Source organism: Nostoc sp. NMS9 (genome assembly GCF_017114995.1).
GTDB lineage: Bacteria > Cyanobacteriota > Cyanobacteriia > Cyanobacteriales > Nostocaceae > Nostoc.
In genome coordinates, this window is the sequence record NZ_JABXKL010000013.1 from 1 (window position 1) to 57,671 (window position 57,671).

At 41.9% G+C, this 57,671-nt stretch carries 49 protein-coding genes and 4 tRNA genes (1 of these 53 running past the window's edge); 21 read left to right on the forward strand and 32 right to left on the reverse strand.

Going from position 1 to position 57,671, the window contains the following annotated elements:
- Both HWQ40_RS04475 and HWQ40_RS04480 read right to left on the reverse strand, forming a co-directional pair.
- The coding region (locus tag HWQ40_RS04475) for an AAA-like domain-containing protein (RefSeq protein WP_292775212.1) at positions 1 to 1,039 on the reverse strand (1,039 nt) is incomplete at its 3' end.
- A complete protein-coding gene (locus tag HWQ40_RS04480) occupies positions 1,039 to 2,613 on the reverse strand; it encodes an AAA-like domain-containing protein (RefSeq protein ID WP_292775214.1) in 1,575 nt (524 codons plus the stop codon). The genes HWQ40_RS04480 and HWQ40_RS04475, both read right to left, overlap by 1 nt.
- A 381-nt stretch (positions 2,614 to 2,994) precedes the next feature.
- On the opposite strand from HWQ40_RS04480, the gene HWQ40_RS04485 reads away from it, so the two are divergent.
- Together HWQ40_RS04485 and HWQ40_RS04490 are read left to right on the forward strand one after the other, a co-directional pair.
- Positions 2,995 to 4,140: a hybrid sensor histidine kinase/response regulator gene (locus tag HWQ40_RS04485; RefSeq protein ID WP_292775216.1), complete on the forward strand. Its 1,146-nt coding sequence runs from the start codon at positions 2,995 to 2,997 to the stop codon at positions 4,138 to 4,140.
- A 195-nt stretch (positions 4,141 to 4,335) separates the two neighbouring features.
- Positions 4,336 to 5,718 (forward strand): aldehyde dehydrogenase, encoded by a 1,383-nt coding sequence (locus tag HWQ40_RS04490; RefSeq protein WP_292775218.1) that lies wholly within the window; start codon positions 4,336 to 4,338, stop codon positions 5,716 to 5,718.
- Positions 5,719 to 5,800: 82 nt separating this feature from the next.
- Here the strand turns inward: HWQ40_RS04490 and HWQ40_RS04495 are convergent, their stop codons facing one another.
- The 3 genes from HWQ40_RS04495 to HWQ40_RS04505 all read right to left on the reverse strand — a co-directional run bounded on the left by HWQ40_RS04495 (position 5,801) and on the right by HWQ40_RS04505 (position 7,575).
- On the reverse strand, positions 5,801 to 6,406 hold the full coding sequence (locus HWQ40_RS04495) for a sulfite oxidase-like oxidoreductase (protein ID WP_292775220.1): 606 nt from the start codon (positions 6,404 to 6,406) through the stop codon (positions 5,801 to 5,803).
- Positions 6,407 to 6,713: 307 nt separating this feature from the next.
- A complete protein-coding gene (gene rpmF / locus HWQ40_RS04500; protein ID WP_094328804.1) occupies positions 6,714 to 6,887 on the reverse strand; it encodes a 50S ribosomal protein L32 in 174 nt (57 codons plus the stop codon).
- Between the two features lie 196 nt (positions 6,888 to 7,083).
- Positions 7,084 to 7,575 carry a hypothetical protein gene (locus HWQ40_RS04505; protein ID WP_292775221.1) on the reverse strand — a complete coding sequence of 164 codons (492 nt, stop codon included), beginning with the start codon at positions 7,573 to 7,575 and terminating at the stop codon, positions 7,084 to 7,086.
- A 202-nt stretch (positions 7,576 to 7,777) separates the two neighbouring features.
- Here HWQ40_RS04505 and HWQ40_RS04510 point away from each other — a divergent pair, with 202 nt between their 5' ends.
- Positions 7,778 to 9,634, forward strand: a complete 1,857-nt coding sequence (locus tag HWQ40_RS04510; RefSeq protein ID WP_292775222.1) for a caspase family protein — start codon at positions 7,778 to 7,780, stop codon at positions 9,632 to 9,634.
- Between the two features lie 111 nt (positions 9,635 to 9,745).
- On the opposite strand, the gene HWQ40_RS04515 is transcribed toward HWQ40_RS04510, so the two are convergent.
- Positions 9,746 to 10,123, reverse strand: a complete 378-nt coding sequence (locus HWQ40_RS04515) for a Mo-dependent nitrogenase C-terminal domain-containing protein (RefSeq protein WP_292775223.1) — start codon at positions 10,121 to 10,123, stop codon at positions 9,746 to 9,748.
- 706 nt (positions 10,124 to 10,829) lie between these two features.
- Here HWQ40_RS04515 and HWQ40_RS04520 point away from each other — a divergent pair.
- Positions 10,830 to 11,651, forward strand: coding sequence for a lecithin retinol acyltransferase family protein (locus HWQ40_RS04520; RefSeq protein WP_292775225.1), 822 nt, complete (start codon positions 10,830 to 10,832; stop codon positions 11,649 to 11,651).
- A gap of 155 nt (positions 11,652 to 11,806) precedes the next feature.
- On the opposite strand, the gene HWQ40_RS04525 is transcribed toward HWQ40_RS04520, so the two are convergent.
- The 3 genes from HWQ40_RS04525 to HWQ40_RS04535 all read right to left on the reverse strand — a co-directional run bounded on the left by HWQ40_RS04525 (position 11,807) and on the right by HWQ40_RS04535 (position 15,930).
- Positions 11,807 to 13,579 carry a ribonuclease J gene (locus tag HWQ40_RS04525; RefSeq protein ID WP_292775227.1) on the reverse strand — a complete coding sequence of 591 codons (1,773 nt, stop codon included), beginning with the start codon at positions 13,577 to 13,579 and terminating at the stop codon, positions 11,807 to 11,809.
- A gap of 280 nt (positions 13,580 to 13,859) precedes the next feature.
- Positions 13,860 to 14,744, reverse strand: a complete 885-nt coding sequence (gene dapA, locus HWQ40_RS04530; RefSeq protein WP_292775228.1) for a 4-hydroxy-tetrahydrodipicolinate synthase — start codon at positions 14,742 to 14,744, stop codon at positions 13,860 to 13,862.
- Between the two features lie 148 nt (positions 14,745 to 14,892).
- Positions 14,893 to 15,930 carry an aspartate-semialdehyde dehydrogenase gene (locus tag HWQ40_RS04535; protein WP_292775229.1) on the reverse strand — a complete coding sequence of 346 codons (1,038 nt, stop codon included), beginning with the start codon at positions 15,928 to 15,930 and terminating at the stop codon, positions 14,893 to 14,895.
- Positions 15,931 to 16,817: 887 nt separating this feature from the next.
- Between HWQ40_RS04535 and tig the strand changes: the two genes are divergently transcribed.
- From tig to HWQ40_RS04555, 4 genes are all read left to right on the forward strand, one after another.
- The gene (gene tig / locus HWQ40_RS04540) at positions 16,818 to 18,251 is read left to right on the forward strand and encodes a trigger factor (RefSeq protein ID WP_292775231.1); all 1,434 of its coding nucleotides are present in this window, start codon (positions 16,818 to 16,820) and stop codon (positions 18,249 to 18,251) included.
- Positions 18,252 to 18,614: 363 nt separating this feature from the next.
- Positions 18,615 to 19,313, forward strand: a complete 699-nt coding sequence (gene clpP / locus HWQ40_RS04545) for an ATP-dependent Clp endopeptidase proteolytic subunit ClpP (RefSeq protein ID WP_292775232.1) — start codon at positions 18,615 to 18,617, stop codon at positions 19,311 to 19,313.
- Positions 19,314 to 19,322: 9 nt separating this feature from the next.
- Positions 19,323 to 20,663, forward strand: a complete 1,341-nt coding sequence (clpX, locus tag HWQ40_RS04550) for an ATP-dependent protease ATP-binding subunit ClpX (RefSeq protein ID WP_292775233.1) — start codon at positions 19,323 to 19,325, stop codon at positions 20,661 to 20,663.
- Positions 20,664 to 20,746: 83 nt separating this feature from the next.
- On the forward strand, positions 20,747 to 21,667 hold the full coding sequence (locus HWQ40_RS04555; protein ID WP_292775234.1) for an alpha/beta hydrolase: 921 nt from the start codon (positions 20,747 to 20,749) through the stop codon (positions 21,665 to 21,667).
- 71 nt (positions 21,668 to 21,738) lie between these two features.
- Here the strand turns inward: HWQ40_RS04555 and HWQ40_RS04560 are convergent, their stop codons facing one another.
- Entirely contained in the window at positions 21,739 to 22,326 is a 588-nt protein-coding gene (locus tag HWQ40_RS04560) for a Uma2 family endonuclease (RefSeq protein ID WP_292775236.1), read from the reverse strand.
- 133 nt (positions 22,327 to 22,459) lie between these two features.
- Positions 22,460 to 23,443, reverse strand: a complete 984-nt coding sequence (locus HWQ40_RS04565; RefSeq protein WP_104905920.1) for a GntR family transcriptional regulator — start codon at positions 23,441 to 23,443, stop codon at positions 22,460 to 22,462.
- A gap of 277 nt (positions 23,444 to 23,720) precedes the next feature.
- Between HWQ40_RS04565 and HWQ40_RS04570 the strand changes: the two genes are divergently transcribed.
- From HWQ40_RS04570 to HWQ40_RS04580, 3 genes are all read left to right on the forward strand, one after another.
- Positions 23,721 to 24,461 (forward strand): dienelactone hydrolase family protein, encoded by a 741-nt coding sequence (locus tag HWQ40_RS04570; RefSeq protein ID WP_292775237.1) that lies wholly within the window; start codon positions 23,721 to 23,723, stop codon positions 24,459 to 24,461.
- Between the two features lie 121 nt (positions 24,462 to 24,582).
- Positions 24,583 to 25,485 (forward strand): S1 RNA-binding domain-containing protein, encoded by a 903-nt coding sequence (locus HWQ40_RS04575; RefSeq protein WP_292775239.1) that lies wholly within the window; start codon positions 24,583 to 24,585, stop codon positions 25,483 to 25,485.
- 862 nt (positions 25,486 to 26,347) lie between these two features.
- Positions 26,348 to 27,436, forward strand: coding sequence for a fatty acid desaturase (locus HWQ40_RS04580; protein ID WP_292775241.1), 1,089 nt, complete (start codon positions 26,348 to 26,350; stop codon positions 27,434 to 27,436).
- A 431-nt stretch (positions 27,437 to 27,867) separates the two neighbouring features.
- Here HWQ40_RS04580 and HWQ40_RS04585 read toward each other — a convergent pair whose 3' ends face one another.
- The gene (locus HWQ40_RS04585) at positions 27,868 to 28,056 is read right to left on the reverse strand and encodes a hypothetical protein (RefSeq protein ID WP_292775243.1); all 189 of its coding nucleotides are present in this window, start codon (positions 28,054 to 28,056) and stop codon (positions 27,868 to 27,870) included.
- Positions 28,057 to 28,185: 129 nt separating this feature from the next.
- On the opposite strand from HWQ40_RS04585, the gene HWQ40_RS04590 reads away from it, so the two are divergent.
- The 3 genes from HWQ40_RS04590 to HWQ40_RS04600 all read left to right on the forward strand — a co-directional run bounded on the left by HWQ40_RS04590 (position 28,186) and on the right by HWQ40_RS04600 (position 31,258).
- Entirely contained in the window at positions 28,186 to 28,563 is a 378-nt protein-coding gene (locus HWQ40_RS04590) for a hypothetical protein (protein WP_292775244.1), read from the forward strand.
- Positions 28,564 to 28,791: 228 nt separating this feature from the next.
- Entirely contained in the window at positions 28,792 to 29,667 is an 876-nt protein-coding gene (locus HWQ40_RS04595; protein WP_292775246.1) for an SDR family oxidoreductase, read from the forward strand.
- A 94-nt stretch (positions 29,668 to 29,761) separates the two neighbouring features.
- Entirely contained in the window at positions 29,762 to 31,258 is a 1,497-nt protein-coding gene (locus tag HWQ40_RS04600) for an HlyD family efflux transporter periplasmic adaptor subunit (RefSeq protein ID WP_292775248.1), read from the forward strand.
- A 337-nt stretch (positions 31,259 to 31,595) separates the two neighbouring features.
- Here the strand turns inward: HWQ40_RS04600 and HWQ40_RS04605 are convergent, their stop codons facing one another.
- The 4 genes from HWQ40_RS04605 to HWQ40_RS04620 all read right to left on the reverse strand — a co-directional run bounded on the left by HWQ40_RS04605 (position 31,596) and on the right by HWQ40_RS04620 (position 38,506).
- On the reverse strand, positions 31,596 to 33,272 hold the full coding sequence (locus HWQ40_RS04605; protein WP_292775249.1) for a S8 family peptidase: 1,677 nt from the start codon (positions 33,270 to 33,272) through the stop codon (positions 31,596 to 31,598).
- Between the two features lie 587 nt (positions 33,273 to 33,859).
- Entirely contained in the window at positions 33,860 to 36,610 is a 2,751-nt protein-coding gene (locus tag HWQ40_RS04610) for a peptidase domain-containing ABC transporter (RefSeq protein ID WP_292775250.1), read from the reverse strand.
- A complete protein-coding gene (locus tag HWQ40_RS04615; protein ID WP_292775251.1) occupies positions 36,559 to 37,341 on the reverse strand; it encodes a peptidylprolyl isomerase in 783 nt (260 codons plus the stop codon). The genes HWQ40_RS04610 and HWQ40_RS04615 overlap by 52 nt, the downstream gene beginning before the upstream one ends.
- Before the next feature lie 367 nt (positions 37,342 to 37,708).
- Positions 37,709 to 38,506 (reverse strand): TIGR00297 family protein, encoded by a 798-nt coding sequence (locus HWQ40_RS04620; protein WP_292775252.1) that lies wholly within the window; start codon positions 38,504 to 38,506, stop codon positions 37,709 to 37,711.
- Positions 38,507 to 38,925: 419 nt separating this feature from the next.
- Between HWQ40_RS04620 and HWQ40_RS04625 the strand changes: the two genes are divergently transcribed.
- The gene (locus HWQ40_RS04625) at positions 38,926 to 39,357 is read left to right on the forward strand and encodes a VOC family protein (RefSeq protein ID WP_292775253.1); all 432 of its coding nucleotides are present in this window, start codon (positions 38,926 to 38,928) and stop codon (positions 39,355 to 39,357) included.
- A gap of 63 nt (positions 39,358 to 39,420) precedes the next feature.
- On the opposite strand, the gene HWQ40_RS04630 is transcribed toward HWQ40_RS04625, so the two are convergent.
- Complete coding sequence (locus HWQ40_RS04630) at positions 39,421 to 40,056, reverse strand: triacylglycerol lipase (RefSeq protein WP_292775254.1); 636 nt, start codon at positions 40,054 to 40,056, stop codon at positions 39,421 to 39,423.
- 516 nt (positions 40,057 to 40,572) lie between these two features.
- Between HWQ40_RS04630 and HWQ40_RS04635 the strand changes: the two genes are divergently transcribed.
- A complete protein-coding gene (locus HWQ40_RS04635) occupies positions 40,573 to 41,136 on the forward strand; it encodes a hypothetical protein (protein WP_292775255.1) in 564 nt (187 codons plus the stop codon).
- A 140-nt stretch (positions 41,137 to 41,276) separates the two neighbouring features.
- Here HWQ40_RS04635 and HWQ40_RS04640 read toward each other — a convergent pair whose 3' ends face one another.
- The 6 genes from HWQ40_RS04640 to HWQ40_RS04665 form a co-directional block, all read right to left on the reverse strand.
- Complete coding sequence (locus HWQ40_RS04640; RefSeq protein ID WP_334981511.1) at positions 41,277 to 41,498, reverse strand: hypothetical protein; 222 nt, start codon at positions 41,496 to 41,498, stop codon at positions 41,277 to 41,279.
- 87 nt (positions 41,499 to 41,585) lie between these two features.
- Positions 41,586 to 42,650: a tetratricopeptide repeat protein gene (locus tag HWQ40_RS04645; RefSeq protein WP_292775256.1), complete on the reverse strand. Its 1,065-nt coding sequence runs from the start codon at positions 42,648 to 42,650 to the stop codon at positions 41,586 to 41,588.
- 68 nt (positions 42,651 to 42,718) lie between these two features.
- Entirely contained in the window at positions 42,719 to 43,426 is a 708-nt protein-coding gene (locus HWQ40_RS04650) for a 16S rRNA (uracil(1498)-N(3))-methyltransferase (protein ID WP_292775257.1), read from the reverse strand.
- A 13-nt stretch (positions 43,427 to 43,439) separates the two neighbouring features.
- Complete coding sequence (locus HWQ40_RS04655; protein ID WP_292775258.1) at positions 43,440 to 44,084, reverse strand: Uma2 family endonuclease; 645 nt, start codon at positions 44,082 to 44,084, stop codon at positions 43,440 to 43,442.
- 112 nt (positions 44,085 to 44,196) lie between these two features.
- Positions 44,197 to 46,113, reverse strand: a complete 1,917-nt coding sequence (gene sir, locus HWQ40_RS04660; protein WP_292775259.1) for a sulfite reductase, ferredoxin dependent — start codon at positions 46,111 to 46,113, stop codon at positions 44,197 to 44,199.
- Between the two features lie 239 nt (positions 46,114 to 46,352).
- Positions 46,353 to 46,892, reverse strand: a complete 540-nt coding sequence (locus HWQ40_RS04665; protein ID WP_292775260.1) for a hypothetical protein — start codon at positions 46,890 to 46,892, stop codon at positions 46,353 to 46,355.
- A 394-nt stretch (positions 46,893 to 47,286) separates the two neighbouring features.
- On the opposite strand from HWQ40_RS04665, the gene HWQ40_RS04670 reads away from it, so the two are divergent.
- Positions 47,287 to 48,228, forward strand: coding sequence for an ADP-ribosylglycohydrolase family protein (locus tag HWQ40_RS04670; RefSeq protein ID WP_292775261.1), 942 nt, complete (start codon positions 47,287 to 47,289; stop codon positions 48,226 to 48,228).
- A gap of 27 nt (positions 48,229 to 48,255) precedes the next feature.
- Here the strand turns inward: HWQ40_RS04670 and HWQ40_RS04675 are convergent, their stop codons facing one another.
- The 4 genes from HWQ40_RS04675 to HWQ40_RS04690 all read right to left on the reverse strand — a co-directional run bounded on the left by HWQ40_RS04675 (position 48,256) and on the right by HWQ40_RS04690 (position 52,725).
- The gene (locus HWQ40_RS04675; RefSeq protein ID WP_292775262.1) at positions 48,256 to 49,968 is read right to left on the reverse strand and encodes a gamma-glutamyltransferase family protein; all 1,713 of its coding nucleotides are present in this window, start codon (positions 49,966 to 49,968) and stop codon (positions 48,256 to 48,258) included.
- Positions 49,969 to 50,053: 85 nt separating this feature from the next.
- Positions 50,054 to 51,052, reverse strand: a complete 999-nt coding sequence (locus HWQ40_RS04680; protein WP_292775264.1) for a transposase — start codon at positions 51,050 to 51,052, stop codon at positions 50,054 to 50,056.
- Between the two features lie 21 nt (positions 51,053 to 51,073).
- The gene (locus HWQ40_RS04685; protein WP_104908316.1) at positions 51,074 to 51,925 is read right to left on the reverse strand and encodes a hypothetical protein; all 852 of its coding nucleotides are present in this window, start codon (positions 51,923 to 51,925) and stop codon (positions 51,074 to 51,076) included.
- Positions 51,926 to 52,065: 140 nt separating this feature from the next.
- A complete protein-coding gene (locus HWQ40_RS04690) occupies positions 52,066 to 52,725 on the reverse strand; it encodes an Npun_F0813 family protein (RefSeq protein ID WP_292775265.1) in 660 nt (219 codons plus the stop codon).
- Between the two features lie 357 nt (positions 52,726 to 53,082).
- On the opposite strand from HWQ40_RS04690, the gene HWQ40_RS04695 reads away from it, so the two are divergent.
- Together HWQ40_RS04695 and HWQ40_RS04700 are read left to right on the forward strand one after the other, a co-directional pair.
- Positions 53,083 to 53,155, forward strand: a tRNA-Arg gene (locus HWQ40_RS04695).
- A 39-nt stretch (positions 53,156 to 53,194) separates the two neighbouring features.
- On the forward strand, positions 53,195 to 53,422 hold the full coding sequence (locus HWQ40_RS04700) for a group I intron-associated PD-(D/E)XK endonuclease (protein ID WP_334981524.1): 228 nt from the start codon (positions 53,195 to 53,197) through the stop codon (positions 53,420 to 53,422).
- Between the two features lie 61 nt (positions 53,423 to 53,483).
- Here the strand turns inward: HWQ40_RS04700 and HWQ40_RS04705 are convergent, their stop codons facing one another.
- The 4 genes from HWQ40_RS04705 to nadA all read right to left on the reverse strand — a co-directional run bounded on the left by HWQ40_RS04705 (position 53,484) and on the right by nadA (position 56,179).
- Positions 53,484 to 54,650: a tyrosine-type recombinase/integrase gene (locus HWQ40_RS04705; RefSeq protein ID WP_292775267.1), complete on the reverse strand. Its 1,167-nt coding sequence runs from the start codon at positions 54,648 to 54,650 to the stop codon at positions 53,484 to 53,486.
- A 185-nt stretch (positions 54,651 to 54,835) separates the two neighbouring features.
- Positions 54,836 to 54,907, reverse strand: a tRNA-Thr gene (locus HWQ40_RS04710).
- A gap of 87 nt (positions 54,908 to 54,994) precedes the next feature.
- Positions 54,995 to 55,080: transfer RNA gene (locus tag HWQ40_RS04715), tRNA-Tyr, on the reverse strand.
- 124 nt (positions 55,081 to 55,204) lie between these two features.
- Positions 55,205 to 56,179, reverse strand: a complete 975-nt coding sequence (nadA, locus tag HWQ40_RS04720; RefSeq protein WP_292775269.1) for a quinolinate synthase NadA — start codon at positions 56,177 to 56,179, stop codon at positions 55,205 to 55,207.
- Positions 56,180 to 56,328: 149 nt separating this feature from the next.
- On the opposite strand from nadA, the gene HWQ40_RS04725 reads away from it, so the two are divergent.
- Together HWQ40_RS04725 and HWQ40_RS04730 are read left to right on the forward strand one after the other, a co-directional pair.
- Positions 56,329 to 57,249, forward strand: a complete 921-nt coding sequence (locus tag HWQ40_RS04725) for a TIGR04168 family protein (RefSeq protein WP_292775270.1) — start codon at positions 56,329 to 56,331, stop codon at positions 57,247 to 57,249.
- Positions 57,250 to 57,380: 131 nt separating this feature from the next.
- A tRNA-Ser gene (locus tag HWQ40_RS04730) sits at positions 57,381 to 57,465 on the forward strand.
- 51 nt (positions 57,466 to 57,516) lie between these two features.
- Here the strand turns inward: HWQ40_RS04730 and HWQ40_RS04735 are convergent.
- Positions 57,517 to 57,671, reverse strand: the end of a protein-coding gene (locus tag HWQ40_RS04735) for a four helix bundle protein (RefSeq protein ID WP_292775271.1). Its footprint extends 199 nt past the window's final position; only the last 155 of its 354 coding nucleotides appear in the window; its start codon lies beyond the right edge, outside the window; it ends in the stop codon at positions 57,517 to 57,519.

Genomic DNA, 57,671 nt, shown 5'->3' on the forward strand with positions numbered 1-57,671 from the left:
CCATCCCTTCTAAAATCAGCTTCAAAAAGCCAATCATACCGTTGAGGGGGGTACGGATTTCATCGGATACATTAGCCAGAAACTCGCTTTTGGCTCTTTCTCCTTCCTCACGAGCTATATCAAGTTGTGCAAGAAGTATTCTCCTGTCAAATTTTTGGCTAGTATTTAAAAACTTATGATCTTCATTACTTAATTGTTTACCTATTGCCCATTCTTGAGCATCTTGTAATGCCTGTCCTCGTAATAAACGCGACTCGTCATTAGAGCTAGACAATAACCAAGCTGTTATTGCCTCAGCGTATGGTCGTAAATCAGCTAATGCTTCATCGACCCAACTCTGGTTAAATACACATTTATAAATTTTGTTATAAATCCTTAATTTACCTTGTTGTTCAACTACCAAACCAGATAGTCGTAATTCTATCTGTTCAAGAGTTTTAGCACCTGCTACTTCACCTTGCTGTAAAATCTGCTGATAAAGCCCCAGCATCTGTGCAGCAAGCTGTTCATTTTGCAAAATCCGATCGCGTATCGTCCGAAAATGTTCTGGATCATCCTGATATTTCCAATTATCAATAATGTAAGATCGTACCAAATTTTCTAATTCTGGAACTTCTATATATTTTGGAATTAACTTACAAAGCTTCTGAGTAAGAAATGGTTGCCCACCCGTCCAATCTATAACTTCTTGCAGAATTGCTTGAGGATTATTGACTTTACCTACCAATCCCTCAAGTAAAGGTTGAACTTCATGAAATTCAAAGCCTTTTAATTCAATTGCTTGACCTATATTAAATGGTGTACGCTTTTTATCTCTAATCAAATCCGAGGGAGTAGCTACTCCCAATAAACAAAATGCGATTTGCACTCGCAAGCTAGACTTACCCATCTGCCGTGAATTTAAAACATAACAAAACTCCCCAGCTTTCAATGCCTCATACAAATCTCTATCTGCTTGTCGCACTACATAACTGGGGGCATCAATTGGTAAACTGCCACCAACTTGATATTCATAAGCTGGGTTTTGTTCTATGTTCATCAGCTAACTCTCAAGCGATCGCGGAAATATTGACGATACAAATCACAACGTGGCGTTACATCATTTCCTTGCTGTTGTAATAAGCCCATGCTGAGTAATTTAAAGCATTGTATCGAATTCAACCGAACTGGGCTAGTATTGGCAACTACCTTTTTGATAGCAGCAGCTAATTCTGGACGCTGTTCTAAATTCCACAAATGCCGACGTAAATGGTCGCTATAAGGGCCAGCTTCTGTGGGGGCTGTTTGCAAAAGCAGATTGAGCGTAATATCCTGCCTGGCAATATGATAAAGTGCCACTCGTACAAGATAGGGATGCCCTCCCACCATTGCCATTAGTTGTCCAACTTGGGTAAAACTCCAATTGAGTCCATGCCTTCGTGCCAAATCAAGAACCTGTTGGGTGTTAAACTCTGGTAATTCAATTGGCAAGCCTACATTAAACGGCGATTGATTGATATTCATTGGAATATAAACTTCTGTGGAATGCACTACTACCAACCGCAATTTTTTCCAAATATCCCGGTTTTTAGCATCTTCATGCCAAGCGCGTAACAGCCCAAAAAAGTCATTAGCAATTTCGGGATATTGAAATATACGATCGACTTCATCCAATCCCAATGCTAAGGGTTGGTTGATTTCTGGCAAAAGATATTCCTCGAAATAAGCGGTGCAATTGTCCTTACTGCCAAAAATATCATCCCAGTAACCTGCTAACTTGTTGGGTAGCCTCAACCTCCGTCCCACACTGGCACAAAACCACTGAAGGAACTTATCTAAATCATCTGCAAAAACCTTTCCATCTGCCAATTGAAAGCTCAAGGGCACGGTTAGATAATCTTGTTGTGACGCTTGATGAAGAATCCGCGCCATGAGTGAGGTTTTACCCATCTGCCGGGGCGCTTTGATCCGAATCAGAGATCCTGGCTTCAAAATTGCCTCGTAGCACCGAGATTCGCTGGGAGGACGCTCAATATAAAACGCCGAAGCCAAATCCACCTGTCCTTCAGGCAATTCTGGTTCCGCCACTGGTAGAGGCGGTGAGAGAGTGAGAGAGTGAGGGGGTGATGAAGGGAAAAAATCACTACTCATCTCTCCATCTGCCAATCTTTTTACATCACCGTCTGCCAGTAAACTAAAAATTTCCTGTAAAATTTTGGAAGTATCGGCAGGTGAATTCCACTCTCGCTGCTGAACCTGTTGTAAGTAGCCCCGCAAATCATAATTCAGTGGCGCACTCCAAGAGAAGTTAACGCGAATGGGCAAAATCACTGGCTTATGCTTATCGCTGCCATCCCGTAACTGCTTGGCCTGTCTCACCTCTTCTGTCACCATCTCGCTAGTTGCCGATCGCTCAGACAAAAGCAACAAAAAGTAATCACACAGTTTTAATTCTTCATCAATGCGCTGAGGCCATTTTTCCCCCAAGCGAATACTCTCGCCCGCCATAAATGCTTCGTGTCCAGCAGCTTTAAGAGCTTCATAAAAATTATGGGCCAGGCTCAAATCTGGATCTTGACTGCGATAGCTGATGAAAAATCTGGCATTTTTACTGGCTGCTGGCAAAGTTGGCATAGTCGGATCAATATCCAGAAATTTTGATAAATTTGACTATATTTTCTTGCAATGTACAGAATCGAAGCTAGCCTTTACTTTTTTTACAGGCGACTCGTCAGTAGCTGTTACATAAATTAGTCACATATTTGTTTACTAAATTGCTACCACAATAGTGTCACTATCCTCTGTATTCAGTTCTAGAAGTTTACGAGCCATAATTCAATTAGCTTGTAGCTATCTGCTAAAAAGTAAGTAAAGTAGTTTTTAAAATGCATTTATATAAATTTTTTGGTAAAAATTTTTCTTTGGAGGAAGTTTACTTAAGAGAAGTATCTAAAAAACTATACCAATAAACCAGTTTCCCTAAAAATTTACTTTTATCCTGTACTTTGCATCTTTATGACTTCACAATCTTCTCGCTCTGACAAAATTCTAGTTGTCGATGACTCTCCTGATAACGTGTTTTTGATCAAAACTATTTTGGAAGAAGAGGGTTACACGATTAGCACCGCAGAAAATGGGATTTCGGCCTTGGCAGAATTGAAAGCTTCTCCTTGTGACTTGGTTCTGCTGGATCTGATGATGCCAGGTATGGACGGGTATGAAGTCACTAAGCACATTCGTGGAGAGATGAAATTGCCGCAATACATCCCCATATTGCTGATCACTGCCCACGATGCGCCCAACGTCGCCCACGGATTAGATTTGGGTGCTGATGATTTTATCCGCAAACCTGTAACAGTAGATGAATTGCTGGCAAGGGTGCGATCGCTCCTGCGTTTGAAGCATAGTATGGATGAACGTGATGAAATTGCCCGTCAGCGAGAAGATTTTGTCTCCCGCCTTACCCACGACTTACGCACTCCCTTAGTAGCCGCCGATCGTATGTTGATGCTATTTCAGCAAGGTGCATTGGGAACATTATCAACGCAAATGCAGGAAGTAATCGCCATCATGGCCCGTAGCAATATCAACCTGCTTTCTATGGTAAATACTTTATTGGAAGTTTATCGTTTTGAAGCAGGTCGCAAAAGTTTGGCGTTTCAACCAGTTAATCTAGGTCAATTGCTAGATGAAGTGACTGGAGAATTGTCACCTTTAGCTCAAGATAAAACACTGTCCCTAAATTTGGACGTTACTGAAAAGTCAATCACAAACACAGTGATGGGCGATCGCTTGGAACTGCATCGTCTATTTACCAACCTCATCGGAAATGCGATCAAATTTACCGACTCCGGGTCTGTTACTATTCGTTTTACTTCCCAACGCCAGTTCAACAAAAGTAATCAATCTCAGTTCTCTGAAACATCCAATTCCGTTGACTACATTAGAATTGAAATAGCGGATACCGGCCCAGGTATTCCCCCTGAAGAACAAGCCACCATCTTTGAACGATTTCGCCAAGGCAGTCATAAGAGTTCTGGTAGTGGCTTAGGACTGTATCTTGCTCGTCGAATTGTCGAAGCACATCAAGGCATTATTTTGCTTAATTCTGAGTTGGGCAAAGGTAGTGTATTTATTGTGCTTCTACCCACTAAAACATGAGAAAATTAGTAATTAGAAATTAGGAATTGTAGAGTTTTTTATCCTAGCAATTCATGATTTATAACCTTACTACTATCTACCGATAATTTAAACTAAAAAAATCAATTGGAAAATCAAACGCTAAGAATTGACGAATCAAATATGCTGAGATAACAGCATTAGTATTAAATAAATACTTTTTGATAGGACAAAACAATGATTACCACTGAATTATCTAATATTGGCGATATTATCCAGAATCAGCGAGAGTTTTTTCAAACGGGCAAAACTAAAGATGTAACTTTTCGCATTGAACAGTTGAAAAATCTTAAGCAAGCAATCATTGAGCATGAACAGTCAATAGTCGAAGCATTACAAGCGGATTTACATAAACCAGAAGTAGAAACTTACCTTACAGAAATCAGCGTAATTAAGGATATTGATTACGCCATCAAACATCTTCAAAACTGGACTAAACCCGAAAAAGCAGCGGTTTCCTGGGATTTTTTTTCCTACTCAGCGAGAATTTATCCAGAACCGTTAGGGGTTGTCTTAATTATTGGGCCTTGGAACTATCCATTTCAGTTAATTATCTCACCGTTAATAGGTGCGATCGCCGCTGGAAATTGTGCAATTATTAAACCTTCAGAAATTGCTTCTCATACGTCTGATATCATAGCTAAGATTATTGCCAAACATTTTGACCCTGCTTATCTTGCAGTAGTTGAAGGAGGCGTGGAAGCAAGTCAAAAACTACTAGCAGAAAAGTTTGACCACATCTTTTTTACTGGTGGTACGGCTGTCGGCAAAATCATCATGGCAGCAGCAGCAAAATATCTCACACCAGTGACTTTAGAATTGGGTGGGAAAAGTCCTTGCATTGTAGATACTGACATTAATCTGGAACACACTGTCAGACGAATTAGTTGGGGCAAATTTATTAATGCTGGACAAACTTGTATAGCCCCCGACTATCTTTTAGTTAATAAAACAATCAAAAAAGATTTAATAGATGGTCTGGAAAAATCTTTAAAAGAATTTTATGGCGATAATCCTGTAAACAGTCCTGATTATGCCCGGATTATCAGTCAAAAACACTTTGAAAGGTTGGTGAGTTTTCTCAAAGATGGAAAAGTTATCATCGGTGGAGAAAATCAACCTTCAGAGCGTTATATTGCCCCAACACTAATTGATAATGTCTCACTAGAAGATTCTGTAATGCAGGAAGAAATTTTTGGGCCTATTTTACCGATCATTGAATATACTGACATTGCAGAAGCGATCGCCTTGATTAACTCTAGACCTAAACCCTTGGCATTGTATTTATTTTCTCAAGACAAAAACGTGCAAAAGCGAGTTTTACAGGAAACTTCCTCTGGTGGAGTCTGTATTAATGACACAGTTATGCAGGTTGGTGTCTCGTCTTTACCATTTGGTGGAGTGGGAGATAGCGGTATCGGCAACTATCACGGCAAAGCTAGCTTTGACACCTTTTCCCACAAGAAAAGTGTATTGCAAAACTCCTTCTGGCTCGATTTAAAATGGCGATACGCTCCATATCAGGGCAAATTGCCACTCATAAAGAAACTTCTGGGTTAAAAAAGTTAGGAGTTATGAGTGAGAAAGAAAAATCTATAACTCCTAACTCTGCCAATTTTAAATTTTTCCTTCAATCCAAAATCTAAAACCCAAAAGCGTTGCTGTAACGTTCCTCAGCCCAGGGTTCACCACGGCGATGGTAGCCATTGCGCTCCCAAAAACCAAGTTCTTCAGCAGCTAAAAATTCCAACCCATTAATCCACTTAGCACTTTTCCAAGCGTAGAGGTGGGGCACAACTAGCCGCATCGGGCCACCGTGTTCAGATGGAAGGTCTTCACCAAAAACTTTAAAAGCAAAGAAGTTTTCTTCGCGCAGAAAATCTTCTACAGAAATATTGGTGGTGTAGCCGCCATAGCAGTGTTCCATAATGTGGGCTACTTTCGGGTCTAATTCAATCAGACCCATGAAATCTGTCACTTTTATGCCAGTCCATTTGACATCGAGTTTAGACCAGCGCGTTACACAGTGGAAGTCGGCTGTAAATTCGTGTTGAGGTAGCGCCATAAAATCTGACCAACTAAAGGTAGCAGATTTCGCTAAACCCCAAACTCGAAACTCCCATTCCTCAATGCTAACTTGGGGAGTTTCACCGTAAGTTAATACGGGGAAACCTTTAGCTAAGTGTTGACCAGGAGGAACGCGCTCGCCTTCTTCTTTGCCTGGTTTCTGAAAAAATTTTCCTATCATAGTTGGAGAAAAATAAGTTTTCTCAAGATATTTATAAATTTTTTTGCTGAGTTGCCAACACCACCAGACGTTTTACTCTTTATATGATTACTTGATCGTGACTCATGGATGATAGGTAATGGGTAATGGATGTTCCCAATTACTCACTACCAATTTTTTCGATCTAATGAGCTTGTGTAGAGTATTTACGATTCATAATGCCATCAGGAAAGCTAATAAAAAGCATTTATCCAGTGGTAAGAAGTTTGATTGATAACTTTAGCAATCAAATCTATCGGTGCTGTTCATGCTTTTCCTGACTGGGAAATTATGATTCTTCTTCCTCTTCTTCAGCAGCTGGATATACAAATGTAGAACGTCCAGTCAAAATCGACTTGCCTAGAGATAGGGCTTTCTGAGCTTCGACGACGGCTTTGTGCCTCCAGGTAGCTCGACGTTTATCTCGTTTTGATTTTGAAGTTTTCTTCTTAGGAACAGCCATGTCAGCAGATATCGCGATTCTTGACAACCTTCTTATTCTAGGCCATCCACTGACGCCAAGGACAACAGTTGAGTCAGGAATAAGTAAGTTGGGTTAAGACTGACGCCAGGACGCGGGAACAGCAAGAATGACTTTCTTTAAATCCCCCAAGGTTCCGAGCCAAGAAAGCTTTGGCTCAGACTTCTAGTTCAACCCTTCATTTTGGCGTTGACACAGCGCTAGCTGCTGGAACTTGATTAGAGTTATTTTCAAAGAAAAGTAGAGATCGTGCAGTTTTGAAGTAAGTCGCCCAATTTTGAGCATCGGGACGCGATCGCCATTGAGGACGACTGACATCTAATGTCAGGACTGGTGCGATCGCTCCATAATTTTGTACGGACACAATGATGGAAACATCTGTCACCAAGATATCTTGGTCGAAGCTCCTTTGAGCAGCTGCCCTAGCGACCGCTTCCGCCCTCCTGAGAACGGTTTCATAGTTTTCTTCCGGCAGGCGGTCAATAGCTAGATCGACTCTAGCGGTGTAAGCTCGCACAACCTGCGGTGTGATCGCTTCCATCAAAAACCACGCAGGAACAGTAGATATGAGCAAAACTACTAAAGGAATTATCCGGATTCTTCTGGCAATTTGGCTAATAACTGAAAAGGGAGCGAGCGATGATGGTAGGTGAGCAGAAATTTTGCTCATGACCTTCTATCTCCTTAGTAATGATCTGTTATTGAAATTAGGTAAAGGTATTTTCCGGCTAATTAACGTAATAAAAATTACATTCTAACTTAAGATTCAATCAGAATCACCTAGACTATAAGACATAGGTTAGCTTTGTTTTTTTGGCAAAGCCAACCGCAATTTTAAGACCAGCAAACAACAATAACTGACAAAGAGCGGGATGGCAAATTACTGGGCGATCGCGATTGGTATCAATCAATATCAGTTATTTCAACCTTTAAGTTGTGCCCAAGCAGATGCTGAGGCACTAGAAGATTTTTTGGTGACAGAGGCAGGTTTTCTCCCCAAGCACTGTCAAGTCATGACAGATACTTCGCCGCCGATTGGGGATAGATCGACTTACCCGACAAAGGAGAATATTTTGCTGCTGCTTGAAGATTTGGCAGCAACAAGTTGGCAACCGGAAGACTATCTGTGGTTATTCTTTAGCGGTTATGGAGTCAATTACAAGGGCAAAGATTACTTAATGCCAGCAGAGGGCAACCCCGAACTCGTGCAAGAGACTGGCATAGAATTGCGATCGCTAATGCAAAGTCTGCAACTTGCTGACTTAAATGTATTACTACTACTCGATATCAACCGTGCTTTTGGTACCCAAGCGGATGCTCCCGTTGGTGAAGAAACAATAGAACTAGCCCAAGAACTACAACTGGCGACAATTCTTTCTTGCCAACCAGAGCAATTTTCCCATGAGAGTAGCGAACTAGGTCACGGATTCTTTACAGCAGCTTTATTAGAAGCTTTACGTTCTGGTAATGGCAGCAACTTGGCAGATTTAGAAAGCTACCTAAGCCTGATTGTGCCAAAGTTATGTCACCACCACTGGCGTCCGATCCAAAACCCTGCCACTATCATCCCATCAAGGCAGCAAGTAATCTTGCCAAAATTGGCAATGGAAAGTGATTTTCAATCAGAATCAGTGATTTATCCGGAAGAATCCTTTGCTGTTGCCCTTGCAGCTCCTCCCCTCGATGATTCCCCTAGAACTTCAGCAGATCGGGGCAGACGGGGAGAAGTTAGTGTGAACTCCTCCCAACAGGTGAAAGGTCAAAAAGTCCAGGAGTCAGGAGGCAGCTTAGTTTCCCAACCAATGGCAAAAACTTCGTTGGGAGTGAATACCAGAGGAAGATTTATCCCCAATTCCTCTAAAGGTTACGTCTCTCGATTGCCAGCAAATCAGCCAAGCATCCCTTTTTGGAAACAGTTTATCTTGTGGGGCGGAGGCAGCTTGCTGGTAGCAGGTTTAATCGCCGTAGTTTTTCTGCGTAATCAAGAAACTTTTAGAATTAAGCAAATATCAAGTACATCACCCAATGCTTCTGTTAGCGATCGCCAGGTTGTCGAGAATTTACCAAGTGATCGCACTCCAGCAGTTAGACTTAACAACCAATCTAGCGCTCAAATAACTTCTAGTTCCCAGTCAAAAAAGCGAAATCAAGCAGTTTTAGACCTGGCGAAAATGTCGCTCAGACAAACTCAGGCGAGTGATTTGAGCATGGCGATCGCTACAGCCCGGAAAATTCAACCCGGTGAACCACTGTACGAACAAGCTCAGGAGAATATTAAGATTTGGAGCCAGATGATTTTAAATTTAGCAGAAGGTCGTGCTAAACAAAGACAGTATGCCACCGCTATTGCTGCTGCTCGATTAATTACCAAAGATGAAGCCCCCTACGCGAAGGCACAAGCAGCAATTAACCTGTGGCGCTTAGAGGGTAAGCAGTATGTGAGTAACAAAACTCTTTTAGATGCAGCGAACGCCTTAATTAAGTCTGAACAGGCATCTACCTACAATCGGGCGATCGAAGTTGCCAAGAAAGTACCAGCCGATCAACCAGGCTTCGATACTGCCCAAAAATCGATCAATAAATGGAGTGAGAAAATTTTAGACTTGGCCAAACGTCGCGCTGCCGAAGGAGAACGTAATGCTGCAATTGCCACCGCAGCTTTAGTGCCAGAGGAGACAGGCGCTTACGAAGATGCTCAAGATGCCATTCAAAAATGGCAAAAGAAATAGTAAAGAAATAGTAAAAAAATAGTTAGAAGTTAGGAGTTAGGAGTTATATTATTGATCCCCGACCTGTTACTCCTGACTCATTACTTTTACCTCAGCTCTCATATCTCAGTATTAGCAGTACTGCGATACATCTTCGCCACACTCGTCGGCTAGATAGCACAACGCTCGGAAACGTAAACCAACCACTTCTTCATATAAGGGGTTGAGCTTGCACATGGGTGGGATGTGAAACAAGGTCTTCCCAAATAATTTGACATCGCGCTCAAAGGGGCACTGAGATGGAATCAGTTTGCACAAGCGGTGAGCTAGTTGGCGATCGCGGACTTTAATGTTTTCTACTCGCTGCCGTAAGGGTTGGAGAATACCCCAGTAAGGCTTGGAAGGAGAATGGTTAAGCTGGGTTGCTTTATGGTCAGTAGTCTCTGCTTGATTGATTGATACCCAGCTTGCCAGAAAAATCTTTTTTGTGGTATTGTCGAATACCTTCATGGTTAACCCTCTGTGTTATTGAGGCTATTCACCTTTTTGATGAATATATACAACGTGGCAACGAACTTTCCCGGAAAAATCGCGTCCTGACTGCGATATAATGTAATACCTGATTAGCCACTTAAGTCAGAACCTAATTTATTACTACGTCAAGTTAATCGCAAATTTCTGGGGATCGGTAGTGTAATATTACGATCTTGTTCATAACTTGACACAGTTTAAATTTTAATAAAGACATCCATCATTGGATAGGTTTTAGTGTAACATTTACAGAACTTAATATAAGGTCTTTTTGAAAGAATTTTTGCTAAGTATAAACATCAGTAATATCCTAGAAGGCATTTCTCCTCTCCGTGTTCCCACTTTCTCACGTAAGTGTGTCTTGTTCATCGCTGGCTGAATACCGTAGAAGTAGTGATTTTTAATCGAGTAGAATCGATTGCATTTCACAAAACTTAGGTTGCAGTGACGATTACTTACTCAAAATTGGACTCAGTAATTTATAAAGAACTACTTAAAAAATTTATTTTTTAAGTAATTTATCTTATGAATAAATATTAAACGTATAAAAAAATGATTTTAGTTTTTTAAGCTAATTCGGTTTAAGCACTGTTGTAATCGGCAGCTTCATTGTGTCACAAATATTTTAGGCAATTAATCATTAGGTTGCTTTCAACATAAACTGAGTATTAAAGACGACTAAAGTATGAAAATAGGCGATCATATTTACTTTAATTATGGTGGTTACAGCCATCATGGTATCGACTGTGGTGATGGTACAGTCATCCACTACACAAAAAATCAGGGAAATATTTCTCGTGTTTCTTGGGATTTATTTGCATCTGGAAAAATAGTATTTGTGAGAGAGTATGGTAATTGTGACTTACCTGATGTTGTAATTCAACGTGCCGAAAGCCGATTGGGAGAAAATATTTATGACCTGTTTGGTAATAATTGTGAACACTTCGCTACATGGTGTAAGACAGGTATACATGCAAGCGAACAAGTAAAAAATGCTGGAGCAGTTACAGGAGGAGCATCTGTAAGTGGAGCCGCAGTTGCAGGTAGTATTGGTGTTGTCAGTGCTGCCGGAGCCGCAGCTGGACTAAGTGGAGCCGGGATTATGTCAGGTCTAGCTACAGTTGGTGGAGTTGTTGGTGGGGGAGCTGTTGCGGGCATTGGCGCACTTGGTATGGCTCCTGCTGCTATAACAACCCTGGCAATGAATAGTGTTTTAGAAGATAACGAAAATCTCACTAGCGAGGAGCGAGAAGCTCGTGCTGTTGGCAGAACGATGACGACTGTTGGGGCTGCTGCTGGTACTGTAGGAGCCGTTGGTGCTGTTGCAGCTGCTGGAAGCGTTGCTGGTCTCGGTGCTGCTGGAATCACTTCAGGGTTAGCCGCTGTTGGAGCGACAGTTGGCGGTGGTATGGCAGCAGGTGTAGCTATCACAGTTGCAGCACCAGCAGTTGCAGCCGCAGCAGTTGGTTATAGTGCTTACTGTTTCTGGAAATGGATATCAGAATAATAAATCAGCAATTTAGAGACAGTTGGTTATACCCACCACTACTCAACCTCTATCAAGGTAAATGATTTTTCTCTAACTCTCATGCCAAAGCGCAAAGACGTTCAGAAAAACTCTGCGTCTTTGCGCTTGTGGGTGAGATTTTTACCTTAAATTCTCTATGATGCTACCTGAGCAGCAGTCCGAGTGCGCCGTCTTCTGCCATCAGCAACTTTTACAGGTGGCTCATCAGGGATTTGCATCAACAAAGTCACAGATGGCTGACATTGTAATTCCCGACGGATGGAACGTTGCAATTCTCGTTCTAAAGTACCTTGCAATCCACCCCAGTCTATATCTGCTGCTTCACCTTCGCTAGGAGCAAATTCTGTCCAGCGCACAGAGAGGATTTCTTCAATGCGTTGTTTTACCCAGGTTTGTAAAAGCGATCGCTCTACACTTGTTACTACACCCCGAAGGTGAGTTTCTGGTTTTGCCAACAGTTTACCATTCCAATCAATGGCAGCTGCGATCGTGATAATACCTTCTGAAGCCATGCGTTGCCGTTCTTGCAGCACTTTGGCGCTTACCATACCCGAACTAGTAGTATCTACCAATTCAATACCAGATGGCACTTTACCAGCTACGCGAATGGCATCTTCTGTCAGTTCGACAATATCACCATTCTGAATGATAATCATGTTTTCTGCGGGAATGCCCATACTCTGAGCCGTTTCTGCGTGCTTCACTAGCATCCGATGTTCGCCGTGAAATGGCACAAAGAATTTGGGTCGAGTTAAGGCAATCATCAGTTTTTGTTCTTCCTGACAGCCGTGACCGGAGACGTGAATCCCTTTATCCCGTCCATAGACCACTTTTGCACCCTGAATCATTAATTTATCAATGGTGTTGACTACAGCGATCGTATTTCCGGGAATTGGGTTAGCAGAGAATACTACCGTATCTCCTTCGCGGATTTTAATGTGAGGATGTTCTTTGTTGGCAATGCGGGTCATGGCTGCCATTAATTCACCCTGAGAACCTGTAGTTAAAATCAGTACTCTTTCATCGGGTAGATTGCGGACGGCGTGCAATGGTTGCAGCAGATTATCTTCACACTTGATGTAACCTAAATTGCGGGCATGAGCAATCAAGTTCAGCATAGAACGCCCGACAACTGTCACTACACGGTTCTGCTTCTTGGCGATATCCAAAATCATGTTGATGCGATGGACACTAGAAGCAAAGGTTGTGACAAATAATCGTCCAGGTGCTTGACTAAATACTCTCTCCAGATTGGGATAAACTGAACGTTCTGAAGGCGTAAATCCTGGTACTTCGGAGTTAGTAGAATCACTTAGCAAACAAAGAACACCTTTTTCACCATGTTCTGCTAGGCGTTGCAAATCAAACTTTTCACCATCTACTGGGGTATGGTCAATTTTAAAATCCCCTGTGTGAATAACTACACCCAGGGGAGTATGAATGGCAACAGTGAAACTATCAGCGATGGAGTGGGTATTACGGATATATTCGACTAAAAAGTTTTTGCCAATCCGCACTACATCACGTGGTAGAACTGTTCTAATTTCTGTGCGATCGCGGACTCCTGCTTCTTCTAATTTACCCTCTAGCATTGCCATTGCTAGTCTGGGCCCATAAATCACCGGGATATCAAATTGCTTGAGATGGAAGGCAATCCCGCCAATATGGTCTTCATGACCATGAGTAACGATCATCCCTTTAATTTTGTGGCGATTTTCCCGCAGATAGGTCGTATCTGGTAAAACAATATTGACACCATGCATCGCCTCTGTGGGAAAAGCCAATCCTGCATCTAACAGGATAATTTCATCGTCATATTCAAAAAGACAGGTATTTTTACCAATTTCATGCAAACCGCCCAAAGGAATAATTTTCAAGGCGGAATTATTAGCTTCGTTTTTAGCCATTTTCTCCTTAGATTGTTACTTGTGGTTAATTAAGTTGATAGTTAACGAACTTGTATTTAAGACAACATCATCTGCCTCTTAAGTCAGTCCCAAAGCAATCAAGTTTTAATTGAAGATTTCAATTTTTTATTCAATAAAATCAACTGTAAAACTCAAGGATTCATAGTATATCTATCAGTCCTAGCACAGGTTTTTAAATTGCAACTTATGAACAATTATGATCTTTGTTTATATGTATCTTTGGCAAGGAGGATACTACCAGCATTTCAATAGCTGGTGGCTAGATTAAACTAAGTTCTTTCAGAACCGCTTCTAACTTTTGACTGACTTCTAAATCAGCTTCACATAGCGGCGGACGAGTTGAACCAACCTCCCAACCTTGAAGTTTCAGTGCTTTTTTCACTGGAATGGGATTTGAAGTGAGAAATAGAGCTTTAAACAACGGGAAAAGTTGGAGATGAATGTCGCTTGCTACCTCAATTTTTCCTGCACTAAAAGCTTGAATCATCTGCTGTAGTTGGTTTCCTACCAGATGAGAAGCTACACTTACCACACCCTTTGCCCCGATCGCTAACAAGGGCAAAGTCATGTAATCATCACCAGAATAGATGTGGAATTCTTTTGGTGTCAAGCGACGAATTTCGCTTGCCTGATCTATATTACCAGTAGATTCTTTAATCCCGACAATATTGCTAACCTCAGCTAACCGGGCAACTGTTTCTGGCTGAAGGTTTTGTCCGGTACGACCGGGGACATTATATAACAACAACGGTAAGTCGGGACAGGCTTGTGCTATCGCCTTAAAGTGCGCTTCCAATCCCGCTTGTGGCGGTTTGTTGTAATAAGGAACAACTTGTAAGGAACCATGTACTCCTATCTTAGACGCTTTTTGGGTGGCTGCGATCGCTTCTTTGGTGGAATTTGATCCACAACCTGCAATTACCTTGGCTTTTCCAGTTACAGACTGCAATACCTCGACAAACAACTGGTATTCCTCATCCCAACTTAGTGTCGGGGATTCTCCTGTTGTGCCGCACATCACCAATGTATCTGTACCGTTGTTAGCTAGATGCGCCGCCAGTTCTGCCGCTACATCATAGTTGACACTACCATCTGCTTTAAATGGTGTAATCATAGCGGTTAAAACATTGCCAAAATCTCCCACCCTTTTTTCACTCCTGATTACCCATGTTTTTGTATCTTGGTGGTTCTCTATTGTAATAACCTATTTGCAAATTGCTTTCAAGTGTCATTTTTACTTTGTCATTAGTCATTTGTCCTTTGTCACTTTACCAATGGCCAATGACCAATGATTAATGACTAATAGCTAATGGTTTGAATAGATTTTTCTCTACCAACAACTCAGCGATTTGTACTGCATTCAATGCTGCGCCTTTGCGAATTTGGTCGCCACACAACCATAATTCCAACCCACAAGGATGAGAAATATCCTGACGAATTCTTCCCACTAGAACTTCATCTTGACCTGTTGCTTCAATGGGCATCGGAAAATGATTAGTTCCCCAATCTTCGACCAATTTTACTCCAGGTGAGGAATTTAAAATTTCTCTGGCTTCCTTCGCACTAAAGGGAGTCTCAAATTCTAAATTAATGGCTTCTGAGTGAGCGCGGAGTACGGGAACCCGTATACAGGTTGCAGTGATTCTGATTTGCTGCGTGCCAAATATTTTTCGGGTTTCATTGACCATTTTCATTTCTTCCTCACAATAACCCAAATCGTTTAATGGGGAGTTATGCGGGAATAAATTAAATGCCAATGGGTAAGGCAATATTTCGGCAATCGGTGGCTGTCCTTGTAGTATAGCGCTTGTTTGGGTTTTGACTTCTGCCATTGCCCTAGCCCCAGCACCACTAGCAGATTGGTAGGTTGCAGCGACGATGCGTTGCACTGGTTTAACTTTATGCAATGGCCAGACTGCCACAGCCATTAAAATCGTTGTGCAGTTGGGGTTAGCAATAATGCCTTGGTGATTCGCTGCGGCTTGGGGATTCACCTCTGGAACTACTAAGGGAACTTCTGGGTTCATCCGAAAGGCACTGGAGTTATCAATTACCACTGCACCCTTTTCGACAGCAACTGCTGCCCAAGTTTTGGATGTGGAACCACCTGCACTAGCTAGTACTATATCGACATTTTCAAAAGTGCGATCGCGAACTTGCTCTATTGGTATATTTTCACCTTTAAACCGCAGCGATCGCCCGACACTCCGCTCTGATGCCAATAACTTCAAGTCAGCAACCGGAAAATCACGACTTTCTAATAATTCCAGCAACTCTGTGCCAACTGCACCAGTCGCTCCCAAAATAGCTAAACGGTAGGATTTCGACAAACTTCCTTCCTCCTTTAAGAGACTTATCTGCAATTTCTTGGAACAATTGAGAATTTACTTATCTTATATATAAATAGCGATTGCAGTCTGGGAATACATTTTTAATACGTTTAGATTTTTCTCTAATTTAGTCTATCTTTATATATCTAAATTTATTTTTTTTGGTTTTTTAATAAGTTAAGTAATGTTGCCTTTTAAAACAATGTTGATTTAATTTTTTCATTTTAATTTAACTATATATTATACAACAAACCGCCATTTAGCAGAAAAATGGAGATATCTGCACTTAGGCGTTTAACAGGCATCCTACCTGTAAAGAAACAAATGTATTGGCTGCAAAGTTCTTACCAAGATGAATATACTAAGATCGAAATGTATAAAGCTAGCACAATGTAAAACTGAGCTACGTGGTTAGGTAACAGATGCGCTCTTGTACCACACACAACTTAATAATAGCTAGATAATAGCTAGACTCAATACTATAACTTTAACCTGGGCGTACTAACCACTCTTTGAGAACAAGGATATCACGGCGTTAGCCCACTGAATAATTAATTCCTAAGTTTTAGAGTGAGAGGGGAGTAGGGAGTGGGGAGTGGAGGAATAATGAGGGAGCAGGGAAAGCAAGGTAAAGATGGAGAATAACCAATGCCCAATGCCCAATGCCCCATTAACCAAATTGTTATGAAGGTAAAATGTCAAGTCCTTGGTCATTGGCAGTAAACTGGATCTTTGCCCCAGGACAAACATCCATCGTTGGATGTCACAAGACCTTTTGGCAAATTCCCATTGCCCCTAAGAGACATCAAGCCATAAACGCAAACAATTATTTTATTGCGTCTTGTGTGTACTCGGAGTATAAAATACCAGAAAACTAGAGACGAAGCATGAAAGTCACCCAGGAAAAACTTCCCGCCAGCCAAATTGGCCTGGAAATAGAGATTACGTCGGAAATTACCAAGCAAACTTACGAACAGGTCATTAAAAACTTAGCGAGTACTGCCAATATTCCTGGGTTTCGTAAAGGCAAGGTGCCTAGACCGATATTACTACAACGGCTGGGTACAACTCGAATCAAGGCAGCGGCGCTGGAAGAACTAATTCAAGATGGCATTGAGCAAGCAGTCAAACAAGAAGCCATTCCAGCAATCGGTCAGCCGCAATTGCGCTCCTCTTTTGAGGATTTGATTAATAATTATGAACCGGGAAAACCCCTGACAATTTCGGCTGCTGTCGATGTAGAACCAGAAGTGAATCTAGTGCAGTACACTGATTTACAAGCCAAGGCTGAAGAAGTCAAGTTCGATCCAGAGCGAGTGGAGAATACGCTGGATAAGGAACGTCAAGAATTGGCGACATTGATTCCTGTGGAAGGGCGTGCGGCCCAAATCGGCGATATTGCCGTAGTCGATTTTAAAGGTTCATTCGCCAGAGTTGAGGGCGAGGACGAAACAGCTGAATTAGAACCGATTCCCGGAGCCGAAGCAACTGATTTTCAAGTTGAATTGCAGGAAGATAAGTTTATTCCAGGCTTTATTTCGGGAATAGTGGGGATGAATCCTGAAGAAACCAAAGAAATTGCGGCACAGTTCCCAGATCCGTATGCTAATGAAGAATTAGCTGGAAAAGCGGCAACTTTCACCGTGACGCTCAAAGAAATCAAAGAAAAGGAACTACCAGAAGTAAATGATGATTTAGCCCAGGAAATCAGCGATTTTGAAACCTTAGAGGAGTTACGTGCTTCTTTGGTAGAGCGATATCAAAAAGAGGCAGACGACAAAACAAAAACCAATAAGCAGGAAGCCTTGTTAACAGAACTGCTCAAGCACGTAGAAGTTGACTTACCAGCAACATTGATTGAGCAAGAAGTGGATGCGATGCTAACGCAAACAGCAATCCGGCTGTCTCAGCAGGGATTGGATGTGAGAAAGCTGTTTACTCAAGATATTATTCCGCAATTGCGGGAGCGATCGCGTACTGAAGCAATTGAACGCATCAAACGCTCCTTATCCTTACGGGAAATCGGCAAACGCGAATCTATCGAGGTAACACCAGAAGAAATCGCAGCCAGAGTCACAGAACTTTTGGAGCAGTACTCGGAGGAACAAGACGTTGATGAAGATAAACTGCGCTCAATCGTGGAAAACGAATTGTTAACCGGAAAAATCGTCGATTGGCTCTTAGAACACTCGTCAGTTGAACTTGTACCGGAAGGTTCCTTGAGTCCTGCGGAGGAAACAGAAGACGCAGAATCAGATGTTGATGCACCTCAGACTGAGGAAGAAAACAGCGAAGCTTCCACACAAGTTACAGAAGGATAATAAAAAATCCCACAGTCATGAGTTCACCAGTTCTGAGTTAAAGTACTGGTGAAATGGGTAAGCTAAGGCAGATGAGGGAGAAATCAATTCAAAATTCAAAATTAAACAACTTCTGCCTCCTCTTTCCCAATGCCCAATGCCCAATGCCCCATGATTCAGAGATGAAGTCAAAATAATTAAAGAATTAATGAATTTTCGGCAAATAGTGACACCTGTTATCACTTGAGCTTGATACTGTGTTACACGAGAGGAAATTATATGAGGCATAATGGTTAACACGTAGCTTATAAAAATTCCATTCGTTGAAAAGGCAGCATCTGCTGCTGAAACATTTGTCCTAAATAATCGTCAAAGAAAGCTTGTATGCTTGAATCGCAGTCGGGAAATTCCCCAATCAGCAACTTAAGTCGAATAAACATTAACTCCCAGTTAAGCGGTCCTAGCAACATCGTGCCGATGGTGATAGAGCAGTCTGGCATGGGAGAAAGAGCTTTCGACATCTACTCCCGCCTGCTGCGAGAGCGGATTATCTTTTTAGGAACGCCAATAGACGATGCCGTAGCCAACTCAATTGTGGCTCAATTGTTATTCCTAGACGCCGAAGACTCAGAAAAAGACATCCAACTGTATGTTAATTCTCCTGGCGGCTCCGTCTACGCAGGGATGGCAATCTATGATACAATACAGCAAATTCGCCCTGATGTTGTTACCATCTGTTTTGGATTAGCCGCGAGCATGGGGGCATTTTTGTTGACAGCAGGAGCTGCCGGTAAGCGAATGTCTCTGCCCGACTCCCGGATTATGATTCACCAACCACTTGGTGGCGCTCAAGGTCAAGCCATTGACATTGAAATTCAAGCTAGAGAAATTCTTTACGTTAAGGCCAAGTTGAATCAGTTAATGGCTCACCATACTGGTCAACCCTTAGAAAGAATTGAAGCAGATACTGAGCGCGACTTTTTTATGTCGGCAGAAGAGGCAAAAAACTACGGTTTGATTGATCAGGTCATTTCCAGGCAAAATCTTCCCGTAGCAGGGGAAAACGTCACCATTCTGAAATAAGAGGCTGGTATGTCTAAGTACGACTCCCATTTGAAATGTTCATTTTGTGGCAAGTCTCAAGAGCAGGTGCGTAAATTAATCGCAGGGCCGGGAGTCTACATCTGCGATGAATGCGTTGACTTGTGTAATGAAATACTAGACGAGGAGTTACTCGATACCAATGGTGCGGCAGCACAACCAGCACCAAGAGCAGAGCCACCTGAAAAACGGCGTACTCACTCTGCTAGTATTTCGTTTAATCAAATACCCAAGCCAAGAGAGATTAAAAAGTATCTAGACGAACACGTTATTGGTCAAGACGAAGCGAAGAAAGTTCTGTCAGTAGCTGTTTACAATCACTACAAGCGGCTGGCAGTCATTCAGTCTAAAGCCAGTGGCAAACCTGGGGCGGATGATGCGATAGAACTGCAAAAATCCAACATATTGTTAATTGGCCCGACTGGTTGTGGCAAAACTCTCTTAGCGCAAACCCTAGCGAAAATCCTCGATGTACCCTTTGCTGTCGCTGATGCAACGACGCTGACGGAAGCGGGGTATGTGGGAGAAGATGTGGAAAATATCTTGCTGCGACTGTTGCAGGTGGCAGATTTAGATATAGAGGAAGCGCAACGGGGAATTATTTACATTGACGAAATTGACAAAATTGCTCGTAAGAGCGAGAACACGTCAATTACCCGTGATGTTTCTGGCGAAGGCGTGCAGCAAGCCTTGCTGAAAATGTTAGAGGGAACGATCGCTAATGTACCACCCCAAGGAGGGCGCAAGCATCCTTATCAAGACTGCATCCAGATTGATACAAGTAATATATTGTTCGTCTGTGGTGGTGCCTTCGTGGGCTTAGAAAAGATTGTAGATCAGAGAGTTGGCAAAAAAGCAATCGGCTTTGTGCAACCGGGAGAAGGTCAATCGAAGGAGAAACGAGCAGCAGACACTCTTCGCCATCTAGAACCGGATGATTTAGTAAAATTTGGCCTGATTCCAGAATTTATTGGGCGGATGCCAATGGTAGCAGTAGTAGATCCGCTAGATGAAGAAGCGCTGATGGCGATTCTCACACAACCACGTAGCGCCTTAGTGAAGCAGTACCAAAAGCTGCTGAAGATGGATAATGTCCAGCTAGATTTTAAAGCAGATGCTTTGCGAGCGATCGCTCAAGAAGCTTACCGCCGTAAAACTGGTGCGAGAGCATTACGTGGTATTGTCGAAGAATTGATGTTGGATGTAATGTATGAGTTACCATCCCGTAAGGATGTGACGCGCTGTACAGTTACAAGGGAAATGGTCGAGAAGCGATCGACTGCCGAACTGATAATACATCCATCTTCACTACCGAAGCCAGAATCAGCTTAATAGTCATTAGTCATTGGTCAAAAAATAAGGAATAATAACCATGTACCAGGGACTAATGACAACTGACAAAGGAAAAATGACTAATGCCTTATATTAATGTTCGTGGCGTTGAGCATTACTACGAATGGATGAAAAAACCATCCGGTTCTCTGGTAAAACCAGTGATGGTTTTCATGCACGGTTGGGCTGGTTCGGCTAGATATTGGCAAAATACTGCTGATGCTTTATCAGAGCAATTTGATTGTTTACTCTACGATTTGCGGGGATTTGGCCGTTCTCGTGGAAAGCCAACCATCGCCCAAGCAAGTGAAGCTGTTGCTGAATCTGAGTCACCACAGGAAGAATCAGAGGCAATCAGAGAGTTAACCTATGAATTAGAGGAATACGCTGATGATTTGGCAGCTTTGCTAGATGGGTTGCATATTCAGCGTGTTTATATCCATGCTCATTCAATGGGTGCTTCTGTTGCCACTTTATTTTTTAACCGCTATCCCGAACGAGTAGAACGAGGAATTTTAACTTGTAGCGGTATTTTCGAGTACGATGAAAAATCGTTTAGTGCCTTTCATAAATTCGGTGGCTATGTAGTGAAATTCCGTCCCAAATGGTTAAGTAAAATTCCATTTGTTGACCGGATGTTTATGGCCAGATTTTTATATAGTTCCATACCACATTCTGAACGGCAAGCTTTTTTAGAAGATTTTCTCGAAGCAGATTACGATGCGGCTTTAGGGACAATTTTTACTTCAGTCAGTAAGGCTCAAGCTGAAGTGATGCCGCAAGAGTTTGCCAAGCTGACAGTGCCGACTCTACTGGTGGCGGGGGAGTATGACAAGATTATTCCAGCCGAGATGGGGCGTCAAGCAGCTGCACTGAGTGACAAAGTAGAATTTGTGATGATTCCCAACACAGCGCATTTCCCAATGTTGGAAGATGTACCAACTTATCTACAACGGATACAAGAGTTTTTGCAAATTAACACGCCAAAATCACAAGTGGGGTAGCTTGTTGTAAGCTTGAGTTTTTGATTGAGATACTCGTTACCTGCTTTTGCGTCACGGTCAGTTCCAAGAAGTTATTTTCGGATAGCCTGCACAAATTCAGCAACAGCGTCGTACTGGTCAGGATGCCCAATATATTGCAGCAACAAAGCTGGGTCTAAATTCGGAAAGAAACCACTACGGTGTACTTCCTCATATTGGCCACTCGCATTTAAACAGAATATTTTTATCTGGTCAGATTTCCAGAACCAAACTTCAGGCACTTTCTTGGGTTTGTATAACTCTTTTCGGTTAATAGTGCCACTAGTAACAATAACTTCAATAACAATGTCTGGCGTTTTTTTATTGCTGCCAATGCAGTAAGATTCATCTGGTGTGCCAGAAGTATACCCAGGTTCTTCTAAAGTAAAACCACCAAGACTGTAGAACCGGATTCCCAACTCTCTCATGTAAGCTTCTAGCAAGTAGCAGAGAGTTCTTTTTACGTACTCATGTTTTTCACCAATGGGGGACATAATTTCTAATATTCCTGACAAATAAGAGAGTCGGACATTGCGGTTGTCCTTTAGCTGTGCCTCAATAGCTTTGAATTCCTCCCATGAAACATCTGCGACGGTCACTAGTTTCTCTTGTATGGGATAGTTCAGAAGTGGGATGCTCATATCGCCTCTCAACAGTTTTAGATATACATCTACTTGATTGCTTCCACCAAACTAACGTAGGGTTGTATTTCCACAATCATAATCCTGAGTTATTTGCTAGCTGTGTCCGTCTATGCCATTCTTACCCTTTGAATTAACTTAAACCCAGTTCTCGTTTTAGCAAGTTAATCGAGTTAGCGCCAATATAATTTTCAACCTTAATCAGCTTTGGTGGACGAATAATATCTTCATCAGAGGCTTGCACGGCTGCTTGTACTGCCGCAAAACTGGCTTGGTCGCTTATGATGACCTCAGCCCGTTTAACCATAGCCTGAAGTTTATAGGCATCTTTTGGTTGTGAAGTCATCACCAATAGTTCATCACCCCGCAAACCGTGGAGGATCACTTCTGCGGCTCGTGCAATCCCGGAACTAAGGCTAACTATGCCAACACAGTTTTCTTTTGGTAGGGTTTTCAACAGGCTGAGTTCTTTGCTGTAGTCGTAGATATCGAGAGGAATTACTCGTGCAGCTTTTGGAGCTGCGATCGCTTCTACATTACTGATAAAATATCGACTTGTAACTACTGTCGCAGAGGTAGTTTTATCTAGCACAGCTGTTAATTCTTCCATTGCTACCAACTGTACTGGGATTTTTAGCGATCGTTCTAATTCATACACCATCAACTCACCAGCACCCATATCATAAGATGGAACTGCAACCAGTACCCGCGCACTACAACGCAAGCGCCAGTCAATTTCCGCTAAAAATAGCTCTCTAGCTTGATTCAGCGAACATCCTTGGGAGAGCAACTCGTCAAGTGCTTGCTGGACAACTTGATATGCATCAGGATTTTGTTTGAGAATTGGTGATTGCAGCCTACTACCGCCCTCATGACCTTGGGCACGAACATAAATACCTGAACCAGCCATACTTTCAACAAATCCGTCTTCCTCTAGTTGACGGTAAACCTTACTTATGGTATTACGATGTAACCCCGTTTGCATTGCCAGCGCCCGTGTGCTTGGTAATTTGTAAGCAGGAGGATATTGCCGAGAAGCGATCGCAAATCGGATTTGATTAAACAGCTGGGTTGATGCGGGAATTTCGCTGTCTGGCTGAATACGGAATTGAATCATCACCAAACCTCCTGAATACTAAGTGCTAATGAGTGCTGAGTTTTGGGTATTAAGTGTTGCTTTTATACTCAACACTTTTAACTCAGCCCTCCTTTTGTGACCAGCTACATTTGCTACATCTCAAATATGTTTATTTACATATAAAGTTGTTCTGATACAAATTTCTAATGCGCTCACTATTGGTAATTGATAATTTAATTAAAAAAAAGCTGGGCATACTGGCATAGTTATATCAAATAAACACACGGCTAATCACACAGCACTGGTAAAAATTATTATGACAGAGCAAGCAACAATTACCACAACGGTTAATCTTTTGCAAGATAATATTCAAGTGCCTGCTTATCTAGCAGAGCCAAAAGAATCTGGTTCTTACCCAGGAGTTGTAGTATTACAAGAGATTTTTGGTGTCAACGTTCACATTCGCGAAGTTACAGAACGGATTGCCAAACTTGGGTATGTAGCGATCGCACCTGCACTTTTTCAACGGATTGCTCCTAGCTTTGAAACCGGATACACACCCGAAGATATTGAAACGGGCAGAAGCTACGCCATGCAAACTCAAGCCTCAGAGTTATTGAGCGATATTCAACTAGCAATTGACTACCTCAAAAATCTGCCTCAAGTGAAAAAAGATGGTTTTGGCTGTATTGGCTTCTGCTTTGGCGGTCATGTCGCATATCTTGCAGCCACCTTACCAGATATTAACGCTACAGCTTCCTTCTACGGTGCTGGGGTTACTACCCGCACGCCCGGAGGTGGCGCTCCTACTGTCACCCGCACCAGAGAAATATCAGGTACTCTCTATGCCTTCTTTGGTACAGAAGATGCTAGCATCCCAGCCGAACAAGTAGATGAAATTGCAGCAGAGTTAGAAAAATATAAAATTCCTCATCGTGTGTTTCGCTACGATGGAGCTGATCACGGATTTTTCTGTGACCATCGCGCCAGTTATAATCCTAAAGCTGCGGCTGATGCTTGGGAGCAAGTAAAACAACTCTTTGGTCAACTAAACTGAAGCATACACAGCCAAGTTAGTCATTGGTCATTGGTCATTGGTGAATAACAAAGGACAAATGACAAATGACAATCTAAACTTCAGTTGCACCATATCAAATAACAACTAATCTTCAAAAGTCATGAATTCCGAATCGAAACTTTCTCAAACAGCCAATTCGCCCTTTACAATGGACGATTTTGCCAAAGCACTAGAAAAACACGACTACCAATTTCAAAAGGGACAGATTGTACATGGCAAAGTTTTCCAACTTGACCATGATGGAGCCTATGTTGATATTGGTGGCAAGTCGTCAGCTTTTCTGCCGCGCGATGAGGCTTCTTTGAGAGCAGTTACCGATTTATCGGAGGTGCTGCCATTGCAAGAGGAAATGCAGTTTTTGATTATCCGAGATCAGGATGCAGAAGGGCAAGTTACCCTTTCTCGAAAGCAGTTAGAAATTCAGCACATCTGGGAACGACTGGCCGAAATGCAGGAAAATGCTCAGACTGTACAAGTACGGGTTATGGGTGTGAATAAAGGTGGTGTCACCGTCGATATTCTTTCTTTGCGGGGATTTATCCCGCGATCGCACCTAGCCGAGCGTGATAATTTAGAAGCACTCAAAGGTCAAAATCTGACTGTGGGTTTTTTGGAAATTAATCGTAACACCAACAAACTCATCCTTTCTCAACGTTTAGCAACTCGTTCTAGCAACTTTAGTTTATTAGAACTAGGTCAACTGGTAGAAGGTAAAGTTACTGGCATCAAACCTTTTGGTGTATTTGTCGATTTAAGTGGGATGAGTGCCTTACTTCATATCAAGCAAGTAAGTCAAAAATTTATTGATTCTTTAGAAAAAGTATTTCAAGTTGGTCAGCCAATTAAAGCTGTAATTATTGACTTGGATGAGGGGAAAGGGCGGGTTGCTCTTTCTACCAGAGTTTTGGAAAACTTTCCTGGCGAAGTGCTAGAAAATTTCGATGAGGTCATGGCTTCAGCTGAGGCGCGTGCTAATAGAGCTAATAACAAAGTACCTGAATAGTTTTGAGGTGAGCTGCTTGCACAAAGTATAAATAGTGCATAGGCGTCGCCTGTTGTAGACATCGCACCTGCGGTATGTGGGATTAATCGGTCAATAGTGCCCAAAAAGTGATCAAAAATCCAAATTGTGGGTTATTTTACTACTCCCCCTGCATCTATAAAGATGTGGGGGGATTGAAAATTGTGAAAACTTTTATTTAACAGACTATTTTATAGTACTTGGTCAAGTTAGTATCAAGGATTTTTGATATAGCGGTTCCCATTCAGATGCGGTACAACATTATATCGCGGGGTGTAGGGGCACGGCAGTGCGCATTGGTGTCAACTTAAGCTGAAACTCCTTTAAAACCTCGTTTTCAGCCTCTTGCTGGAAATGCTGTTCCTGGTGGCTCTGCCGCCAGCAAGGGAGGCGGCAGCCCCAAGGACGGCATTCCCAGTCGGAGCAGGGGAACGAGACAATATCTAAAAGCTGGTTCTAGGCTGGCTTTCACGTTAAGTTGACACCAATGGACACTGCCGTGCCCCTACAGGTGTACCTCACTTTAGTAATTAGAAAATAAAGACTAAGTCCTTAATAAAAAAATTGCCTACTAATCTAAATTTAAGATACTAATAGTATCTAGCTAGAAATGTGGTTAAAAAATAATTTTATTTAACTTCAGATAACTTTCACTTTTAGCCACAGAATTTATTCTGAGGAAGACTGTAGGAAATGCCAAAATTATGCAATAGGTCTATCACAAAAATATTTTGTGTTAGGATTTAGATGCTTACCTACTTGTGAATTGAATTATTCCAGTTTAAAAACGCTACGATTTACCGCAAAACTCTACTCAGTTAAATTATCTACCTGAAAATTCTTTATGAATGTTAGTACCGATCAGACACTTATTCACCAGAAAATATATGCGAAAGAATTACGTTTTCTGATGCCACCTGAAGCATTTATCGCCGATCCAAGTAAGTTAATTATCTTATTCATTAATCTGGCAATTTTGATTTTAGGCTGGATGATAGCGGCGCGGTTAGATTCTTGGTCGCCATATCTTTTATGGCTTTATCTACCTTTAAGCATCATTATGGGCAATAGCGTCGTTGTCTTACTATTTAGCACCCACGATTTGATGCATGGTAGCGTAATTAAAAACCCCCGATTAATCTATATCATTAGCTTTCTAGGGTTAACAATGTTGTGGATGCCACCAACGTTATGGAAAGCAGTTCATAACAGAGTACATCATAATCACACTAATGATTTTGGCGACCCAGATCGCAATTACTTATATGAACAGTCTGCAACCTGGGGAAAATGGATTCAGGACTTATTTGTGCCTTCAACTGAAGTCAATCCTATATGGTTCATAGTGGGAATGACTTCTGCTTGGGGAGTACATACTTTTCGCAATCTGACATCTGTGCTGTTTTTCAATCATGAATCCGTCGATTATGTTCCTGCTGCATTTACAGTCAGTCCTAAAGATCGTCGAGCGATCGCAGGGGAATTATTGATGATGATAATGATTCATTTAAGCATTCTAATCTATCTGCAATTTGAACCCATAAAACTCATACTTGGTTACTTTTTACCTATTGCAATTGGCTATGGTGGAATAATTTTTTATATTTATACAAATCATTTACTTTGTAGGATGACTAGCGTTAATGATCCACTTATTAATAGTATGTCTCTCCGGGTTTATAAAATATTTGACCTGTTGCATTTAAATTTTTCTCACCATACTGAGCATCATATTTTTCCAGGAATGAACTCTGACTATTATGTTGTAGTTAGGGATTTGTTAGAAACTAACTATTCTAAAAGCTTTAATTTATTGGATGCTGGGGACGCTTGGTATTTGCTACTGAAAACTCCCCGCCATTACAAAGATGAAAATACTCTTACAGATTGGTCAGGAAAAGAGTCTGTTCCTTGTCCTACAAGCGACAATTAAAAAGCTGACTTTTCACGGTATCTGGAAAACCTCTCTCTAAATCTCTCTCCTAAAAGGAGAGAGACTTTGAATTTTCCTCCTTCTTGAAGCGGAAAAGGGGTTAGGTTTTTAACTGTTTTTCCACATAACGTGAAAAAACAGTTAAAAACGACTCTTGCAAATGAATGCGCTGCTAGATACCGAGGATTTTGCAAGAAATATCGACCACAGGCAAAGCCAGACAAAAGAAACCACTGTGGGAGCCGCCTGTTAGCAGGAATGAAGATTATGAGCTTTTACTTTCTCAAACCCCAGTTTGCTTTCTCATTTCAGTGTTTTCCGCAAGCAAAATGGCATTTGACTTACTGATTTCGGTGTTTTCCGCAAGCAATATGCTTGATTGCTGACTCATTCCAGCAATTCACATACTTGTGACAACTATTCCTTTGAGATTACTTTTCTCTATCTTTATCTAATGCTTCCTGGATTGCACGACGGCAAAACTCTGGAGGATCATCTTTGCTGGATAGTTCTTCCTTCATAGTTTTTGTAACACGTAAGTTAAGACGCTCACTTAAAGGTTCTTCCCTCTCTGATTTAAATGGTTTTAAATTTTCTGAATGACCTTTAGGGTTAGGCATTTATGTAGAAATATAAATATAATTTGAATCACTGGTAGGCAGCAGATTAAATTGTTTTTTAGTGGTTGCTACAACTTGCCGGAAGTACAACCACCAATATCCAATTTCAAAAATGGACACTACTATTTTATGTTCACGCGTTCCGAACTTGAAATCAAGACTATTAAAGAATTACGCGACTTGTGTCGTAGATACGGCATCAAACCAACTGGGAATGCAGGATACAAAACCTCGTACATCGTAACTCTGATGGCATTTCCACTTTTAGCGCTGCAACAAATGAAGCAAGGTAAAGGGTTAAAATTCCCTAACTTTAACGCTATCCAGGTAATCAGTTCTGCTATAGATGAGATGAATTCACCCACAGATGAGCAAGCAGCACTAATTCGGATAACTTTAGAGGGCAGGAAAATGAGCTATCCTGACCGATATGACCAGGAGAACCTGCTGAATTTGCACAAGGCTAAGATGTCGCTTGAACAATCTATTGACTTGTTGAGCCAGTAAAACTAATCCTATTACTCTATCCCCTACATCTACAAAGATATAGGGGATAATTTTTAAAGTATTAAAATGAATAAGGTGTGACTTATTGGTATGAGAATATCTTGAGCATGGTAACAAAGTATAAAAATATGCTCATATCTCTATTTAAGTATTGCTCAATGGATTTTGAGCATATATTGAGCATTTTGACAACTATAAACGCTGTAACTATTCAATTTAGGTATTTATATGTTTCTGGTAACTGGAGCAACGGGAGGAATTGGCCGCAGAGTTGTGCGGCTCCTACGACAACGAGAACAGTCTGTGCGGGCATTTGTCCGCCTTAATTCGCGCTACAGCGAGTTAGAACACCGGGGTGCAGAAATTTTCATCGGTGACTTGCTAGAGGAAAAAGATATCCAGAAAGCTAGTCAGGGTGTGCGGTATATTATCAGCGCCCACGGTTCTGATAGCGATGCCCTATCTTTAGATTACCGTGCCAATATTGAACTCATCGACCAGGCGAAAGCCAATGGCGTAGAGCATTTTGTCTTCATTTCCGTACTGGGAGCTGATCGCGGTTATGAAGATGCTCCCGTTTTCAAAGCTAAACGAGCAGTAGAGCGATATTTGGCAGCTAGTGGCTTAAATTACACTATTTTGCGCCCAGCTGGATTAGCATCTAACTTGCTGCCACTAGTAGAACGATTTCGGGAAACGGGATTGTATCTGCTTGTTGGCGATCGCAAAAACCGTACCTCAATTGTCAGTACTGATGATTTGGCAAGGATGGTTGTGGATTCTGTGACAGTTGAAGGCGCTCGCAACCAGATTTTACCCGTCGGAGGGCCAGAGATTTTATTGCGAGAAGATATTCCCCGGATTTTTGGTCGGATTTTCGCCAAAGAACCAGTAATAATTAACTCACCCCTATTTGTGATTGATGGGTTACAGAGTGCATTGGGTTTATTTAATCCCCAAATCCAAAAAGCTTTGGGAACTTATCGCACATTGCTAGCAAATGAATTTTTCTGCACAAAAGATGAAATTGCCAATTTAGAAGCGATTTTTAACTTCCAATTAGAGACATTAGAAAGTTTTTTGCGGCGCTATTTAGCAGTTTAAATTAAACATAAGTCATTAGTCATTAGTCATTTGTCATTAGTGAATAACAAAGGACAAATGACCAATGACAAAGGACAAAGGATAAAGGACACAAATGAAATCTTCTCTAGCTGCAAATGCTGCTCAAGCACGTCAGACAAAAGAGCGATTCGCCCAACCGGAGGAACAACTTACTTATGAATTGGGGAAGGCAGTACAGGAATTGCCGCCCCTGTACACTAGATTATTAGCGGGAACGATGACCGCCATCGTATTTGGGGCGATCGCTTGGGCGTACTTCTCGCAAATAGATGAAGTCGCAACAGCACCGGGGGAATTAATTGCTTCTACACAGGTAAGACCGGTGACATCTTTGGGTGGAGGGTCAATTGTCGCTGTTAAAGTACAAGAAGGCGATCGCGTTACTAAAGGTCAAATTCTGATTCAAAAAGATCCAGACTTGCAAGTAACCGATGTTTCCCGCCTAGCTAAATCTACCAGATTAATTCAAGACGATTTGCAACGTTTGGATGCAGAACGTGTTGGAGGCAAAACTACTGGGACGAAAGTGCAAGATGAACTTTTAAGCTCCCGCCTGCAAGACTTCCAAGCTCGGCAAGCAGCAGCGGAAGCAGAAGCAAATCGTCAAATAGCACTCATCGATCAAGCTAAAGTCCGCTTGAGCCGGTTGCAAGATAACTTAGTTAATGCTAAAAGCAGCTTTGCGAATGCTCAAACCAACCTTGTCAATGCAGATAGCATCCGAATTAAAATTGAAAGTAATTTAGCCCTTGCTCAAGAAAGGGAAAAAAGCCTACGCACTCTAATTACTCCTGGCGCTGTGCCTCGTGTCGATTATCTGGATGCCCAAGAAAGATTAACTCGTGCAAAAACAGAAATCACCAGAGCGCAAGATGAAGTCATCAACGCCCAGAATCGAATCACAGAGGCTCAAGATAAAGTCACATCATTAGAAAAAGATATTGCTGCTCAAGTCCAGGAAATTCGCCAAGCAGAACAAGCTTACAACGCTGCACGCAGTCAGGCCCAGCGTGTAGCATCAGAACGCCAAAGCGAAATTTTGACGCAGTTTAATAAGCGTAAAGAAGAACTGACAACTGTTCAAGGTCAATTAGAGCAGGCGAGGAAGCAACAAGCTTTAGAAACGATTGAGGCTCCCGTAGCCGGTACAATTTATAAAGTCAAAGCCACCAAGGGGCCAGTACAATCGGGTGAAGAATTGCTGTCAATTTTGCCGGAAGGGGAAGAAATGCTTCTAGAGGTAAAAGTTCTCAACCGCGATATTGGGTTTATTCGTCAAGGAATGAAGGCAAAAGTGAAAATGGCAACTTTTCCCTTCCAAGAATTTGGCATTGTGGATGGCGAAGTTATGCAAGTCAGTCCAAATGCAATTGCTGATAAAGAATTGGGTTTAGTTTTTCCGACGAGGATTAAGCTAAATAAACACGCAGTTAATGTTCGAGGTCAAGAAGTAGAATTTACACCAGGGATGGCTGCTACAGGTGAAATTGTCACTCGTAAAAAGTCAATTTTGACATTCATCACTGAGCCTGTGACACGGCGGTTCAATGAGGCATTTTCTGTTAGGTAGGAAAGTCTGTTAGATTAGCGACAAGTAAGGGTTTAGCATTGTTCAGAGGTGTCAACTTAAGCTGAAATATCCTCACTGCATGAGTTTTGCCCTCACCCCCAGCCCCTCTCCCAAATTGGGAGATGGGAGCATAATTCTCCAGTTCCCCTTCTCCCATTTTGGGAGAAGGGGTTAGGGGATGAGGGCAACTCTAGAACGCTTTCTCTTACCTAACTTTTACCTGAAGTTGACACCAAAGAGCATTGTTAAACCCCTACATTTATTCACTACTGATGAGCAGGTTGGTTGATTTTCTTAACCGAGCAGTATTGAACTCAACTGCAAATCGCTATAATTTTCAAGCTATACCCAAAAATTTTCTATACTGATCTATTTGTTTTTGCATTCCCTCTAGTAGTTTGCCAAAATCAAGATTATTCTCATCCTGATTGCTATTCACATTGATGTTACCCAGAATTTTCTCATAGTTTTGAAATTGCGACCATAATTCTGGATTTGTTAATATGTTATTACCTTCAGCTGATATCAGATATTTTGTGGTTTCTGTAATTGACTGACCAATCACAGGACTAAAATCAGAATTATTCCAACTAGCGATAGTCTCTGGTGTAAGATATCTTGTGGTTTCTGTAATTGCCTGACCAATTAGAGAACCAAAATTAGAACTATTAAAACTAGAGTTTGTAGTTTGTGTGTTATTTCCTACGGTTTCTGCAATCATCTGACTTGCTAGAGAACTGACATTGGAAATGTTAAAACTAGAGCTTGTAGTTTGTGTGTTATTTCCTACGGCTTCTGCAATCACCTGACTCGCTAGAGAACTGACATTGGAAATGTTAAAACTAGAGCTTGTAGTTTGTGTACTATTTCCTGCGGTTTCTGTGACAATCTGACGTACTTGGGCATCAGTCAGGTTGGAGTTAGCACTAAGCATCAGAGCAACGATACCAGCAACGTGGGGAGCAGCCATAGATGTGCCGCTATAAGTTGCATACTGATTATTTGGAACTGATGAATAAACCTTGACTCCTGGAGCTGTGACGTAAGCGATTTCATTCGTTCCAGAGCGGTTAGAGAAGTCGGCCAAATTATTATTCTTATCTACTGCCCCAACGGCAATTCCCGACTTGGATGCATAGCGGGCGGGATATTCTGGTGATGAGCCACCATCATTACCTGCTGCCATGACGACAATCACTCCTTTACTGCTGGCATAGTCAATGGCTGACTCTAGAGTGCGATTGGAAGATCCGCCTCCCAAACTGAGGTTAATCACATTAGCTCCATTATCTACAGCGTAACGAATACCTTTAGATATGGAACTATAGGAACCAGAGCCAGAGCTATCTAAAGCTTTGACAGGCATAATCTTGGCATCGTAGGCAATACCAGTGACACCGTAGTTATTATTTTCTCCTGCGATCGTGCCGGAAACATGAGTACCATGACCATTGTCATCTAGGGTGTTGTTGTTTTTATCAGCGAAGTTCCAGCCGTAATTATCATCAATATAGCCATTACCATCATCATCTATACCGTTACCTGCAATTTCCTTGGTATTCGTCCAGATATTATTTGTTAAATCTTCGTGGTTATAGTCAACTCCAGTATCTACAACAGCGACAACAACGCCTCTACCTGTATATCCCTGTGCCCAAACTTCCGGTGCTTTAACCAGGTCTGCTCCCCAATTATTACCACCAAGATCGGGAACATCAGCAAAGGTATTCTGACCAATAGCTCTAGCCACTGCTGCTGCTCCATTAATCAAGCCATAGCCATTAGTGGAGTTATAATTTTGGGTGCTAAAAGTATTAGTAGTAGCATTACTGCTATTTTCAGATTTATCGTTATTTAGCAACTGCACATCAGCATCGGTTGATTTATAGCTACTACGTCTGCTGAAGTTGAGGCTGTATTCATCTTTCGTATTAAAGCTATCTAATGAGGAAATTGAAGTGGCATTTAGCTGTTTCTTTGACAATATATTGTTATTAACATCATCAATGTGCATAAATTTTTTCTCAAAGATAGCAACCGTTTTTTGACAGTTTGAAGCCTTGAAACCTTTACAAAAAAAAGATTTCCATGTGTGAATAAGCCTCGTTCTCAATAATTACTATGGAATTTAATAAGAAAATGCTAATTTTATTACCAAAAAAAAATATGATAATTACAGTTTTTATTAAGAGTAAATTTATCGAGTAAATCTTAAATATTTGAGGTGTATTAATGGAGACTAATGAAAAAATGATAACAGGACGTTATGACTCCTTTAATTACTCTTAGAACTGCTGCGATCGCTAGCTATAAAAATACTTATACCAATTCTCTATGAAGATGTGCCTAATTATTTTGGGACATAGCGAATTATCTTCAGAAAACCTCTGCGTACCTTTGCGTTGAAAAAAAGCTATAATTTGGCGCAGCTTTACAAAGAAACGGTATTACATCACTCAGACTCGATCAAGGGTAATTATTGAAATCAGCAAAATTAAAATGGCGAACGGAGTTATGCTCCATTCGCCAAAGGCTATGCTTAAGCCGCTTTGCAAACGTTGATCTTTTATATAGCCACAAGCTTTGAGTTAGTTAAATCTATTAAATGTTTGCTTGCTGCCGTTGATATAGTGACCAATACAAACCCTTTTGTTGCAACAATTGTGAGTGAGTACCACGTTCGGCAATCACACCTTGCTCCAATACCAAAATCAAGTCAGCACGTTTGAGGGGAGCAAAGCGGTGAGCAATCAGGAACACGGTACGGTTGGCAGAGATTTTTTGCAGGTTTTGCAGTACTTGTTGTTCAGTTTCACTATCCAAGGCACTAGTAGCTTCATCCAAAACTAAAATCGGCGCTTGGGAAAGAAATAGCCTTGCCAGAGCAATGCGTTGTCTCTGTCCACCAGATAAAGCTGTACCACGTTCGCCAACATTGGTTTCGTAACCGTAAGGTAATTGACTAATGAAGTCGTGTGCCACGGCTAATCTTGCCGCCTCTACTACTTGCTCTGCGGTAATATCGGGACTACCGAGAGTGATATTTTCCAAAATAGAACCGTTAAATAAAAAGTCTTCTTGGAGAACTACACTAACTTGTTGCCGCAGTGAGGCTAAATCAGCACTTTTTATATCAAAACCATCAATCAGGATGCGTCCTGATTCAATTTGATAGAGGCGTTGCAATAGCTTAGACAGGGTACTTTTCCCAGAACCGCTACGTCCGACAATGCCAACAAATTGCCCTGGTTCGGCACTGAAAGAGATTCCCCGCAGAATTGCTTCAAAGTTGGGCCGGTAGCGAAAAAATACTTGCTCGAAGGTGACTTGTCCTTTTAGAGGTGGTAAAACTAAGCCAGTTCCCAGTTCAGCTTCTGGGGAGACGTTGAGAATATCACCAATGCGATCTACAGAAAGTAGCACTTGTTGAAGGTTTTGCCACAACTGTACTAAGCGCAAAAGCGGGCCTGTGACTCTACCAGACAGCATTTGAAATGCAACAAGCTGTCCAATTGTAAGCTTTTGTTCGATGACTAACTTGGCACCAAACCAAAGAATCAGCATGGTGGACAAATTGGTGAGAAAATCACCAATGTTGCTGCTGATATTGGAGGTGGTAGAAGCTTTAAACCCTGTGCGAATGAAGCGGGCAAATAAGCCTTCCCAGCGATCGCGGGCTACTGGTTCGGCTGCGTGGGCTTTAACGGAGTGAATTCCGGTGATTGTCTCTACTAGAAACGATTGACTATCGGCACTCCGGTTAAAAGTTTCGTTGAGCCAGTTACGCAGAATTGGTGTTGCAACTATCGTTAATGTGGCAAATAGTGGCAGTACTGCTAAGGCCACAAAGGTGAGTGGAACGTTATAGTAAAACATCAATGCCAGGTAGACCACAGCAAAGATGCTATCTAGAATCACAGTTAATGCTGTACCTGTGAGAAACTGACGAATTTGTTCGAGTTCCTGGACTCTTGCTACTGTGTCTCCAACGCGCCGCGACTCAAAATAAGCTAATGGCAGACGCATCAGATGGCGAAATAGCTGTGCTGATAAACTCAAATCCAGACGGCGAGCTGTATGGGTAAAGATGAATAGGCGCAGAATACCTAGTATGGACTCAAATATGGCTACGCATAAAAGTGCCAGTGCCATCACATCAAGAGTTGGCAAACTCCCCTGCACCATCACTTTATCAATGACGACTTGGGTAATTAGCGGTGTTGTTAACCCCAAAAGCTGCAAGGTAAAAGATGCTAACAATACTTCTGTGAGCAATCCCTTATACTTCCACACTGCTGGGGTAAACCAACTGAGATTAAATTTTTCTTGCTGGGATATGAGTTCTACTTGCCACAATTGTCCATCCCAAGATGCCTCAACTATCGACTGCGGCAAGGTTTCACAAGTCCGTTCGGGATTTAGAGGGTTAGCGATAATTAAGCGATCGCCCTTAAATCCATAAGCTACCACCCAGGATGGACTCTGGGGTGAGTCAGAATTCCACAGCAATAAAGCTGGAAATGACAACTGTCGCAACTCACTCCAACTCACTTGTAACCGCCGCAATACTAACCCTAGCTTTTCTGCTGCTTCCACAACCTGTTTTGGGCGTTGTCCTCTGAGTTGACGCTGCACCCATTCCAGTTGCACAGAATTTTCTAACTGTTGCGCCACCATTGTTAAACAGGCAGCAGCGGTGTTCCAGCTGGCAACAAACGGGTAAATTGAAGTGATTAGATTGGCGGCTGGGAGTCCTTTTTGGGGTTGGAGGCTATGGGGGCTGGAAGTCCCGTCTGAGCCTGATGTTACTGAAGGAGTGCCAGAGAAGGAAAATGTCTCCCTTTGTCCCTCCATGTCCACTGGTAACGCTTGCCAAAATTCCTGAATTTGTGGGTGAGAAAATTCTGCCCACAGGGCAGTATCCCAACAAACTACTACCACTTCTTTACTAGCAGCTACAGCTTTAAAATCCGCAGACAGCTTTTGGAAGTCGCCAAACCAATCCCCTGCATCTAGGGCGGCTATTGGTTTGCCAATCCCTTCTTGAGACAGCGCATTGGGCGTGGCAATGCCCGACTTGTTGCGACTGTCGTCTCGCAAGCGGACTTTCCCAGCCACAATTAAAAATTGATAGCCACCGACATCGTTTGACCAGATTTTTTCTCCAAGACGATACTGGCGGGTTTGGCACTCATTTTCCAATCGGGATTGTTGTTCGGGAGTCAGCCAGCATAGCGGTGGCTGATTCCAAGGCAAAGAAGCTAGCACTTTTAATCGTAAGGATTCATTATCCAGAATTTTTAACTCACTTGTAACTTGACTGTCAGTTTTTGAATTTTCTCTGCTAGCCATTTTTCAAACAACTCATTTTGTAGTGCTTGCTGTAGTTGAGTATCTTCTAAAGACGCTGGTAGAAATTGTTCTACTCGAAACAAACCATAAGGCCCTTCTCCTTGGGGAGAGTCTTTGCCAACGATTTCTATTGGTCCGATCAATTGTCCAGGACTGGCGACATCAATAGCTGCCCGTAATATATCCGGCATACTACCTCGGCTGACGATTCCCATCATGCCATTCACAATTCGGTCATCTGAAAGGGAATACTCTTTAGCTAGTTGCTCAAAACTACCTCCTTCTTCTATTTGGGTTTGGAGTTCGTCTGCCAATTCTCGATTATCAACAACAATTCGGGAAAGTACTACCCGATCCAAGAAAATCTTGCGTTCAATAAAATATTCTGGGAGTTTTGTTTGTGTCACTACAGCTTTCAGCTTTTCTAACTTGTAACCAAAAGCAACCGATGTGTGAAAAGTAGCGTAATCTGTATTGTTTGTCTTTAACCATTCTTGAAAACTTTGGGGGTCAATGAGTTGATTTTTCAGCCTAAAGTCAATAATTGACTGTTCAGTTATTGCGGTGCCAATTTCAATATCATCTCGTGTTCTGATTTCTTCCTCAATTACGTACTGCCGGAGAATATCCCCAATGAACTGTCCCAATTTTCCAGAGGCTTGCAGGTACTTTACTGCTTGCTCTATAGAAATTATTTGGTCATTAATTGTCAAAAATGATAAAGATTCCATGAACTAGTTATGTGAAAATGGTTAAACACTTATAGGACTTTTAAATTAAATCATATAGAAATCATCTAGTGATTAATGGATAAATATGATAAAGATTCCATGAACTAATTACATCTAAATGGTCAAAAAATTATATAGTTAGTAAATAAAATAATTCGCCACGATCACTTTTACAGTCTAGTAGGGACAAAATCAGGATTGAAAATATTAGTGGTGGCGCAGTAGTAAGGCAAATTAGTTATTTTCTAGCAATGCCCTTCAAGAGTGCTGTTAGCGGATAGCTAGGGTTGAGCCAGTGCTGTTAGCGGCATTGTTTTGCTCAATGCCCCACTTAAACGAGTAATTGTAATTGTTTATTCTCGTCAGTCTAGTTAATGAAAGTTATCCATGTCCAAGCAAGTAGCACAGATGCGATCGCACCAATTAATGTATTAAAAATATTTACTACTTCATTGGTCAGCCAGGTATACTTAGATTGCAGTGTTGCACCAATCACACTTTCTAGGTTGGTGGCAATAAATGCTGCCAGCACACACCAAGCTACTCCCAATAGATCAATTAAACCAACTCCCCAACCCACAAATGCGATCGCTACAGAAGCCACAATCCCAGCTAAAGTTCCCTCCAAGCTTACCGCTCCTTCTGTACCGCGAGGCACTGGTTGGAGTGTAGTAATCAAAAAGGTGCTTTTACCATAAGCTTTACCGACTTCACTAGCAGTAGTATCAGCTAGCTTTGTGCTGAAACTCGCTACATAGGCTAACAATAGTAGAGACAGGGGATTGGGGATTAGAGACTGGGAAGTAGGTATGAGGAATCCCGAATTTATTATTCCTACTCCCAAGGCACACAGCGCCCCAGTCAAAGCCGAACCCCAAACATTTTCTGGGCCTCTTGCCCCAGAACGCTTTTCGGCAATTCCTTCTGCCTCCTTCTGCGCCATCCCGATGCGGGTAACGCCAGAACCAACCAAAAAATAGAACATTACTACTGCATATCCTTGCCAGCCTAATGTTACCCAAATTAAGATGGCCAAAAACCAGGCGTGGAATAATCCAGCAGGGGTAAGTAGCTTTTTCGGAGCAATCCAAGCTAAACCCAATAAAATTGTGTTTAATACTACTGCTACTAACCAGGGATTTACAAAATCAATTGAGGATGACATCAGCAATTAATCATGAGTAATTTTGTCTGAATATCAACAGAATAACGAATTTGTGATGCTTATTGCTTTATTTTTGAAACCTCTCTAGGTAAAGTAATATGTTTGTATTATTAACTAAATTGCGTAGGCATCACTCTGAAAGCTGAGTGTCAAACCATCAATGATGTCTTAGATATACACTGCAATATTGACTAAAGAACGTGGATTAAACAAAATGCAAAACTTCTTTTGAGTTAGGTAGACTCTTTTTTGTCGCCGCAGATTATAGTGGCTGAAGTACTACTCAATCCCCAATCTTAGTCATCAGGATAAAGAATATAAGTTAATGTCAATAAAAACTGTGTTCAAGTTAACCACAGTCAAAACTTAATAGCATAAATTGTAGATAGCATCAACTACTAGTCTTTTTAATACAACCGATGAGCCAAACTTTATTCCATCTAGCTTTCCCTGTAACTGACATTGCCCAAACAAAAGCATATTATATAGATGGTTTGGGCTGCCTTCCTGGTCGTGAAAACCACCATGCCCTGATTCTCAATCTCTACGGTCATCAATTAGTGGCTCATGTCACCAAAGAACCTTTGACACGGCAACAAACTATCTATCCCAGACACTTTGGGCTAATTTTTACCCAAGAACGTGACTGGCAAGACTTACTAAAAAGGGCACAACAACAACAGCTACTTTTTCGTGAAGAAACTAAAAATCGCTTTGTCGGTTCTCCTCTTGAGCATCGCACTTTCTTTTTAGAAGATCCCTTTTATAACTTCATGGAGTTCAAGTATTATCGTCATCCAGAGGCGATTTTTGGGAGTTACGAACATACACAAATTGGGGATAGGACTTAAAAAATTAAAAATTAAAAATTAAAAATTAAAAATCAAGTAATGCAAGTGTAACAAGCATCCTGGTTACTGACTGGATTTTTTATTCAGCAAGGGTAGCTTAATAGGCTTTGCTAAAGCTGCTGTGACTACCGCTAAACTCCTGGAGTCTGTCAGCATCCAAGGGTGTAGAGTAACTGGTACTATTACTTTGCTTCCTACGGGCATTTGTGAACTATTTGCTGGGACAATCATTAAATCATAAGGTGTCCAGATAGACGTAAAATCTAACTGTCCCAACATTACAGCATCAGAATTTAAATCCTTGAGAAAAATGCTGTCGGGGCGCATTTGTAGGCAACCAGGACGCCGGGAACCATAAGCAACCACAGTTCCATAATGGGGGGAAGAGATGGTAATAAATCGCTGCACGCGGTTAATTCCTCCCAATCGCTGAACATAGTAACGGCTGACAATTCCTCCCATGCTGAAGCCGATTAAATCTAGGCGTTGTTGTGGTGCAAAGGTCGCTGTAAGATAATCAGCTACTTGTTTTGCCAATTCATCAAGACCCACATCACCATTATTAGGAACTAGATTCAGGCTATATACAGACCAACCCTGTTGTATGAGGTATGCCCTCATTTTATGAAAAACTGCCTCTGTGTCGTCAATGCCGTGTATTAACAAAACGGGATTGCGTTGTTGATTTTCAATGTTCATTTACAAAATCTGGCTGAATTAAGGGGTGTATTTCACTTTTGTAGGTACTACTGCTCTACAGACTGAAGCTATTGCTTTTCGGATTCTTTAAAAGATATTGTTGCAAACAAAACTGAAATGCTTTCAACAATAGTTTGTATAAAATTTAACTAATTCATCTCGCCATCTGCCATTTGGCTATGACACTCTTCCCACTGGTTGAGAGTAAACTGCTTGTTTAACTTCAATTGGCTATTTACTAAACAAAGAAATGTTAATTATTGTAAAGCTTGCTTTCAGAATCTTGCTCTTAGCTACAGTAAAATTTAATAATTAGTTCTCGGTGTGTGCAGGTTGCAAATGCTTACAATAGAACATTTGCCCTGTGGTTTTACTACAATGTTAATTAAGCACAAACCTATAAGGGTTGTCACCAGAACGGGGTGACGCCAAGTAGATAATGTAACATTTTGTCGTAATTTTTAACAATTACGGTCGAGTTGCAAATATAAAAGGTAAAAGGCAGGGGTAATTGTAATGGATTTTATCAAAAAGTTAATTTCGGGTATTCAGGGTTTCTTTGGCGGTATTCTGGGTTTCATTACCGGACTGTTACCAGGGAAGAAGAAAAGCAACGGCTACTTCTTAGAATTGGACGAAGCCAAAGATGCCGCCAAAGATGCTGCTAAAGAGGTAGCATCAAACGCGAAGAAAGTGGCAGATACAGTTACATCGACAGTTACATCGAATGCTAAGAAAGTAGCAGAGACAATTACATCAGAAGCACCAACTTCATCCAAGCCAGATTCGTTAAATGGAACAAAAACCGCCGCTACTAAGGCTAAGGCTAAGGAAAAATCAGCTAAAAATCCCAAACCAGCTGACGTTCAATTAGTCCAGACTGCTGAAGGTCTTAAAGTTGAACCAGGCAAAAAAGCAAAAGCCGCAGCAGCCAAAGTACTCAAAGAGCAGCCAACTGAAACAACCTTTGCACCAAAATATCTTGCTCCTTCGACTACTAGTACTAATGGTCGTCGTCGTCCAGGGGCGAATATGAGTGCTTATCTAGACATGGCACGTCAGATTAAAACACCTAAATAATTCATAGAGACCGTAAATTTACGGTCTCTATAGATTAAACGTGAAGATGCAAGGTTAAGATACTTTGCCAGTTGTAGATGGGGGAACTCTCCAAAGTAAGAGCGATCGCTTTGAGGCTGGCGCTGATAACCTTGAGAATTTCATTTGAGGCGCAAAACCACCAGATGGAAGACTGCCAAATACTCCTTGGTAACTAACTGCTTCAGGCATTTCCACTGGCACTTGCATAGATTATTCGCTTCCTGGTTCAACCCGCAGGTCATCGCTGACAGCCACAAAAGCGGGTATTGAGAAAGCAGTTGATAAGTTAAGGCTGTTTTTGTAACTGCTTCTACACCAGCTTTGGTTTCAAAACTCACCATTTGATTCATCAAGTACTTTGATCCGAGGACGTCCCCACAACTGCCCTACAGCAATATTTCCTGTTTCTTCAAATATAAAATTACGAATTATTTAACAAACACCAGTCCACTATATAAATGAAAAGCTGAATCCCAATTAGTCTGTTCCCGACGAAACAGATCGATGTGAGACTTAATATGACTTAGCATTTCTGTTTGATCTAATGTTGTATCTGCAAAAAACGTGAAATCTGACCAGATTTTGACTTGAGGAAGTTGCTGGTCAATCCAACTTGATAAACTATTCCAATTAATTCTGATTGTATTTTGGCTAGCTTGAGGAATGATTTCTAAACCTTGCTGAAATTCATAGCCGTTATCATAAAGTCGGAGAATGCAACGTCTACCAGGTATGTGTAAATCACAAAACTGAGCATAGTCTTGTGTTTGAATTTTCCATTCCAGTTTACGGCGGGCATCAACATCTACAACTTGTTCAAAAATGGGCAAAAGTCCCACTACTCTTGCTGTGACTTCTGACCAGTCAAAAGTGAGAGAACCGAGTTGATTTACTTCGTTACGACAAACAACAGTAGCTTGTGGGGTAGATGCTTGGAAATGTTTGACTTGATAAACTTGAATTTGCTGAATTTGAACTATTGTTGCCCAAAAGCAAGGAATACCAGCCTGCTGTAGCTGTTTTCCATAAAATTTTAGTTCTCTTACTTGGCCAGTGCGGTACAATCTCCAACCACGACTTGGCAGTAGCAGCCTTGCAGTGTAGGGGTCTAGCTGCATAATCTGAGCGAATTTTCGAGATGCTTCTATTTTCATCTCGGTACTGAGTGGCTCTAAGACTAGTACGCCAAGTTCGGTGTTATTCGGTTCAGATTTTGCTTGGGAAATAGCTCTTTGTCTTTCTTCTAGCTCAATTTCTTGTAGCCGTCGCAAACCTTGGCGTGCGAGGGTCACTATTTTGGCATTTCTTGTATCTCGCAGCAGTTGCCGATAAATTTTTTCTGCATCTTGGCGCTTTTGAGATACTTCATGTAGCCGACCGAGATAATATTGTACCCAAGGATTTTCGGGTGATTCTTTTTGCAGCTGTTTGAGTAATTTAGCTGCTGTTTTGTAGTCTTTATGCTCAAAGGCGATCGCAACTTGCTCAATCATCACTTACTTTAAATACACGCTGGAGTGATGTCTCGCGCAAAAGTAATTTTGCGTGAGCTATAAATCATTTATACTTCACAAGCTGCGGTAATCAAGGATAATGCCACTACTGGGGCTGTAACTGCTCTCAAAACGCGGCGACCAAGGGAAACAGGTTGAAATCCAGATGACTTCGCATTCTCTACTTCTTCTGTTGTCCATCCCCCTTCTGGCCCAGTAGCAACGAGAATCTCCTCAGAAATACTACTCAGCACCTTGCTTAAATGGGGATACTCTCCACGAGCCTCACAAATATAACGGTGACTTATCTGATTCGCGGTGACAGCAGTATTAAAAGCAACAGGTTCTAAAATTGTCGGCACGAATGAGCGCTCTGATTGTTCAGCGGCTTCCGCAGCGATGCGCCGCCAGCGTTCCAGCTTTTGAGGACTAGGATGAAGTAAAGTGCGATCGCTCAATACTGGTGCAATACAAGCTACTCCCAACTCTGTACAACACCGTACCACTTCATCAAATCCATTGCCTTTGGGCAACGCTACCATCAGCGTAATCGATACAGGTAATTCAGTTTCTACTAAAAGTGGTTCTAAAGCCTTTGCTTGTTCCCCTGCTAGCTGCGCTAACCACCATTTTCCCTTACCATCCATTGCAATAAAGCGATCGCCTTCACGCAAGCGCAACACACGCCCTAAATAATGCTGTTGTTCTTTTGTAAGTAAAATTTGCCCTTGTTGGAGTTGGGAGGGTGCGATCGCAATTCTTTGCAGTTGAGACATTTTTCTTAATAAATTATTGCCCTGCTGTAGACATCTGCTGTCTAACCCAGGTACGGAAAGCACGAGTTGCTGCTATTTGTCCAACTTTTTTGCTTTCTTGGATAAATCGGGGAATCTCTGTCACCAGCACAGGCGCAAAAGTTGGACTGCGATCGCTTTGGGAGTATTGTCCACTATTAAGGGTGTAGATTCTCAACACATTTCCGTTATACCGCCAGAATTCTGGGACTCCCATTGAAGCATAAAGAGCCAACTTGTCTATCTTGGGTCTAGAATATTCTACTTCCAGTACTAGGTCTGGTGGTGGATCTGTATTCAGGTCAATATTTTCTTTGTTGCGGACTAATAGTTCGTTTTGGATATAGTAACTACTGTCCGGCTCCCCTCCTTGCTCCAAATCATCCCGCGTCATAGTCAACGAGCCAGCGCTTTTAACTTCTAAACCAAATTCTTCACACAACACAAGAACAAAACCTTCAATTAGACGGTTTGAGTTCTCGTGTGGCATCAGGGGGGTCATAATTTCTACTATTCCGTTGTCATAAGCTAGCCTTTTATTTCGCTCAGATCCCATATCTGCCAGCATAGCTTTGAATGTCTGCCAGCTGATGTTTTGCAGCACATCCCTAGTTTCTGCGAATTTTGCTGTCGTTACCATATTTCAGTTTTCCTGTGGATGTGTTACCTAACTGTATTAGGACTTATGCGAGAGAGACACAGATGGATTTATCTGTGTCTCTCTTTGATTTTATTATCTTCAATTTTTCGGCTTACGAAACAGTCTGGAAGTAAGCTTCTAGCGCTTCACTCACCAACTGAGTCATCGGCTTACCTTGACTTTCTGCTACTTCCTTCAGCTTGCTATAAACCTCTTCTTTCAAATTGACTCGATGGCGCGATTTGTTTGCACCATTAGCTGTTTGGGGTTCGTAGCTAGCAGCAAATTCGCGGATGGCATCAAAACCAACGCGATCGCAAAAATCACCGAAGCTTTCCTTTGATTTGCGAGATTTCTTAAAGTAAACAAAAATCGGCTCTAAGAAGCTTTCCAAGTCATTATGGTGCAGCTTATCTGTGTAAGGTTGTGCCAGTCGAGTCTGATTTGGCGAACCCCCTAACCATAATTGGTAAGATTCTGGAGCGCTACCGACAAAGCCCAATTCTGCTAAGTAGGGACGAGCGCAACCGTTGGGGCATCCTGTCATCCTTACTACAAAATGCTCTTTTTGTAAACCAACTTGATCCAACAGAGTGCGAACTCTTTCCAAAATACCTGGTATTGCCCGTTCTGATTCCGTGATTGCCAAGCCGCAAGTCGGTAAAGCCGGACAAGCCATTGCATACCGCACTAGAGGTTCGATTTTACTGGGGTCGTCTCCGACACCGTGACGGCTGAGAATATCTTGAATAGCTTGCTTGCTATCTGGTTCGATATCGTAAAAAATCAGGTTGTGGTTGGGTGTCAGACGGATGGGCAACTTGAACTGGTCGACAATTTCCCGCAAAGCGGTTTTCAGTTGAAACGAACCTTCATCTTTGATTCGACCATTGTCAATGGAAATTCCTAAGAATAGCTTGCCATCACCTTGTTCATTCCAGCCGAGAAAGTCGTAATATTTAAACTCTGGCAGTGGTTTGAAGGCTTCGACTGGTTTCCCGAAATATTCTTCAACTTGAGCGCGGAATTTATCTACGCCCCAATCGTTGATTAGATATTTTAATCTGGCATGACGACGATCAGTGCGATCGCCATAATCTCTTTGGGTAGCAACAATCGCTTTCACTATGTCGTAAACGTCATCCTTCGCCACATAACCGATGGCGTCTGCTAACCTAGCGAAAGTTTCTTCTTTACCGTGGGTTCTACCTAAACCACCACCAGCAAAAATATTAAATCCTTCTAGCTGTTTCTTTTTATTAGTAATTACTACCAACGTCAGGTCTTGAGAATACAAATCAATCGAATTATCCCCTGGCACCGTCACGCAAATTTTGAACTTGCGCGGCATATAGTGCGTGCCATAAATCGGTTCTTCGTTGTCATGGATAATTGTGCCATTCCCATTGCGCTGTCGTGCTGCTTTTACCTCTGGGTTCTCTTGAGCACTAATTGCTTTTTCCCCATCTAGCCAAATTTCGTAATAAGCGCCTGTCTGTGCTGACAGCAAATCAGCAATATTCTGAGCATACTCCCAAGCATACTGATACTCTGGGCGATTCTTAAAAGGGGCTGGTGGTGCCATCACGTTGCGGTTGATGTCGCCGCAAGCTCCTAAAGTCGAACCCAAATTATTGACAATCGTGGCAATTGCTGATTTAAGATTTTTCTTTAAAATACCGTGCAGTTGGAAACCTTGACGGGTAGTTGCTCGTAATGTGTGGTTGCCATACTCATCAGCGATTTTATCTAAAGCCAGATACAGCGGCGGCGGTACTAAACCACCTGGATTTTTTGTCCGCAGCATAAACTGGTAATCTTTTTCCTGTCCCTTGGTGCGGTTGTCACGGTTATCCTGCTGGTAAGAACCGTGAAACTTTAAAAGCTGTACCGCATTTTCAGTAAAATGGGTAGTGTCTTGAAGAATCTCAGTTGCTACAGGTTCACGCAAAAAATTACTATTTTCCTTGATTCCTTCTACTTTGGAAGGCTTACGGCTAGCGATGGGGGAAGGAGCAGATTTAACCATTAGACTTGTATAGTATTCTCAATAAAGCATTAGTAGACGCCGAATCAGCACCCTTCGGCTACTTGATCCCCGGTAATCCGGCCGGAATAATGAGGAATGTTTTAATTTTACCACGGCAAAAGCTGGCTTTGTCAGTGATGTAATACTTAACAAAACCAGCTTTTTGGAGTAGTGAGTGAAGAAGTGCTGAGTCCTGAGTATTAAGTAAAGTATAAACTGACTGAGGACTCAATAATCTTTTATTTGAAGCGATAACCAATACCACCATTGATGCTAACAGCAGAAGCATCGCTATTTTGGTAAGCACCAAGTCCTACTTTGGCATTAGTGTAGACGAGGAAATTGTTAGCAACTTCTGATTCAACACCAGCACCTACCACTACTGAATCTCTGTTACCTATAGGAGTTGGTGAACCATCTTTCTCTACAAAAGAATAACCACCAGTTAAATAGGCATTAGTTCTATTAGCAATGGGCACATCCACAGAAAGTTCTGGGATGATGGCACTCGTTTTATCACTCCAAAGGACATTACCGCGTGCAGAAAACGGCGTATTTCCTAATTTCGCGCGACCTGTGACATTACCACCAAAGGTAGCATCATCATTGATACCTTGTCCGCCACTGGTAACGCCAGCTGCAACACCAGCACCAACATAACTAGCATCAGTACCCTTTTTGGTTTCAGCAGAAGCTTGACCAGCTGATAGAATAAAAGGAGCAACTATTAAGGAAGACAATGCAGAAATTGTCACGAAAGACTTGAGTAAGCGTTTCATAATTTTGACCAAATTTTGTATTTTTTACTTGTATATTCCAGGTCGAAAATAAAATGATAATGTTCCAAATGATTCCCAATTTTTATTAAATGACTGTTGTTATTAATGCATAACGCTTACAGGACAACTATCCCTTTAATTTATAAATAAGCTGTTATAATTACATCTCAATGTCTTTCCATTCTGGCTCTTTGTTCCCCCGATAGACGCTTTTAAAACTGTCACAATAATTGGAACTAAAACTTAATCGGGATATGGTAAATAAAATACCCGATTAATAATTTTTGCCGAGCTTTTCACAGATGGTGAATAAGTAGGCTGTAGCATCTGTTGCAACAAGCTATAGAAGGAATCTATAAAGTTAATTTTGAGCAATTCTTGTGGAGATTGAATAATGCTAACCGCTGCAAAAACGTTGTCTGGTTTGATGGGTTTATGTGTCGGTGATGCGTTGGGTGTGCCAGTGGAGTTTACTAGCCGTGCTGAACGAGTAAAATCTCCAGTGACAACGATGTTGGGTTATGGCACATGGAATCAACCACCAGGAACTTGGTCAGATGACAGTTCCTTAAGCTTTTGCTTGGCAGAATGCCTTTGTAGGGGGTATTCGTTGGATGCTATAGCCAATTCCTTCTGGCGCTGGTACAAGGAGGCTTACTGGACTCCCCGTGGCGATGTCTTTGATATTGGTCAAACTACCCACACAGCAATTATGCGCCTGAAACAGGGAGTTGTTCCCCATCAGGCGGGTGGTAAGGTCGAAAATAGTAATGGCAATGGTTCATTGATGAGAATCTTGCCGATGGCTTATTATCACAGAAGCTTAACTTTAGGCGAATTGCTGGCGCGGGTACATGATGTTTCGGCAATTACTCATGCTCATGCGCGATCGCAAATGGCCTGCGGCATTTATATTAGTATTGCAGTGGCGCTCTTGGAAGGGGCTGACCCGCAAACAGCTTATTTACAAGCACTGCAAGATATCCAAACAATTTATTCTGTCCGAGAATTTTTGTTAGAGAAGCCGCATTTTGGCAGAGTTTTCAGTGGTGAGATTGCCAAGATACCAGTGGAAGAAATTAATTCTGGTGGCTATGTGATTGATACCTTAGAATCATCCCTGTGGTGTTTATTAAATAGCTCGTCTTATTCTGAGGCAGTACTGAAAGCTGTCAACTTAGGCGGAGATAGCGATACTACGGCCGCTGTCACCGGTGGATTGGCGGGAATTTACTACGGAGTAGAAAATATTCCCAGACAATGGATGAACCAAATTGCTCGTAGACAAGACATTATTTACTTGGCAGAGCGCTTTGCTAGAGCTGTCTACAGCTAGTCCCGATCTAATCAAAAATCCAAGTGCTTAATATGCTAATGCTAAACCATCAGAACGAGATTCAGAAGCAGCAACTAACACTCCATTATGTCTCAGAATCATTTGACCTTTACCAAACATTATTTCAGAAGCAATTTCTTGATTATGACCTCGCTTTCTTAAGCCTGCAATAATTTCAGAACTTACACCCTTTTCTAAAAGAATCTTATTGCCTTCTAAAAATCGCCATCTAGGTGCATCTAAAGCAGCTTGAGGATTCATTTGATAGTCAGATAAATTAACTACCATTTGTAAGTGTCCTTGTGGTTGCATTGGTGCACCCATAACCCCAAAAGGCCCTAAAGGTTGATTGTCTTTAGTCAGAAAACCGGGGATAATAGTATGAAATGGAAGTTTTTGTGGTGCAACTTGATTAGGATGTCCCTCTTGTAGAGTAAATCCTGCTGCCCGACATTGTAAAGAAATTCCAGTTTCAGGTATTAAAATACCGCTACCAAATCCTTCATAGTTAGATTGAATGAAGGATACCATTAAATCTGGATCGGCAGTACATAAATAGACAGTTCCTCCTTGAGTTAATCCTGTATTAGCTAGAGTAATTGCTGTATCTTCGATTAAGGATTGACGCTGGATAGCATAATTTTTATCTAGTAGCTGATTAACAGAAACCTTCATCAAATCTGGATCGCAAACATGAGAATAAACATCAGCGAAAGCAAGTTTCATCGCTTCAATTTGATAGTGGAAACTTTCGGTTGAATTACGAGCATATTTTTCAATTTTCAAGCCTTCTAAAATATTCAGTGCCATCAATGCAGCAATTCCTTGTCCATTGGGAGGGATTTCCCACACTTGTAATTGCTTGTATTGAGTTGAGATTGGATCGCACCAAATGGGTTGATGATTGGCTAAATCAGTTTTTGTTAAACATCCTCCTGTATCAGCAGAAAAATTAGCGATCGCAGCCGCTAATTTTCCTCGATAAAAGCTTTCTCCTCCGCTATTAGCAATTTCTTTTAATGTTTCTGCAAACCATAAACTTCCCCATGTTTCTCCTGTTTTAGGAGCACGCTCGTTAGGAAAAAATACTTGCTTTAACGGCTGAAATTCTGGAGAAGTTAGAGACAGATAAATATTTTCTTGACGTTGCCAATATTGTGCAGTTATGGGAGACAAAGAAAACCCTTGTTCTGCATAACGGATTGCTGGAGTAAATAGTTGTTCAAACGGTAATTTTCCCCACCGATTCCATAATTGATACCAAGCAGAAACTGCTCCAGGAACAGTTACAGATAACCATCCTAATTGAGGAATTTTTTCCATACCTAAGTATGATTTTAAATTCAGCTGTTGAGGACTTCTTCCAGAAGCATTAAGACCATGTAATTTCCCATCCCAAACAATCGCAAACGCATCTGAACCAATTCCATTTGATGTAGGTTCAACAACGGTTAAAGCAATCGCAGTCGCAACGGCAGCATCAACTGCATTTCCTCCTGCTAAAAACATTTCTATTCCTGCTAAGGTTGCTAAATGTTGACTAGTAGCAACAGCATATTTTTTGCCTAAGATAACTCGACGGTGGGAATGGTAAGGATAATCATTGAGATTGAACTCCATAAATGGCTCTTTAGCTATGTAATGTAGCCGACGAAGATTTGTAGGAGGGTGTTTGTTTGTCCTTGTCCCGTCCAACCGCAGGGCTGTTTCACGCCCTAAAAGATGTAAAATTACAACCATCTAGGGGATGAAAAATCATGGATGCAAAGATGAAACAGCCCTGCTTTTAATTACTGAATCGATGCTCTACTTCAACTGCTAACTCCTAAACCGTAGACAAAGAATAGACCTGACCATCAATTAGCAGTCGCGTAATGCCTTTAGCTTGTAGATGAGTACGAGCCTTATGGAGCATTTTACTATCTGGAACTTTAATCACGCGATCGCGTTTAGTAGAAAAACGCTTGGCAACGCGATGATTATCAAACACCGGCAGAGTTCTTTGCTGGGTTTCCAGGCTGGGAATTTGTCCCAAGTCACCAAAGTCCTTCAGAGGTCGCGTAATTAATTCTGAGGAACGGTCAATTACCAAATAGCAAGTTTTGGGCAAATTGGCTATCGACAGTGGTAAAACTTCAACTGATGCTTCACCTGGTCTTCGTTTTGTAACTAAAGGTCTTTGCTCATCTAGGTCATCATCATCAAAGTCTTCTTCCTCAAAGTCATCATCTTCTAAATCATCATCTTCTAAATCATCCAAATCCTCGGATTCGTCGAGCAAATCTTCGCCTAGCATGTGCGCGATGACCGCCGCTCCTGGATGTTCATTCTTTAGCGGTGGGATAGGAATGCTGACTATTTCCAGCGGCTTTGACTCTGGAGTTTCTAATTTCTCTGTGACTCGGAGTTTGGGTTTCTCCGTCGCCGAGGGGCGTCGCCGCACTCGTCTACTAGCAGCAATTGACTCTGCCGTTTCCTCTGAGTAAAGTTCCTGCTCTACACGAATTATCTTACGTGGTAGTGACTCAACCTTTGGCACTTCCAAGGGTTGGCTTTCGCTGGGTGGAACTTCTATCTCCGGCTCTGATTGACTTAGCAACGGTAACTGTTCGTAGCTTACCTGTGCCCTTCCTTCAGGAGTTCTCGCAGCCCGCTTTAAAGAGACTAAGTATTCATACTCATCTTCTGGCAAAGTGCTTTTGAGCAGGCGACTAATTGTCGAGTTACTCACACCATAGCGGTCTGCCAAAGTTGAGGTTGTTTCGGCAGTCTCTCGATACAACTTAAGAATTTCTTGCTTGTCAGAGTCTGTTAATTTTCTCACGGTAGATACCAAAAATCCTTACTAAGCTCGTTTCCGTCCGCTGGTACGCCGCGTTCGTCTTAGTGATGCGTCATATTCTAAGACAGCGCCCATGCCAAATAACACTCCACTAAACACCCAAAACACTTCTAATATCTCCCCACTTTGATAATTGGGGCCTTGGGCGTATTTAAACCACATATCTGCAATGTAGAGCGAAAAGGCCGCCGCTGCAATCATTCGCCAAGACTGGGAAACTCTTCCCCCCCAAAAGGCTAGTAGCAGGGTGGTAGCAATAATTAACAAAACCACATCGCTAACTACGTAAAACCAATTCAAAATAGCGACTAGCAGTTCTGAGGGTGTTTCCTGTTGCATAGAAATCCACCATGCTAACAAACTACCGAACACTGCAATTGCTAACACAATTAGCCACTGCCATTTTTCCAGATTGATTCGCCTGGAAGCCACAGCTAAAATCATGCCTGCGCCAAGTAATAGATAAGTCAGTACAAAAAATATATCGCCCACAGACACATCCGGTTCATCTTTTAAAACTATTTCGGTATAGCCGAAGATTATCCCCCCAACGAAATAGGAAAGCATACCTAGCCCAATTAAGAGCCAAACATTTCGCCCACTGACGATTTGTGGACTCAGCCAGTTCCTCAAGCATAAGATACTGGCACCCAAATAAGCTAAAGCTTCAAAAATATTTGTGCCAATCACATACCACTCGGCTCGGCTTTCTATGCCATCGGCTCCGGGAACTTTGGCACTAAACAACAAAAAGTATAGCAGTGCTAGTACGGCCCAGCCAATATTAGCTAAGACAATGTTCTGAGTGGTGAAAATGGATTTAGAAAGGAACGAATTCTCGTAAGAGTTATTCATAAGACTTGACTATGTAGATGCACTCTGGCAGTATTTTGAGTTAAAGGACTGTATATATAGCAGTGGCTCTGCCAAATAATACACAATCGGACACCAAAAGCAAGTGCCAGTGGCAGGAATTTTGTGAAAAAATTTCCATGCTACTGCCATAGTTTACCTAGTGGCGATTGATTTAGCCAGCTGAAAAACAGCGATCGCTCGGCTTCTGGCATATCTTCTAGCTTATAAATCACTTGTTTGGTAAAATTAGCATTGCCAAAATAGGCTTTTCCTAATCGATGCAGTTCTTGTAACAGGATAACTACATGATTTTCTTGCCAATCAGGTATTTTGGCTGTCGGCAAAGGATTAGTAGATACCAAATATTTAACCGCTTCTAGGGAAGATGCTTGGGGAAATTGTTTCTGCTTGAACACCTCCGCAATATCTTTTTCAAATAATGCAGCTTGTCTAGCACCTAAAAACTCTTCAATATCGATAGAAACACCTTGCAACAGCAAAATACTGGCTTGGATTAAAATCGCCGTTTTGCCATGACCACCTGTGTCACTATCCAGCTGCTCTAAACGGATTTTACCCCAAACACTAAAGCGTTCTGGTTCCTCTAGCAAAACACAGGCTTTACCTCGGTTATCCGTTAATTCTCTCCATAAGGCTCTAGCTTCTTCCTCTTGACTAGCTTTGAAGACACTAATCAAGCGAAAAGTCTGCCCTTGATAACTGAGGATCGGCACCTGCTGATCCTTTTTTGGGTGCTGAATGCTTGATATTTCAACATCCTGCCGTTTGAGAATAAACATGGCACTAGCAAATAACTCCTCACAGGGGCACTCTTAATATGGAATATATAATGGCATTTGGCAGCATCGCCAAGGCTGAAATTACCTAGCATACTGTGGAAATAAGCCTAGCGATCGCCAGATCCTTCCCGAAGGTAGCCGCCCAGAGGGCGTTAGCCCTAACAGGCAAATAACCCCTTGACAACTCAATATATCTAAACCAATACCCCATCTGTTTCGTTTTCGGTGTAGATTGACTAACTAGCGACTAGCATCTTAGCCTTGCTAGTGGTAAATCTGCAATTTTCGATTGCTTGTTGGTAGGTGAAGACGATATAATAGTGCAGGTGACTCCTTTGGGAGCCATTATTTTGTTTTGGGCGCGTAGCTCAGTGGATAGAGCAATTGCCTTCTAAGCAATCGGTCGCAGGTTCGAACCCTGCCGCGCTCGTTTTAACTTAATATGAACCCTTAAGCACTGTAAAGTGATATGATTATTTCCTCGATTGAGGGTTCGTTATTGCTGCATCATACCAAGAACAAAGGCGATATTGCAGCTACAAAAGCGATCGCCGATCTAACACTTAAAGGATACTTGATTCTCACACCAGTTGTTTGTGAGCATTTACCTTTTGATTTTGTTGCTTACAAAGACGATAAATTTTACAAAATACAAGCTAAATATGCGGGAGATAATAGAGTAGTCAATAACCAATGACGAAGATTCAACTCGTGGCTACATCTTTAGTAAGGATGTGAGTTTCTCAACAGTGAATATACTAAAGCGGTTGAAGTTGCTCTAAAAGTTTATTATCAAGATATTTTTGTTCTATAACATCCACCGAATTATCACACCATTTTGCAACTACAGCAGTAGGAACACCTTTTGCAATTTGCTCAGATATGAAAGTATCACGACACGAATATGGTGTGGTTTGACGTTTTACTAATGGGTCTACAATTTTATCCCAAGCTCGACGTGAAAAATTCCTGTAATGTATTGATACTCCTTCTGGTGATGGAAATATTAAAGATTCCGGCTCAAGATGTTTTGGTTTGATTTCTAAAATTAATTCTTGTAGTCGTTGGTTACAATTAAAAACACGCTTTTTATTGTTCTTAGAGCCATTAACCCTCACCCTTTCACCATTTCCCACCTGAACTAATGCGCCTTGAAAGCTAATTTGAGAACAATCAGGTGTAATATGCTTCCATTGCAGACCGATAGCTTCTGATGGTCGGCATCCTGTTAAAAACAAAAACTCCACAAATGGTGAGTAATAACTGTAGCCTATACCTTTAGATGGTTTGTGATTTTTAAAAGCCTGAATTATTTTTTCTTTCTCTTCTTCACTGAAGGCGTTAGGTTGTGAATTATCCTGCCACTTATGCTTGGGAAGCTCGTTGTACATTCCTTCAAAAGGATTAAAAGTTACTAAACCATATTTAATTCCCCATTTACAAGCTGCTGAAAGATACATGAGTACATCTTTGGCTTGTGAGGTAGTTGTTTGTTGCAACAATGCAAGTCTGATTTTTATACCCTCATCCAAATTTTGATATTGACAGCGTTTGATATGTTTTTCTAGTACAGCTAGTTTATCCAGTGTTCTAGGTTTTAAAGATTGGCGCTTGTAATCAATGTACCTATCCCATAGGTCTGAAATTGTTAATATTTTCTGCTGTTCACCAGGAGTAACTATAGATAAATGTCTCTGTGGCTTGTACTTAGCCAGTGTTTTATCGAACTCGCCAGATAGAATGTCTAACTCTATCTGATGTACTTTCTGTTCTGCTAGCTGACGATTTTCTGGTGTATCAGCTAAATTCAGCGATATATACCTTTTGTTACTAGCACAGACTTGCCTTGGTAGTCTCAGCCGTAATCTATCTTGGAAACATTCAACACCTACTGATCCCTTAGAGGCTTTCTGTGTAGTGTTCATGCTCTAAATTTTAGCTATGAAAATAATGTACTCTACAAAATCATAGCCAAATCATAGCCAAAAAACAAGCTGATCATAGTCAGAATAGCCATGAATGCAAGTAAGAGACTTAGCTTTTGAACATCTAAATCTCTTAAGAAGGCTGAAACCCTTGAATTTCGGTTGATTATTTCGTTAACGCAAAAAGCCCGTGACGAGGATTGAACTCGTGACCTCACCCTTACCAAGGGTGTGCTCTACCACTGAGCCACACGGGCAAAATATAACTTCGGTTTTTTAGTTGTAAGTTACAATGCTGGGAGCTTTGCTCTTAACTCAGTCATTATAACTTATAACTTCGTAAGTGGTGGGCCGGGCTGGATTTGAACCAGCGTAGGCGCTAGCCAACGGATTTACAGTCCGTCTCCATTAACCACTCGGACACCGACCCGATTTGTCTCACGATTTAAAATCTTAGCACCATGTTTTATAATTAGCAAGTGGTTAGAAAAAATAACTTGCAGGTAGAGATCGCAACAAAACTGCGTCTCTACCTTATGGATAAAAAATACTGGTTAAACGCTCATCTCCAGCATTCGTTGCATTGGTCGCAGTGCAGCAAGGCGAATATCCTCTGACATGGTAATTTCGGGAGTACGATTTTTCATTGCCCAGTAAAGCTTTTCTAGGGTGTTTAACCGCATAAACGGACATTCGTTACAAGCGCAGTTATTCATCGGTGGGGCAGGAATGAAGTGCTTGTCAGGAGCTAGTTTTTGCATTTGGTGAATGATTCCAGGCTCCGTAGCAACGATAAATTCTTTGGTAGGGCTGTTTTGACAATAGTTGAGTAAAGCGGCTGTGGAGCCAATAAAGCTGGCATGGCGCAATACACTACTTTCACATTCTGGGTGTGCGATCGCCTCTGCTTCTGGGTGGGCAATTTTTAACTGGACAATTTTCTTTTCCGAAAAGGTTTCATGGACAACACAGCTACCTTGCCACAGTACCAAATCTCGTCCAGTCTGTTCCATGACATACCGTCCCAAATTCCGATCTGGGGCAAAAATAATCGGCTGTTCCTTCGGTATCTGCTGTACAATTTTCACAGCGTTGGAACTAGTACAAATAATATCGCTCATCGCTTTAATATCAGCAGAGCAGTTGATGTAAGACACCACCAAATGATTAGGATGCGCTGCTTTAAAAGCTGCAAACGCCTCTGGTGGACAACTATCTGCTAAAGAGCAACCAGCATTCAAATCTGGTAAAAGTACTAATTTATCGGGATTAAGTATCTTTGCTGTCTCTGCCATGAAGTGAACACCAGCAAAGACGATCGCATCCGCATTGGTTTTTTCTGCGGCTTTCGCCAGTTGTAATGAATCCCCAATAAAGTCTGCAATATCCTGAATATCCGGCTCTTGATAATAATGTGCCAGGATAACTGCATTGAGTTCTTTTTTCAGACTTTCAATGGCGGCGAACAAATCTAGTGGTAGTTTACCCAGTTGGGTTTTTTCTCGTTGAGCTAGTGCAGTGGTAAACACAGTTAGGGGGTGCTTTAAATTGCAAATTTATGTCCTGTAAAATTAATTATAGTAGTTTTTACCAAAAATAGTGGACGGTTGATATTTTGGGGTTGTATCCAAATCGGGCTGAGTTTCATATCCTGGAGATAGACGGCAAGGAAAGTGGCATGACCAGTCAGAAAACTCAATCGATAACCCTCAAAATTGCTGTAATTGGAGATGTTCACGACCAATGGGAAGTGGAAGATGGTATTGCACTCAAGCATTTGGGTGTTGACTTAGCGCTGTTTGTGGGGGATTTTGGCAATGAATCGGTGGAAGTGGTCAGAGCGATCGCCTCTCTCGATATTCCCAAAGCAGCCGTGATGGGCAACCACGATGCTTGGTACACTGCCACCGAATGGGGACGTAAGAAGGCTCCTTATGACCGCTCTAAGGAAGACTGGGTACAGGAACAACTCGATTTATTAGGCCCGTCCCATGTTGGTTACGGTAAGCTGGATTTTCCCGCTTGGAATTTAACTGTAGTGGGGGGTCGTCCCTTTACCTGGGGTGGTCCAGAGTGGAAATTCGCGGAAATCTGTCAAGAACGTTACGGTGTGACGAGTTTGGAAGAATCTGCCGATCGCATCGTTAAAGCGGTGAAAAGCGCCGCTTACGAGACGATTATATTTTTGGGTCACAATGGGCCTAGTGGGTTAGGCGATCGCCCCGAAGACCCCTGTGGTAAAGACTGGCACCCAATTGGCGGCGACTTTGGCGATCCAGATTTTGGCGAGGCGATTTCTCAAGCCTTGACTGCTGGTAAAACGATTCCTCTGGTGACATTTGGTCACATGCACCGAGATTTACGCCATACCAAGAAGGTGCAGCGCAAGCCCATCTTTAGAAGTCCAGAGGGGACAATTTACTTGAATGCAGCCACTGTGCCCAGGATTGTAGAAAATGACAGCGAAAAGTTGCGTAATTTTTCCATTGTCACCCTAGAGGCGGGTGTGGTTTCGCAAGTTTCCCTAGTTTGGGTGGGCAATGACTTCCAGGTGGCTTCAGAGGAAATTTTGTACGAGCGATCGCGTAGTGTGTCGTAGACATTCGCATCCAGTAGTGCAATCTGCGTAGATGATACGATATAGTATTATCTGTCAGCTTTAGTGCTAACCAACAAAAGCGCCTGAATAGCGTCTGAAAGTAGGGTATGTACAAGCTAGACAGATTTACTGGAGAGGTGGCAGAGTGGTCGATTGCGTCCGACTTGAAATCGGATGAGGCTAAAACCTCCGGGAGTTCGAATCTCCCCCTCTCCGTTGAGGAATTAAAAATTGAAAATTAAAAATTAAAAATTGAGGAAGATGAGGTTAGGTGGAGCTTTTGGTGGAGATAATGATTGCACCAAGAATTTTTGTTAGTTCTTCGGCTTCGGTTTGGAGTTGACTAATTCTTTCTTGGGGTACTATTTCAGCAGCAATGAGCAATCTTAACCAATACCGAGTTTCACGGGATTCTTTTAGTG

Coding starts and splice junctions, on each gene's coding strand:
- HWQ40_RS04685 (WP_104908316.1), bottom strand. CDS start 51,925: ATGAATAACTCTTACGAGAATTCGTTCCTTTCTAAATCCATTTTCACC.
- HWQ40_RS04620 (WP_292775252.1), bottom strand. CDS start 38,506: ATGTCATCCTCAATTGATTTTGTAAATCCCTGGTTAGTAGCAGTAGTA.
- HWQ40_RS04515 (WP_292775223.1), bottom strand. CDS start 10,123: ATGAAGGTATTCGACAATACCACAAAAAAGATTTTTCTGGCAAGCTGG.
- HWQ40_RS04485 (WP_292775216.1), top strand. CDS start 2,995: ATGACTTCACAATCTTCTCGCTCTGACAAAATTCTAGTTGTCGATGAC.
- HWQ40_RS04585 (WP_292775243.1), bottom strand. CDS start 28,056: ATGCCTAACCCTAAAGGTCATTCAGAAAATTTAAAACCATTTAAATCA.
- HWQ40_RS04650 (WP_292775257.1), bottom strand. CDS start 43,426: ATGTCTCAACTGCAAAGAATTGCGATCGCACCCTCCCAACTCCAACAA.
- HWQ40_RS04675 (WP_292775262.1), bottom strand. CDS start 49,968: ATGGTTGTAATTTTACATCTTTTAGGGCGTGAAACAGCCCTGCGGTTG.
- HWQ40_RS04725 (WP_292775270.1), top strand. CDS start 56,329: ATGACCAGTCAGAAAACTCAATCGATAACCCTCAAAATTGCTGTAATT.
- HWQ40_RS04525 (WP_292775227.1), bottom strand. CDS start 13,579: ATGGCTAAAAACGAAGCTAATAATTCCGCCTTGAAAATTATTCCTTTG.
- HWQ40_RS04655 (WP_292775258.1), bottom strand. CDS start 44,084: ATGGTAACGACAGCAAAATTCGCAGAAACTAGGGATGTGCTGCAAAAC.
- HWQ40_RS04575 (WP_292775239.1), top strand. CDS start 24,583: ATGAATTCCGAATCGAAACTTTCTCAAACAGCCAATTCGCCCTTTACA.
- HWQ40_RS04705 (WP_292775267.1), bottom strand. CDS start 54,650: ATGAACACTACACAGAAAGCCTCTAAGGGATCAGTAGGTGTTGAATGT.
- HWQ40_RS04490 (WP_292775218.1), top strand. CDS start 4,336: ATGATTACCACTGAATTATCTAATATTGGCGATATTATCCAGAATCAG.
- HWQ40_RS04630 (WP_292775254.1), bottom strand. CDS start 40,056: ATGAACATTGAAAATCAACAACGCAATCCCGTTTTGTTAATACACGGC.
- HWQ40_RS04670 (WP_292775261.1), top strand. CDS start 47,287: ATGCTAACCGCTGCAAAAACGTTGTCTGGTTTGATGGGTTTATGTGTC.
- HWQ40_RS04610 (WP_292775250.1), bottom strand. CDS start 36,610: ATGGCTAGCAGAGAAAATTCAAAAACTGACAGTCAAGTTACAAGTGAG.
- HWQ40_RS04495 (WP_292775220.1), bottom strand. CDS start 6,406: ATGATAGGAAAATTTTTTCAGAAACCAGGCAAAGAAGAAGGCGAGCGC.
- HWQ40_RS04520 (WP_292775225.1), top strand. CDS start 10,830: ATGAAAATAGGCGATCATATTTACTTTAATTATGGTGGTTACAGCCAT.
- HWQ40_RS04640 (WP_334981511.1), bottom strand. CDS start 41,498: ATGGTGAGTTTTGAAACCAAAGCTGGTGTAGAAGCAGTTACAAAAACA.
- clpP (WP_292775232.1), top strand. CDS start 18,615: ATGCTTGAATCGCAGTCGGGAAATTCCCCAATCAGCAACTTAAGTCGA.
- HWQ40_RS04555 (WP_292775234.1), top strand. CDS start 20,747: ATGCCTTATATTAATGTTCGTGGCGTTGAGCATTACTACGAATGGATG.
- HWQ40_RS04665 (WP_292775260.1), bottom strand. CDS start 46,892: ATGAAACGCTTACTCAAGTCTTTCGTGACAATTTCTGCATTGTCTTCC.
- HWQ40_RS04615 (WP_292775251.1), bottom strand. CDS start 37,341: ATGGAATCTTTATCATTTTTGACAATTAATGACCAAATAATTTCTATA.
- HWQ40_RS04635 (WP_292775255.1), top strand. CDS start 40,573: ATGGATTTTATCAAAAAGTTAATTTCGGGTATTCAGGGTTTCTTTGGC.
- sir (WP_292775259.1), bottom strand. CDS start 46,113: ATGGTTAAATCTGCTCCTTCCCCCATCGCTAGCCGTAAGCCTTCCAAA.
- HWQ40_RS04480 (WP_292775214.1), bottom strand. CDS start 2,613: ATGCCAACTTTGCCAGCAGCCAGTAAAAATGCCAGATTTTTCATCAGC.
- HWQ40_RS04595 (WP_292775246.1), top strand. CDS start 28,792: ATGTTTCTGGTAACTGGAGCAACGGGAGGAATTGGCCGCAGAGTTGTG.
- HWQ40_RS04510 (WP_292775222.1), top strand. CDS start 7,778: ATGGCAAATTACTGGGCGATCGCGATTGGTATCAATCAATATCAGTTA.
- clpX (WP_292775233.1), top strand. CDS start 19,323: ATGTCTAAGTACGACTCCCATTTGAAATGTTCATTTTGTGGCAAGTCT.
- HWQ40_RS04565 (WP_104905920.1), bottom strand. CDS start 23,443: ATGATTCAATTCCGTATTCAGCCAGACAGCGAAATTCCCGCATCAACC.
- HWQ40_RS04570 (WP_292775237.1), top strand. CDS start 23,721: ATGACAGAGCAAGCAACAATTACCACAACGGTTAATCTTTTGCAAGAT.
- HWQ40_RS04505 (WP_292775221.1), bottom strand. CDS start 7,575: ATGAGCAAAATTTCTGCTCACCTACCATCATCGCTCGCTCCCTTTTCA.
- HWQ40_RS04645 (WP_292775256.1), bottom strand. CDS start 42,650: ATGATTGAGCAAGTTGCGATCGCCTTTGAGCATAAAGACTACAAAACA.
- HWQ40_RS04590 (WP_292775244.1), top strand. CDS start 28,186: ATGTTCACGCGTTCCGAACTTGAAATCAAGACTATTAAAGAATTACGC.
- HWQ40_RS04625 (WP_292775253.1), top strand. CDS start 38,926: ATGAGCCAAACTTTATTCCATCTAGCTTTCCCTGTAACTGACATTGCC.
- rpmF (WP_094328804.1), bottom strand. CDS start 6,887: ATGGCTGTTCCTAAGAAGAAAACTTCAAAATCAAAACGAGATAAACGT.
- HWQ40_RS04700 (WP_334981524.1), top strand. CDS start 53,195: ATGATTATTTCCTCGATTGAGGGTTCGTTATTGCTGCATCATACCAAG.
- HWQ40_RS04560 (WP_292775236.1), bottom strand. CDS start 22,326: ATGAGCATCCCACTTCTGAACTATCCCATACAAGAGAAACTAGTGACC.
- HWQ40_RS04600 (WP_292775248.1), top strand. CDS start 29,762: ATGAAATCTTCTCTAGCTGCAAATGCTGCTCAAGCACGTCAGACAAAA.
- tig (WP_292775231.1), top strand. CDS start 16,818: ATGAAAGTCACCCAGGAAAAACTTCCCGCCAGCCAAATTGGCCTGGAA.
- HWQ40_RS04690 (WP_292775265.1), bottom strand. CDS start 52,725: ATGTTTATTCTCAAACGGCAGGATGTTGAAATATCAAGCATTCAGCAC.
- HWQ40_RS04580 (WP_292775241.1), top strand. CDS start 26,348: ATGAATGTTAGTACCGATCAGACACTTATTCACCAGAAAATATATGCG.
- HWQ40_RS04605 (WP_292775249.1), bottom strand. CDS start 33,272: ATGCACATTGATGATGTTAATAACAATATATTGTCAAAGAAACAGCTA.